Raw genomic sequence first — 57,093 nt, forward strand, 5'->3', positions numbered from 1 at the left:
CTTCCTGAAGCTGGCCGGCCAGATTGTTGATGGTCTCCGCGAGCGACGCCGCTGCCAGCCCAAGAGCGAACAAGCGCATGTAACTGAGAACATCGCTGAACACGTTGACGATGCGGGCGAGAGCGGCCAGACCGTCAAACACCCGCAAGCCCGCCGTCTTCCAGGATGTCACCTCGCGGTCGCTGGCAAACACGCCGACCATGATCAGGCCCGTAACCACGGCAACGGGTCCAAGACTGGCGATCACCGTATCCTGGCCCAAAAACGTCGAGATGCCGCCCGCCACCACGATGGCCCAGCCGATGGGCTGGAGCCGGTCCGCCCGGCCGCTGGCGTGCCAGGACTGCATGAGATTGGCCAGGATCAAATGGGCCGCGCCGATCGTCAGCGTGATCTTCATCATGGTGTCGACGTCGTTCAGATCCATGATCTTGAAACGACCAAGAAGACTGTCCGGGGACGGAGTGATGCCGAAGTAACTGCCGGTGAGCACCCCGAAAACCGTGGTGGAAATCGTCAACCAGACGGCCATCTTGAAAAGGCGCCGGGATGTTTCTCCGCCGGTCAGCCGCCGCTTGAACAGGTAGAGAAGGCCGAGCAGCAACAGTCCGTAGCCCGCATCCGTCATGATCATGCCGAAGAACAGGACAAAGGAGACATAGACAATGACGGACGGGTCCCAATCGCGGTAGCTCGGCGTTTGATAGAATTCGACAAGGCTCTCGCCAGCCGCCAATTCGGGACGATTATGGAGGAGCGTCGGCGGGATTTCCCCCGGGTCGGGATCCTCAAAGCTTGCGGCAACCCCCATCTCACCGGCGAGCGCTTCGATCTCGTCTTGTTTATCGGCGGGAGCCCATGCTTGCAGCAGGAAGATCCGCTCTTCATCGGCCGTCTCGAGCGCGGCGCGGGCGCGTGCCGACCGGTCCCTTGCACTGGCGAGGTTCTCCGCCAGCAGCACCCGCCATTTGGTGAGGGCCTGGCGCTCCTGTTCCAAATCCTCGATCAGGATCTCGGTCCGCTCCAGTTCCCGATTGAGCTCGGACAGGGACTTGCTGCCGATGTGGGCCCGAGGAACCGGCATGGCGTCGGCAGGCGGTTCTTCCGGCGATAGCAGCACGATATAGGCGCGATACCTGTCCTGATGAACGACCTCGATAATTTTGTGCTGAAGGTCGATCTGGGGCACTTTATTTGCCGGAACAATGTAGAACCACAGCCGTTGGTCACCGATATCTTGTAGATCGGTGAAGGAAAACTCTCCCCACGGCTCGACTTCCTTGATCCGCTTGATCAAGGCGGACCGCAGGTCTTCCGCTTCCCGGAACGCGGTGCGGTTAGCAAGGGCCTGGTGGACGATCTGATCTGTTTGAAAATCCGTTGCGTCCTTGACCGGGCGCCTCTGATCGTCGCAGGCCATAATCCAGCGCAGGGCATCGACAGCCTCCTGACCGCGTCCGCTCGAAACGGCCTCGAGTTCCTTTTGTGCAGAGGTCAAGGGAATGAGGTGAAGCCGCCCAAAGGCCTGGAGGGTTTCCAGGACGGCTTCCTTGTCGTCCATAACCCCGATGAGGCTGACTTTCTGGAGGGCGGTTATACTCATAGGTCGGCCACCTTTTGGTCGGCCGCGCGTGCCGCGGTTTTCCGTTTCGAGATCTTGGCCCGCACCACCGCATCCCGTTCCGCGTCCGCGAGCGCCATGCGGATCTTCCGAATGTTTTGCTCGGCCTGCGGGATCAATCGTTTCTCAAACAGGTTGACGCGCCGGGAGATCACGGCTTCCGCTTCCAGAAGCCGGTCGATCCGTTCGTGCGCGATCCGCCGCTCGATGTTTAGTTTCACCAGTTCGCGAATGGCCGCGCAGGTCGGGTCGACCCAGTGAGGGCGGCCCAGCAACGAGTAGGCGGCTGTCTCCATCTCGACGTTGCCGAGTTTTGGAAGCCGCGTGCCCGACAGGTTCTGCTCCCCGATGTCGATCCGGGTGATGGTGACCATGTCCTCCAAGGGGACGTTGTCGTTCGAGATCATCGGCAACTGGCGGACGATTTCCGCGAACCGGCGCTTGTAGGCATCGTCGAGCTTTTTGACGGTTTCCTTGGCCTTTGCGCGTTCGGCGACAATCTGCAGGCGTTTCAGCTCAAGCGAAGGCAGAAAGCGCTTGTATTCGGCAAGATGCGCGCTTTCGCGGGCGAGTGACGCCTTGTTGAGCGCGAGCTTCGCCATCACGCCGCCTTGTCTGGGCCAGCGCCGGCGACCAGCACCGTTGCCGCGCTTGCCGGGAAATACTTGTCGATCAATCCCTGCTTCATCATCAACTGGCCGGGCTCGAAACACTCCGCCAGGGTTTGCCAGCACAGGTCGAGGGCCGCTTCCAAGGGCAGCGACACTTCAATGTCCATGAAGCGCTCGCGGAACAGTCTGCTGAATTTCAGCAATTGGTGATCGTAGTCCGACAACTCGAACGCCATGGACAGTTTCTGCTCCGCGTCCCGGCCGCCGGAATAGAACCGGATCATGGTGTTCATGATTTGGCTGTGGTCCTCGCGGGTCACCTTGCCGATCACATGCTGCTTGAGCCGGGAGAGGGATCCGAACGGATCGATGACCCCGGAGTGAAGATAGAACTGGCCCTCGGTGATGTAGCCGGTGTTGTCCGGAACCGGGTGGGTCACGTCATTTCCAGGCATGGTCGTCACCGTCAAAATGGTGACCGAGCCTGACCCCTTGAAATCGCAGGCCTTTTCGTATCTCCGCGCCAGTTGGGAATAAAGGTCACCGGGGTAGCCGCGATTGGCGGGCACGCGTTCCATTGCGATGGAGACCTCCTTCATCGCGTCCGCGAAGGCGGTCATGTCGGTCATGAGCACCAAGACCCGCTTGCCGTCCTCGACGGCGAATTTTTCAGCCACCGCCAGTGCCATGTCGGGGACCTGCAGGCGTTCCACGACGGGGTCCGAGGCCTGGTTCACAAACATGACCGTTCGCGGGAACACGCCGGCGTCCTCGAACTGCTTCCGGAAAAAGGCGTAGTCGTCGAAAATCAGGCCCAGACCGCCAAACACGACAATGTCGGCGTCGGCCTGAATGCCGATCCGGGCCAGAAACTGATTGTAGGGTTCGCCGGATACCGAGAAGATCGGGATTTTCTGGCTTTCCACCAGACAATTGAAGACGTCGATCATCGGGACGTCCGTTCGGATCATACGCGACGCCAGGACCCGTTTCATCGGATTCGCGGATGGGCCGCCGATCGGAACGGTCGGGTCGTTTGACAGGCTTGGCCCGCGGTCGATCGGCGTGCCGGCCCCATCGAAGACGCGCCCAAGGATGTTCTCGGAATAGGTGACCTTGGCGGATTCGCCAAGGAAACGAACTGAGGCGTTGTTTGCCAAGCCCTTGGTGCCGGAGTTCACCTGCAGGGACACCATATCATGGTCGATGTTGATGACCTGTGCGAGCGAAGTGATCCCATCGCCGGCATCGACCATCGCCAGATCACCCAGACAGGGCCGCCCCTCGGTGGCCTTGCCCGACGCGGAGACCTTGATGCGGATGATATCGCCGACAATATCGACAATCCGTGTGTGGGCCACCAGCATCCGAACACCCCCTTACCTGGTTTGATAACGCCTTGTGTGAAAGGGATCTATACAACTCGGCATTGATCTTACGCCGGGAACCTTATTGCTGCGTTGCCGCAATCGAAATTCGTAGTGATCCGTATGGCATCGCGAACAGGGGCGCGATGTTTGAAATATCCGTCAAATTACGGATGTCACTTTTGATTTTTTGCTCTGCGGTAAGTGTTTGTGATGACAGCCTTCGCCCGTAATTACTCAACGTTAACTCGATCCGGTGATCCTCAGTGCACTTGGTGGGGATGCATACGTTTTCAGGCGCGGCTCGAAAGCGGCTTGGCGAACTTTGAGGTAGGTAATGTTTGCGCATATGAAGTTGGCACGGAAGGTGCCGTTGCTGATGGTCGGTGTGGCCGCTCTGGTTGGCATCGGGATTGGTGTGTCCAGTTATCTGACATCGGTTTCCAGCATGCGCGGGCTCACGGAAGACCGGTTGACTGCGGCAGCGGAGACCGCGGTAACGGGTATCAAGAGCTATCTCGAGGCGATCGAACGCGAGCTCGTTCTGGTCGCTGAGAGCCCGGGCACGGTTGCCGCGGTCAAAGACTTCGCGGACGCGTGGACGCAACTTGCCGGAACCGGAGTGGATCCGGAGACAGAACTGCAACGGATCTACATCACGGACAATCCAAATCCCACAGGCGCGAAACACTTGCTCGATGCCGGCAGCACCGGATCTGCCTACGACGCGGTTCACGCCGGATACCATCCCTGGTTCCGCCGCCTGCAGCAGGATCAGGGCTATTACGATGTGTTTCTGTTCGATACGGAAGGCAACCTGATCTATTCGGTTTTCAAGGAACTGGACTACGCCACCAACTTCAAGGAAGGCGGAGGAGAATGGGCCTCCAGTGACCTCGGGGTCGTCTTCCGCGAAGCGCTCGCGGCCAAAGATCGCAATCCAATCGCATTCGAGGATTTTGCACCTTACGGTCCGAGCTACGATGCCCCCGCGAGTTTCATGGCCCATGCGATCCACGATGCTGATGGGTCGGCTGTTGGTGTGTTGGCTTTCCAGATGCCGATCGATCGGATCAATGGGCTGATGTCCCAAGCCATGGGGCTGGGCGAAACCGGCGAACTCGCATTCATTGGCGCTGACCGGCTGATGCGAAACGATTCCCCGTCGACACCCGATAAGAATGATATTCTTGCGACCAGGGTTGAGAGCCCGATTGTCGATCAGGCATTTTCGACCGGTGCAGCCTTTGGCTACGATCCGCTTTTCCGCGGCGAAAAGATGGACGTTGAGGCGACCGCCTTCGACTACCAGGGAGAGCGGTTCGCCATCGTTGCCATGCAAGCCGACCGTGAAGCGCAGGCGCCGGTCGTGATCATGGGAAATCGCATGGCCATGATCGGTCTGCTCCTGCTGGTTGTGGCCGCTGCAATCGGTCTTTGGGCCGCGCGCTCCATCGTCAAACCAATCCAGACGATTGTTCTTGCGATGAACCGGTTGGCCAGCGGGGACACATCAATCGAACTGGATGAGACAACCCGGAAAGACGAAATCGGCGAAATGGTCGAGGCCGTCGTCATCTTCCGTGAAAACGCCGAGCAACGCGTCCATCTGGAACGCAAGGCGCTGCAGGAGCGGGATCGTGAGCGCCATCGGCAAACCCATATGGAAAAGGTGATTGCGCAATTCCGGACCATCATGGACGAACGCCTCGCAACGGTGGGGAGCCAGATGAAACGGATGCAGGAGAGTTCCGAAACGCTGACCGGGTTGGCGGTGCGGGCGTCCGATCAAGCGACATCGGCAAGCGATGCATCCGATCATGCCTCCCAAAACGTGGCGACGGTTGCAAGCGCAACCGAAGAAATGACCAGTACGGTTCAAGAGATTGCCAGCCAAACCGAGACAACGAGCCAGATTGTCGACCAGACCGTCGAAGCGGCTGATGCTACCAACCGGAATGTTGCGGCTTTGTCCCAGGCGGCCGAGCATATAGGAAGCGTGGTGAGCCTGATCCGGGATATCGCGGCCCAAACGAATTTGCTCGCCTTGAACGCGACAATCGAGGCGGCGCGTGCTGGCGAAGCCGGGCGCGGGTTTGCGGTGGTCGCCGCTGAGGTGAAGGAACTGGCCGACCAGACCGCCAAGGCGACCGACGAAATCTCTAGCCAGATTTCCGGTATTCAGGACTCCGTGCGAGATGCCGCCTGCTCGATCAACAACATAACCGACAAGGTTGATGAAATCCGTTCATTGACCACGGTGGTGGCCGGTGCGATCGAGGAGCAGCACGCCGCCACGCAGGAAATCGCCCAGTCGGCGCGTTTTGCGTCTGACGGGACCGGGCAGGCCGCGAAGAACATGACCTTCGTATCGCAGGCGATCCAGAAAACTTCCGCCGAAGCGGCAACCGTCAACTCCGCGTCCGAGCTGGTGTCGAAGGCCAGTGAGAAGCTTGCGAGCGAAGTCGCCAAGTTCCTGGAAGACGTTGCACGTGATGCGGAGGATCGCAGAAAGGCCCTGAGGATCAGCGTCACGCGGAATGTGTCGTTGATCGACAAGAACGGCTTGCGCCATTCCGCGCAACTGGTCGATATCAGCCAAAACGGTGCTCAGGTTGTCGACGTGCACGGCGTCAAGATTGGCGATGCGGTGACTTTGGTTCTGGGCGGAAGCCGTCAGATTCCGGCAAAGGTTGTTCGCGAAACCGGGGCCGGAATCGGAGTGGAGTTCGTCCAGGGACTGGCCGAGGAAGATGAGGCGCTGGCCGCCTGAACGAAAGCCCGTTGCGAGATTCAATCCGGCGCGTCCGCGTGATTGACGGAAGGTCCCGCGTTCACCTCTCTGTCTAATTCGCGTCGCGCTGGGCAATCCAGTCATGGTCCGGGTGGTTTTGGAACCGCCATTTGCGGATGGGGCCGGCCATGACATTCAAATAATACATCTCGTAGCCATAAGGTGCGCCGCAAGGGTGATGGCCTTTGGGCACCAGCACCACATCGCCGTCGGAAACGGCCATGGTTTCGTCCAGTTCCCCGTCTTCGGTAAACACCCGCTGGAAGCCGAAACCCTGGGCGGGGTTGAGCCGGTGGTAATAGGTCTCTTCAAGATACGTCATGTCGGGAAAGCGGTCTTCGTCGTGCCTGTGGGGCGGATAGGATGACCAATTCCCGGCGGGCGTGAAGACTTCGGTCACCAGCAAGCTGTCGGCGATCGTCTTGTCTTCCATGGCAATCGGATGAATGTATCGGGTGTTCGCGCCCTTGCCGCGCTCCTCGAACCCGATATCGGTGATCACTTGAGCCTTGTGATTGCCTTTGCCCGGTGCGGAGCAGACCGCGAGAACGCAATCTGTCGTCGCCCGTGCCGACCAGGCCAAATTGTTGGGCACATAGACACAGGCCGGCTTGGTGCGCTCGAACACGTTCATCCGCTCGCCCAATTCCCCGAACACCTGGTCTTGGGTGGAAATCTCCGCCCGGCCCTCGACAAGCACCAGGATAACCTCGCGATCTTCGGTGTCTTCCCGGGCTGTTTCGCCAGCAGAAAGATGATACAGCCCGAACCCGACATATCCCCAGCCTGCGCTCTCGGGAGTGATATGATGAACCTTGCCGGCCTTTGCGGACGGCTTGATGAGAAGACGGCTCATGTCAGGCCTACCTTTTCTGCGATGGATCTCAAGGTCTTCAGTCCGAGGCTTTGGTAGGTGACCGGATCACGGACCTCCGGGTCCTGCTCCGCTTCGATCACGATCCAGCCCTGATAGCCGGCCTCCTTGAGAGCCAGAAGAAGCGGTTCGAAATCCACCCCGCCTTCGTCGTCGCCCGGAACCGTGAAAACCCCCGCGCGGACCCCATCCATGAAGGAAAGCCCTTTCGCGCGGACCTCGGCCATCACGGCCGGGCGGACATTCTTCGCGTGAACGTGACGGACGCGGCCGATATGTTTTTGCAAGGCCGGGAGCGGGTCCGCCGCCTTGGCTCCAAAGTAGTAATGACCGGCGTCAAAAAGCAGTTTGGTTGCCGGACCGGTTGCGGCCATGAACGCATCGAGTTCTTCCGGCGTCTCCACGATCGTGCCCATGTGATGGTGATAAACCAGGTCAATCCCCTGGCTGGCGCAGTAAGCGGCCAGCGCCTCGACCTTTGCCCCGAACGCTTTCATCTCGTCATCCGAGAGCACTGCCTTTTCGGACAGGGGTTTCGGTTGGCCCTGGATCGAATTGGATGTCTCGCAAACGATGCAGACGGAGCAGCCGTTGTGTTTCAGTTTGTCGAGATGTGACTGGATCAGCCGTTTCTCCTCCTCCACACTCTGTGTCAGAAGATTGAGAGAGTACCAGCCGGAAATGAATTTCAGGCCGTGACTGCCCAGCAATTGCCTGAGCTCTTCCTTGTCGTCCGGCCAGCGGTGGCCGTTTTCGATGCCATCGAAACCGATCTCGGCGGCTTCCTTCAGGATCTGTTCGGTCGGGATGTGCGCACCAAGGGTCTGGTCGTCGTCATTCGCCCAGGCGATCGGGTTTGTGCCGTAAAGGATCATGTGTCTTTTCCTGTGAGGTCAGTCGGCGGTCCGCTGGTTCTTGAGCGCGGCCACATAGGTTTCCCGTGCCGCCTTCACTTCCGCGCGGTCGGAGATCTGAGGTACGGCGACGTCCCACCAATGGCCGCCGGCTTCGGTTGAGGGCAGCGGGTCGGTATCGATCACGATGACATAGGACCGGGATGAGGCGCGCGCACGGCCCATGGCTGCCTCCAGCTCATCCAGACTGGCCACTTTTTCGGACGTTGCGCCCATGGACGCGGCATGGGCGGCAAAGTCGATCGCGCTCGGGGTGACATGGCGCGCGGTGTCCAGCAGGTTGTTGAAGCTTCGGCCGCCGGTGCCCATCTGCAAGCGGTTGATGCAGGCGTAGCCACGATTGTCCAGAACAACGACAATGATCTTGTGGCCCAGCATCACCGATGTCGCCAGCTCCGAATTCATCATCATGTAGGAGCCGTCGCCGACCATCACCACCACTTCGCGGTCCGGTTGGGCCATCTTGGCGCCGAGCCCGCCGGCGATTTCATATCCCATGCATGAATAGCCGTACTCGACATGGTAGCCGTTGGGTCTGGAGGCTTTCCAGAGCTTGTGAAGCTCGCCGGGCAAACCGCCCGCGGCACACAGAACGATGGTGTCCTCGTCTGTTGATCTTTGAACGGCACCGATCACTTGTGCATCCGTTGGCAGCATGTTGCCGGATGGCTGTGCGACCGCTGCGTCAACCGCGCGCAGCCAGTTTTCCTTCAAGGCAGGATCCGGGCCGGTGAACCTTTTGGAACCAAGATGGGCCGACAGCTCTTCCAGCGCGATCCTGGCATCGGCGACCAGCGGGAGGGCCTGATGCTTCGTGCTGTCATAGGCCGCAAGGTTGATCGACAGGATGGTCCGGTCCGGGTTCTTGAACAAGGCCCAGGACCCTGTGGTGAAATCCTGAAACCGTGTGCCAATACCGATGATGAGATCCGCCTCCTCCGCGATGGTGTTGGCCGCGGATGAACCGGTGACACCGATGGAACCGAGGTTGAGCGGATGATCCCATGGGAGGGCGGATTTCCCGGCCTGGGTTTCGGCCACCGGGATCTGATGGGTTTCGGCGAATGCTTTCAAAGCGCTGCAAGCGTCTGCGTAATGGACACCGCCGCCCGCGATAATCATCGGCTTCCGGGCGGCCTGGATCGCTTCGGCCGCGTCGCCAAGTTGACCTGCGTCCGGGCGTGGACGGCGCCGGCGCCATACCCTTTCGGCGAAGAAACTTTCCGGATAATCGAACGCCTCGGCTTGAACGTCCTGGCAGAAGGCAAGGGTGACGGGGCCGCAGCGTTCCGGGTCGGTCAGCGTCGCCAGGGCCCGGGGCAAGGCCGTCATGAGCTGTTCGGGCCTGGTAATCCGGTCGAAGTAGCGGCTGACCGGGCGGAAGCAGTCATTGGCGGAGACCGTGCCGTCGTCGAAATCCTCAATTTGCTGGAGGACCGGGTCGGGTCCGCGGTTCGCGAAGACATCTCCCGGGATCAACAGGAGCGGAAGGCGGTTCACATGGGCCAGAGCGGCGGCCGTCACCAGGTTGGTCGCTCCCGGACCAATCGACGTTGTGACCGCCATTGCCTGTTTTCGGTTCCTCGCCTTGGCAAAGGCTATGGCGGCATGAGCCATGCCTTGTTCATTGTGGGCGCGCCAGGTCGGAAACCGGTCCTCCGCGGCGGCCAGGGCTTCTCCCAGCCCTGCCACATTGCCGTGGCCGAAGATGGCCCAGCAGCCGGGGATCACAGGCGCCCCGTCCTCGTTCTTCTGAGCAATCAGATAGCGGACCATGGCTTGGGCCGCGGTCAGGCGAAGTGTCGTCATGCGGTCAGTCCTTTGAGCTGTGCCGGTTCGTCCGCTTGCCGGGCGTCGTCCCAGATCCGGCACAGGCGGGCGAACCGGTTTGTCATGTCGGAAACGGCCTCGGCGTCGGTGATGTCGCCGACAAGCCATTTGCGCGCCGCGTCCGCGAAGATTGTGCGGCCCACAGCAAAGCCTTTGACCATGTCGAACTTGGCAGCCTGTCGGAAACTCTCCGACAGTGCGTCTTCCGATGCCTCCAGCCCAAGGACCACAATTCCCCGCGTATAGGGATCGAAACGTTCGATCGTCCGGCAAGCCTTTGCCCAGGCGCACTCGGAGGTCATGGGTTCCAGCTTCCACCAGTCGGGATAAAGGCCAATCTGATACATGCGCTCGATCACGGCCGCGGTCGTATCGTCAGATACCGGCGCAACCCTGGAGGGGATGACCTCCAAAAGCGTCTCGAGCCTATTGCGGCGGCAAGCGGCGAACAAGCGTTTCAGGACCTCCTCCTGGCGGGCTTTCATCTCCTCGGCATCATCGGGGTGGTAGAAACACAGCACCTTCACCACATGCTCCGCCGGCCAATCGGCAAGGCCGCCGAAATCCGGACCGATCTCGGGTTCCAGCTCGAGTGGCCGGGAGGCTGGCCACTCGACCGGATGGCCGATCCAAAGTCCGGTTCCGGCGGCCTTGTACAGGGCATCGCGGCCCAACCGGCTGTCGCACAACAGCCCGTAACCGGGTCTGCCATTCGCGACATTCATCGTGGCATCGAGGCACAGAGCCTTGAAGGCGTTGATCCTGTCGTGGCCAGCCCCGATTTCATCCGCCATTTGTTCGAGTTGAATACGATGGTCGAATGCGAAAACGCGCATGGTCGACCAGTCGCCGCCCTTCGCAAAGGCCCGCGTTGTTGACCAGTGAATCTGTTCGAGTTCCGGGTCGTTGCGCAGATCCTTGCGAATGACCCCGCGTTTCAGGAAGAACTGAAGCTCGGTCCAGCTTGGGTAGGCCGGGGTGCAGCCGTGCCGGGACACGGCCAACGCTCCGCAAGCATTTGCATATGTAAGGCTCGTGACCCAGTCCTCGCCCGTGATCCAGCCTCGCAGAAGCCCGGACATGAACCCGTCTCCCGCGCCCAGCACGTTAAAGACCTCGATCGGAAACCCGGGTCCCGAAATGCCTTCGTCAAGGCTTTTGGGGATAGTGGAAATGAAGGCGGATGCACCCATCGGTCCGCGTTTGCAGACGAGCGTGGCGCCGGTCACCTTGCGCACGTTCTTGAGGGCTTCGACCGTTTCGGTCGATCCGCCAGCGATATGAAACTCCTCTTCCGTGCCCACGATCAGGTCGAAAAGATGAAGTGTGGACTGAAGCTTTTCGGTTACGGCCGGGGAGGCGATGAACCGGTTCTCCCCATCTCCATGTCCGGAGAGGCCCCACAGGTTCGGCCGATAGTCGATGTCCAGTGCCGTTTTCGCGCCGGCCGCCCGCGCCAGGGTAACGGCTTTCAAGACTGCCGCGGCGGTGCGCGGATGGCTCAGATGGGTGCCCGTTGCAACGACCGACCGCGTTGATGCAATGAAACCCGGATCGATATCGTCCTCGCAAATCGCCATATCCGCACAGTTTTCCCTGTAGAAAATCAGCGGAAATTGTTCCTGGTCGCGGATGCCGAGGAGAACGAGCGCCGTCAACCGGTCGGGATCGGTAATGACCCCACGTGTGTCGACGCCATGGCGCGCCAGCTCTTCGCGGATGAAGCGGCCCATATGCTCGTCGCCAACGCGCGTGATCAGCCCGGATTTCAGCCCGAGCCGCGCCGTGCCGGTGGCCATATTGGTGGGCGACCCCCCGATATATTTGTTGAAGGAGGACATGTCCTCCAGCCGGCCACCCACTTGTGCGCCGTAGAGATCGACCGACGACCGGCCGATGGTGATGACATCGAGTGTTTTCACGGGGTCTTGTTCCGTCCTGTCAAATCGTGCCGCCGAGCGAGCCTTCGAGTGCGGCCAGTTCCTGTCCGCCCGCCATCATGTCCTGCAGCTCCTCGGCCTTGATCTCGCCCCGCGCTGCCGTGCCAAGCGTCTTGCCACGGTTGAGAACGGTGAAGCGATCACCCACGGCCATCGCATGGCGCACATTGTGGGTGATGAAGACGACGCCAATCCCCTTCTTGCGCACCTTGTCAATGGTTGCCAGCACGTTCGAGGTCTGACGAACGCCGAGCGCCGATGTCGGCTCGTCCAGAATCAAGACCTTTGCCCCAAAATAGACGGCGCGGGCGATGGCAACGGTTTGGCGCTCGCCGCCTGAAAGAGTGCCGACCGCTTGATCCGGGGAGCGCAGGTGGATACCCATCTTGGCCATCTCGCTCAAGGTGACTTTATTCGCGGTGTGAAAGTCGAACATCTTGAACGGCCCGAAGCGCTTTTCCGGCTCCCGTCCCATCCAGAAGTTCCGCGTGACCGACATGAGCGGGATCATCGCCAGGTCCTGATACACGGTCGCGATACCGGCCTCCATGGCATCCCGGGGACTGTTGAAGGTCACCTCCGCGCCCTGGACGCGGATGGTCCCGCGGGTGGGTTTGTGAACCCCGGACATGGTCTTGATGAAGGTGGATTTCCCCGCGCCGTTGTCGCCGAGGAGGCAATGGCATTCGCCCTCCTTGACGGACACGGAAACGCCATTGAGCGCGATCACGGGGCCGAAGTGCTTTTCGATATCGACAAGCTCGATCAAGGGAGCGGACATGTCAGCGTTCTCCTGTGATCATGCGGCGGATATAGGTGTTCAGGATGACGGCGAGCAGCAGGATCACCCCGAGGAAAACCCGGAAAAGGGAACTCTCCACGCCCGCGAAAAACAATCCCTGTTGGACGACCCCGAAGATCAGCGCACCCAGAGCCGCGCCGATCACCGAGCCATAACCGCCCGTTAGCAGGGCACCGCCGATCACCACTGAAATGATGGCTTCGAATTCCTTCAAGAGGCCGCGATCGGCGGCGGCCGAGCCGAACTCCATGACCTGGCAGGTCGCGAAGACCGTCGCGCAGAAGGCGGAGAACATGAACATCGAGATTTTCACACGGTTGACCGGGACACCGACATACCTCGCGGCTTGGGCATCGCCGCCGGAGGCAAAGATCCAGTTCCCGAATTTCGTGCGGGTCAACAGGAGATGCCCGAAGACAATCAGTGCCAGAGCCCAGATCATCAGCATGGGAATGCCTTCGACGACCGGTTGTCCGGCCTTGGGTCCGGCAACAAAGGTATCGACGATCCCGAGATCGGCGAGCCAGACAAACAGGCCATTGAAAACTTTGCCGCCGAATAGCCACGCGATCGGATCGCCTTCGGATGCCTCACGCACGCCGCCGATAATGGTTTTGCGCGTGGTGGTGATGGAAATGAAAATCGTCAGGCCGCGAAGGATATAGAGGAAGGCCAAGGTGACAATGAAGGACGGCAGCCCCGTGCGGATCACGAGAAAACCGTTCAAGGCTCCGATTGCCAGGGCGAGGGCGAAGGCGACCAGGATCCCGAACCATGCGGGAAAGCCCCATTGCACGGTCATCAGGGCGATCACGATGCCTGAAAAGCCAATCATGGAGCCCACGGACAGGTCGAATTCACCCGCGATCATGAGGAGACAGGCCCCGACCGCGATGATTGCGAATTGGGCGGCCACGGTTCCCCAGTTGATGATGCCTTCCGGCGCGAACATGCCGCTGTCTCGGGCAATGGCGAGAAAGAACAGGAAAACGACAATCGTCCCGCAAATCGCGCCCAGTTCCGGGCGGATGAGCGCCTTGCGCAACGGGGACATTTCGCGCACCCGTTCGTCCTTGATCGGCGCGGCTGCCTGGTTGGCTTCAGCCATAGGTTTCCTCCTGCGGCCCATTTGCTCTGGATCGGCCGATGCCGAAGCGGGATCGTTTGGACGCCCGGGGCCGATCGCTTTTTGGGTGGCAGAGCATCTCTGGGCGCTTCTTGCGGAGCTCCCGTTGATCTGGACGGGTGCTCTGGATGGGCGCTGCGAGCGGCTCGCCGCCGCATTTTGTGTTGAAAGAGTGCGGGCTTGGCGGCCCGGTTCGGTCAGGTTCGGTACCGGACGGCGGTCATGGGCAGCCGTCCGGTGCCGTCCGTCAAGTTACCGGTACTGACCCGCGTATTCCTCGACCAGCGCGATGTTCTGCTTGGTCACGAAGCCCGGGCCGGAATTGATCGAGTTTCCGGGAACAACGCCATAGCGGGACAAGTTGGTGAGGATCACGACCGGCAGGTAGCCCTGCAGATAAGGCTGCTGATCGATGGCGAAATTGATCACGTCGCCTTTGATGGCTTCGGCGATTTCAGTCGACAGATCGAATGTGCCGAAATGGATCGTCCCGGACTTGCCAAGGTCCTCCAGCGCCGCGAGGGTGGGATGCGCGGAGGTCGGCCCGAGGGTCAGGATCCCGTTGGTGTCCGGATTGCCCTGGAGATAAGCCATCACCTTGGATTTGATTTCCGCCGGATCCTGACCCGCGTCAATCATCTGGCCGTCCAGGTCGACACCAAGCGCATCGGCATAGCCCTGGCAGCGCTCAACAGAAGCGGGATTGGTGATATAGTGGTTCACGCAAAGAAATTTCGTGACACCGGCCGCCTTTGCCCGTTCCCCAGCTCCCATGCCCGCCGCATGTTCCGGTTGACCGACATGCATCAATGCTCCGAGCGTCTTCGACTGCTCTTCCGTGCCCGAGTTGATCGTGATGACCGGGATGCCTTTTGCAACGGCATTGGACAGCGGACCCGACAGAACATCGTAGTCGGCGATGGTCGCAATGATACCGTTCGGGTTTGAAGCCGAGGCTTGCTCGATGATGCGTGCCATGTCCGCAAGGTCGCCGGTCGGCGGATTGCGATACTCCACCTCGACATTCATCTGCTCCCCAGCGACCTGGATCGCGTTCTTGATCGTGTTCCACCAGCTGTCGCTGTCGGGGGCATGACTGACCAGAACGAAGCGTTCGCCCTCCGCCAGAGCTGGCGCGGAGAACCCCGTGAACGCAACGGCCGCCGCGGCCATTGCGAGAAGCGTCTTTTTCATTTTGTTCCTCCCAGAACGAATTCTTGGCGCAAGCGGTCAGGCTTGCAGGGCCGTGAGTTTATGCGGCGATCTTGCTTGATCGCATTTGGAATATAAATTCCATTTTACGATTCATGCAATAGAATTTTTCCAAATATCAGATTCTGTTCCTGGCCGCGCCCACGGAGACGGCCAGTGTGATCGCGAGGGAAAGGCTGGCGGAGAGCGCGCGAAACGCGCCGACATCCAGTTCCGAAACCAGAAGCGTGGTCGCGCCCAGGCGGGCCAAAGGGCTCGTGATCACATCCGTGATGGCCACCAGTCTTGCATTCCTGGCGCGCCCAAGTTCCGCGATTTCGACAGTCTGCTGGGTGTAGGGCGCGAAGGTGACGGCGAGGATTGCGTCGCCGGGCCGAACCAGGGCCGTTTGATCGAGATTGGCGGTTCCGGCATGAAGGACGGCCGGAACCTGCATTTTTTCAAAGGCATACGCGAGATAGGAGGTGACCGGAAACGCCCGGCGAAAACCAACGAGGTGGATTGTGTCCGCTTTTGCCAAAAGATCGACGGCCGTTTGCAGCTCCGCCGGATCAACGCTGGTCATCAGGTTTTCCAGGGAGGTCCGACCGACATCGACAAATTCCGCAAGCAGGGCGGAGGGGGATTCCGCTCCGTGCTCGCGCAGTTTCGCCAGGCGGGTGATGTAATCGGGCCATTTTTGTGAATAATCGGACCGGAAAAGCTTTTGCATCTGCGAAAAGCCGGAAAATCCCATGACCTGACAAAACCGCATGAAAGCGGATGGTTGAACATCTGCGGCTTCCGACAGTTCGGCGACGGTGGACACAGCGACCCGGTCCGGGTTGGTGGCGATATAGTCGGCGCACTGCTTCAGCCTTTTGGGAAGCGTGTCGACCTCGGCAGACAAGCGGTCGAAAAAGGCATCGATGGTCTGCGGAGCGGTTGGGTCGGTCATTGGGGCGCTCTTTTGCTTCTTGACACGTTCTATCAAAGATGATTTTGGAATTTTTATTCCAACCTGGCAAGCGCCCGCTTTCGAGGGCCCCAATCCGGTATCACTCTCGCAAAAGGATCTTCCCATGACGCTAAAAGTTGCGCTCCTTGGAGCTGGCCGGATCGGAAAGGTCCATGCGAAGGCTGTAGCGACCACAGATGACGTTGAACTTGTGGCCGTTGCGGATGCGTTTGAGGAAGCCGCCACGGCGCTGGCGACTGCATATGGCGCCCGTGTGGCAAGTGTCGCGGACATCGAGGATGCCCAGGACGTGGATGCGGTGATTATCTGCACGCCAACGGACACTCACGCGGATCTGATCGAGAGTTTCGCCCGCGTCGGCAAAGCCATTTTCTGTGAAAAGCCAATCGACCTGTCGTTGGACCGGGTGAAAACATGCCTGTCCGTGGTGGAGCGGACCGGGGCAGTCTTGATGCTCGGGTTCAACCGCCGGTTTGATCCGCATTTCCAGGCGGTCAAGGCCGCGATCGACTCGGGCCAAATCGGCGATGTCGAAATGGTGCAAATCACGTCCCGAGACCCTGGCGCGCCGCCGCCGTCCTACATCACATCCTCAGGCGGCATTTTCCGGGACATGACAATCCACGATTTTGACATGGCGCGTTTTCTGCTCGGGGAAGAGGTGGATAGCGTCTACGCGGTTGCGTCCAATCTCGTGGATCCGGAAATCGGCAAACTCGGGGACTTCGACAGTGCCTCGATCGTCCTGACGACCGCGTCCGGCAAGCAAGCCTCGATCTCGAACTCCCGCCGGGCCACCTACGGCTATGACCAGCGTATTGAGGTGCATGGCTCTCTTGGGGCGGTGTCGGCCGAAAACCAGCGGCCGGTTTCCATCGAGATTGCCACCGCAGCCGGCTATCAGCGCCCGCCACTGCATGATTTCTTCATGACCCGGTACACCGAGGCCTATGCGGCTGAAATCGCGGCCTTTGTGGAGGCCGTCAAATCGGGCAAAGCACCGCAGCCGGGGGGAGAAGACGGCCTGAAGGCGCTTCAATTGGCCGAGGCCGCGCTCCTGTCCGTATCCGAAAAGCGGCCTGTTTCGCCCGCTGAAGTCGGGTGATGGCGGCGCAAAGATCCGGGGAACGTACATGGACAGCATTGGTATCGGGCTGATCGGAACGGGCTTTATGGGCAAATGCCATGCGCTGGCCTATGGGGCGGTCAAGGCGGTTTTCGGAGATGTGCCCCGGCCGCGTCTTGAAGTGCTTTGCGATGTCCCGCAGGACAAGGCCGTTGAATTCAAAGACCAACTCGGCTTTGCCCGCGCCACCGACAGTTGGGAGGACCTGATCCGCGATTCGCGCGTCGACATCGTGTGCATCACCACTCCGAACAAGGCGCACAAGGAGATGGCGACGGCCGCACTCGCGGCGGGAAAGCACGTTCATCTGGAAAAACCGATGGCGTTGACGCTCGAGGATGCGCAGGCTCTCACGCTTCAGGCGGAAAAGGCGGGGGTTAGAACGATCGTCGGTTACAATTATCTGCACAATCCGGCGATCACGCACGCCCGCAAACTCATCGCCGAGGGAGCTATTGGCCGGATCGTGCATTTTCGCGGCATGGTCGATGAGGACTATCAGGCCGATCCCGATCTCGCCTGGACCTGGCGCGCCACCACCGCGGATGCCGGCCTCGGCACGCTTGGGGATCTTGGCTGCCACCTTGTCTCACTCGCCACGGAGCTTGTCGGGCCAGTGGAAAGCCTGATCGCGGAGACCCGCACGGTCCATCAAACGCGGCCGCTGGGCGAGGGGAGCCTTGAGCGCAGGGCGGTCGAAAACGAGGACATTGCATCTGCGCTCCTGACCTTCGAAAACGGGGTTCACGGTATCATCTCCACTTCCCGCAGTGCCTGGGGCCGCAAGTCCTATATCGCGTTTGAGGTTCACGGCACGAAGGGCATGATCACCTTCGACCAGGAACGAATGAACGAGCTCCGGCTCTACCAAAACCATGGACCGGCCGCCGAGCAGGGGTTCAAGACGCTTCTGACCGGACCCGCCCATCCGCCATATGGTGCCTTCGTCCCCGCGGCCGGACACCAGCTTGGCTTCAACGATCTGAAGGTGATCGAGGCGCGGGAATTGCTCCGGGCGATTGTGGAAGGTCGCGCCGCCCAGCCCTCCTTCGCGGATGCATATCATTTCGAAGCCGTCATACATGCAATCGCGCGATCGGGCCAAACCGGTACCCGGATCCACCTTTGAAGACGGTCGGGCGGAAGACTCTGTGGTGGGAAAGCCGGGCCGCGTCTGAAATTGACGTGAAATCGACCTGTTTTCCACGCATGGTCGATGCGAACGTGGACTGAAGGAGCGCGCCATGAACACGATCGATGCGGCCAAGCCTGAGGACTATCTTCAGATCGACATTGTGTCGGATGTCGTGTGCCCCTGGTGCGTGATCGGTTTCAAGCAGCTTGAGCAGGCGATCCATCAGACCGGAACGCCGGCCACGGTGAAGTGGCACCCTTTTGAACTCAATCCGAACATGGCCGAGGACGGCGAAAACCTGCGCGATCATATTCACCGGAAATATGGGCTGGATGAGGCCGCCTCGGCCCAGACCCGTGAGCGCCTCACCGCCCTCGGGCTCGAGCTGGGTTTTGCCTTCAACTACAGCGATGACATGCGCATGGTGAATACCTTCCGGGCGCATCAACTGCTCCACTGGGCCGGGCCTTACGGCAAGGAGCACCCCTTGAAAATGGCTCTTTTCGAGGCCTATTTCATCCGCCATGAGGACCTGAACGATCTCACTGTGCTGGGGGAAATCGCCCAAGGTGTGGGACTGAACCCCGCCGAGGCGCAAGACGTGCTTTCGGACGGGCGGTTTGCCCAGACCGTGCGCCAGGAGGAGAAGTTCTTTACAGATCAAGGCATTCAGGGGGTTCCGGCGGTTATTTTCGACCGGCGGCACCTGGTCAGCGGGGCGCAGGGTGTCGATGCGTATGTGTCCATTCTCAGGCAGTTGAACGGCCATTTCAGCACTTGAGAGCCTGCCGCGCGGCCGGCCGTATTCCCGCCTGGCCTAGCCGGTTACCGCAACACCTCCGTCCACGACGAGGGACTGGCCCGTCATTGCGGCGCTGGCCTGCGAGGCAAGAAACAGAACCGGGTCGACGATGTCCGCGGGCGCTAGCTCGCGTTTCAGACATTGGCGTTCGATATGGGCCGCGAGTTTTTCAGGTGTTGCCCATAGGTCTTTTTGACGCTTGGTGAGGACCCAGCCGGGCGCAATGGCATTGACCCGGATTCCATCGGGGCCGAATTCGCGGGCAAGGCTTCGAGTCAGGCCGTTTATGCCGGAATTTGCCGCCGCGTAGCCGGGAAACCCGGCGGCACCCATCATGTAGGCTATGGAGGAAAAATTGACGATTGACCCGCCCCCAGCAAGGCGCATGCCCGCTATGGCGTGCTGACAGGCGAAGAAATAGGCCTTGAGGTTCACCGCCTGGCACCAGTCCCAGAATTCTTCCGTCACCTTTTCGGTATCATGGCGTTGATCGTTGGCGGCGTTGTTGACCAACACAGTGATGGGGCCGTTCATCTCCGCCGCCTCGTCCATCGCCCTCTTCAGCGCGGGTATTTCCGTGATGTCGCAGGGAATGAAGAACGGCCGGGAACCATGCTTGCGTTCCATTTGGTCGCAAAAAGCTGCGGCATCTGTTCTCTGGACGAAGGCGACTTTCGAGCCCTGGGCCATGAACCCCTCGGTGAGGGCGGCGCCGATTCCAGATCCTCCGCCTGTAATAAAGACGGAAGTGTCCTTGAGATCTGGAAACATGGCCGGCATGCGAGGGCTCCCTTTTTCGATCTGACTGACGGGCGTGACCATGATCTCAGGGCCATCTGTGATTCATCCGGGCGACACTGTCATGCTTTCCGCGCCTTGATCAACTGTCGTCCATGAGCCATATGCATGCCCAGCCGCCCCGGTTCTCATTCAAGGGCAAGCGGGTTGCGGTTCAACAGGGTAGGTCCCATGCTTTCCGCAATCGTCATCGCAGTCATGGTTTTCGCCACCGCAACGACCGGTGGGATCTTCAAGCCTGGCGATTGGTATCTTTCCTTGCGAAAACCAATCTGGACGCCCCCGAGCTGGGCGTTTCCCGTTGTCTGGACCATCCTCTATTGCATGATCGGTTATTCCGGTTGGCTGGTCTGGCAGCAGCAGGGCCTTGGGATCGCGATGGCGGTCTGGACGCTCCAGCTCGTCTTGAACGCCGCGTGGTCCTGGATCTTTTTTGGCCTGAAGCGAATGGATATCGCGTTTATTGATGTCTGCTTCATGTGGGCGGCCATAGTCGTTTACATCATTGCCGCCTGGCCTGTTTCACCGACGGCTTCCCTTTTGTTTGTGCCCTATCTGGTATGGACAACCATTGCGGCGACGCTGAACAGGGTCGTGTGGCAAATGAACCTGGATCAGGCTCGTGGCCCGGCCACCGGGTGAGCCTTCGGTGCTTGCCTTTCTGAGAAAGTCAGGCGGAAACTCAGTCTTGGAGGCACATTTCTGGCGTCGGCCTGGGCACGCCGGCCGGAACCAGCCAAACAGTCAGGTCCGTCCGCTGTCCTGCGGTTTGGGAAACAGACGGCCCGTCAGATCGAGCGTGTGGCAAGTCAGGGCAAAGAGCAGCCAGACGACGATCGAAACCGTCCCCGCGCCACTGAGAGCCGCATGTAAAGCGCCAAGCAGCGCGAATCCCGCTCCAAGGGTCAACAGGAGCTTCATCGGGGCCCGCAACCGTTTGCGAAAGAGGGCGATGAGCACCGCCTCTACGACTATCACGGCGGAGGCGATCAGAACAATGTCCCCCGATATGACGAGCCTATCGAACCAAGCGGGCAGCATGTCTAACGAGCCCCCGCCCCAATCCCCAGAAGCTGTTGCATATCCTTGATGGCCACACGGACATGGGCCATCGGATCCTTTTTCACGAGCTTCTTGTTGAGATAGGATTCCCAGGTCAGCCGCTGGATGTCCGCGTCCTTGCACAAGGTCACGAATTTTTCGCGGCGCTTGTCGGAACTGTACCAGAAATACTGCATGAAGCCGAGGATCATGAAGACCCGGCCATGGCCTTTCATGAAGGCCTTTCGAATGCTGGCCAGCTCCCGGGCCCGGCCGCTCGCCAGATACCGCTGTGCGGCGTCGGCGGCGAGCGCTCCTGAGTGCATGGCGTAGAAAATGCCTTCCCCAGAAGAGGGCGCAACCACGCCCGCAGCATCGCCAATCAACACAACATTCCGGCCGTTGTCCCATTTCCGCATGGGCTTCAGCGGCAGGGGGGCGCCTTCTCTGCGAATTGTGGTGTTGCCCTCCAGCCCGAACCGGCTCCGGATAAGGGCGGTCGCGTCCTTCAAGTCATGGCCTTTCACCGCCGTGCCGACACCCACACTGGTCTGGTGACCATGGGGAAAGACCCAGCCGTAAAAATCGGGCGAGACAGCGCCGTCGTAGATAACCTCGCATTGGGTCGGGTCGAAATCGGACCCGGCAACCGGCTCGGGTGACTCGATAATCTCATGGTAGGCGAAAACGTATTTCGGACGTTTGTTCGGTCCGAAGATTGATCGCCTTACACCTGAGTTCGCGCCATCGGCACCGATCACCATCCGGGCCGTAACGGTTTCGGTCGTCTTGCGGTCAGTCTCAAGCGTTACCCGAACGGTGTTGAGATCCGCATCTTCCAGATGCTTGAAACTCGCCCGCATCCTGACGGCACCGGCCTTTTCCGCCCGGTCTCGCAGATAGGGGTCGAAATCCTCACGATCGACCATGCCCACATAGCCAATATCGCCGATTTCCATGCCAACCTTTTGGCCGCTTGGCCCGGTCATGCGGGCCCGGCGAACCCTCGCCTTGATCTGAGCAGGGTCGATTTCGAACTCCCGCATCGCATTGGAAGGAATTGCGCCTCCGCACGGCTTGATGCGGCCTTCCTTGTCGACCAGAAGCGTCTTCACGCCTGCGGAGGCAAGCCGTTCCGCAGCGGTTGCTCCAGCCGGGCCACCTCCCACCACCACCACATCGTAATCTGTCTGTCTCATTGTATTACTCCGCAGGTTCGAGGCCAGGAGAAGGAAAGGCCGGAAGGTCCGCATTGCTGGCCGTCCCGGCCTTGATCCGCAGCGCAACGAGGGCCGCCAGAAGGAAAAGAACCGCTTCCAGAGAAAAAACGATCAGGAACGATGTTCCGTCGTCGCCGGTCATCAACCGCGACAGATCGAGAAGCACGGTCCCGGCGAAGCCGCCAAGCCCGAAGGAAAGGGCCTGGGCCGCGCCCCAAACGCCCATTCGGATGCCGGTCTGATTTCCGCCGTTGCCTCCCGCAAGCATCATCATCGACCCGATGGCCGCGACGGCGAAGGCGCCGTTTGCCAACCCGAGCGTGAAGATGTTGGCGGCGAGGGGCCAATTGGGCGCCACCGTCGCGGCGAAGGCGAGGGCGGCAAGTGCGGCCGCGGAGGCGACACAGCCCCAAACCGTGAAGAGCCTCAGGATCAACGGTTTGCGCCTTGACAGAACGGTCCCAAGGACCCCGACCAATGCCATGCCAAGCAGAACACCGCCATGTTGCAGGCCGGACAGTTTGGTTGTTTCGCCGGGTGTCAGGCCGAACAAGAGCCCGCCGAACGGTTCAAGGATCAGGTCCTGCGTGCTGTAGGCAAGCATCGACATGAAAACGAACACGGTGAAAAGCCGGGCTTCCGGGTCGGCCCATGTGTCCTTGAGATTTTCGAAGAAGGAGGTGGCCGGTCGCGCCGTGCGCTGTCCTTGGGATGTCGAGTGACGTTCGATGCCCCATACGGCTAGGCAGGTCAGCAGAAAGGCAAGCAGTCCGGTCGCTCCGGTCACGATGATCAGCCGGGCAAAAGAAAACGGATCGAGAAACAGGCCGGACACGATCGCGGTGACGACGATGCCGCCGATCATCATCATCCAGACAATGGTCGCCGCGGCCGGGCGCCGGTGGACTGCCGTGCGATCCGCGAGCAAGGCCAGAAGCGAAGTGCCGCACGCCCCGACACCCAGTCCGATGAAGGTGAACGCGCCGAATGCGAGCGCAAGACCGGCAATGAGGTTTCGCTCGATCACAACCGGGCTGGCGGCAGCCAGCAGGCCCCCGGTTGCCAGAATGGCCATCCCGCCGATGATCCAGCGGGTACGGCCGCCGCCCCGATCGGATTGATGGCCCCAAAGGGGGCGCGAGATCTGGATGGCATAGTGCCAGCCGACCAAAAGGCCAGGGATGATGGCCGCCAGCGACAACTCCACCATCATTACCCGGTTCAAGGTGGAGGTGGTCAGAACAATGATGGATCCGAGCGCGGCTTGAACCAGGCCGAGGCGTATGATGGAGATCCAACCGAGCCCCCTGCCTGTACTGCCGGCGCAGGATGTGCTGACCATCTCTCCCTACCTCTTAGTTGGGGGTCCCATCACGGGGACAGGTTGTTGAGTGCCATTGCCGAGACCATCATCCCAGAGACATACAGGCCGACGCCGACCGCCGAGTACCAAATGGCGTTTTTTACGGGATCCTTGAGGAACCGGGGCAAGGCGAGCATTTGAAGACCGATCAGGATCGATACGATGCTGGCCGAGATCACCGATCCGAGGACGATGAGAACAGCAACAACGCCCGCCTGCGCCGCCAGCATGACGCCGCCGGTGACAAAGGCGGCCCGCCGGGTGCCCAGTTGCACGGGCAGCGTGGCAACGCCCATCTGCTTGTCGCCCTCGATTGCCTTGAAGTCATTGATGGTCATGATGCCATGCGCGCCGATGCCGTACAGAAGGGCAACAAGCATGACAGGACCCGGTGCCAGGGCGCCAAGGCTCGCGCAGGCAGCGGTAATCCAAGGCAACGTTTCATAGGAAAAGCCGACCGCGCCATTTCCGATCCAGCCGTTCAGCTTGAAGCGAAACGGCGGCATGCTGTAGCCCCAGGCCAGCAGCAAACCCAAAAGCGCCGCGAAGAAGACCCATGGACCAAGCAAAGCCGCGACAGCCAGAGACAAAAGCGAACCGATAAAGGAAATCCAAAGACCCCATCGGCCGGGCATACGGCCCGACGGGATCACGCGATCCGGTTCATTGATGGCGTCCACGTGCCGGTCGAACCAATCGTTGATCGCCTGACTCGTACCGCAAAGCAGAGGTCCGGCAAGCAATACGCCAAGACTGACTTCAAACCAGCGGCCATTGGCACCACCCACCGAGACTGCGCCGCAGGCATAAGCCCACATCGGCGGAAACCATGTGACCGGCTTCAGCAGGGCCAGAACGGCGCTTGGCGCGGGGTATTTGCCCCACGTGGAAAGGGCGGGCTGCAGTGACATGCCCGAAGTTTAGGATTGGGGTCTTGAAGTGTCAATTGAAATTGACAGTGTAAAGAAAAATAGACGCGTCTTATTTTGACCCGTCATAATCCTCCAAGCCGTGACGCTTGAGCTTGATATAAAGGCTCTGCCGGCTCAGGCCCAAAAGATCGGCGGCCGAAGCACGATTGTTTTCGGTCTGCTTGAGGGCTGCCTCTATGCAGAGTTTTTCGATCACATCCGCGGATTCGCGAATGAGTTCCTTCAATGGCACCCGGCCAATAAGCTCCGCAAAATCCGAGGTTGCCGTATGATGCGGTGTCCCGCGAACGCGTTGTCCCGCATCGCGCGGGTTCTGTTCATTGACAAGGATGACCACCCGGGGATCCGCATAAGCTGTGTCCATAAGGGCATTCAGGCGGACCGGCCGTGTGGCGCCGAGCCCATCCCTGAGAGCGGATTGAAAGAGCCCCACTTCGCCCTCGTCCTGGAGGCGCGACAACAGAACCTGCATGTCGACATTCGAAGCACCGAGCCAGTTATTGATGTTCCGGCCAATGACCTGGTTGCGGCTGAGAACATGCAAGAGATCCAGAAAACGGTCATTGACCGTGAGAACAATGCCTTTTGCATCGGTCAACACGCCTGGCTCGGGAACCGCATCCAGCCAGTCGTGCCTGGCATAAGCCAAACCGTTTTCCATTTGGGCGCCGGTGTTGGCGGGGTGGAGTGTCAAAAGAAAATTGACTTGGCCACTTTCCCGGTAGGGCGCGATGATCAGAACGAGTTCTTCATCGTCGGCCATACGCCGGGCGTGAATGGTCCGTTCGATGCCCTTGTCCCGCGCGGTTCCAAGCGCGCTCGCAATGGCGTCACGGTCTGTTTTCTTGAACAACGATGCCAAGCTTTCGCCCGCAAGTTTGCCTTGCGAGACGCCCAGCAACATGCCTGCGGAGGAATTGCCGTCCAGAATGCGCCGCTGGTCACCATCCACAACAAGAACGCCGCGGTCCAGTTTTTGAAAGATGATCCGATAGCGCGCTTCCGCTTCCCGAATGCGCCGGTATTCGCCTTCGAGCTCGAATTGGGCCTGGATCAGTTGTTGTTGTATTTCGGCAAATCTCCGCAGATCCCTGCCAAAAGCCAGCAAGCCGTCGAAGCCGTCGACCTTTGCCAGAATGTATTCGACCGGCAAGTCCGGCAGGCCTTTGTGTCGATGGTTCAGGTGATGGGGACGGCTGACGCCCGTCTTCATGCATTCATCGAGAAGCGCATCGATTTTCTCAAAGCACTCTGGCGTGACACTGTTCCGCCAAGGCTGTCCGATCCACGACTCGGGACGATAATTGGAAACAGCCTCGTCGCGAAAGGCAACGTCCTGCACCTTGCCGTCCAAAGCTATAATGAGGGTGATGTCCGCCCCAAGGGAGACGAGGCCAAGCGCGGTGCCGGCCGGCAATCCATCGAAGAGCCGACTGGAGTGTTGAAACTCCGTATGAGTCGATTTCGACGGCGCTTTATCCATATGTCCATCCGGCATAGGCCCCGATCTCATTTAAAACGGAGTCAGACCTTTCGCCCGCCAAATTGTGGTTCTTCTAGAAGGACATGCCGTTCAGCATGTTCTATGGCGAGGTATGTGTCTGAGAGAACTTTGTCAATGCCACGTTTAAAAAGACCACTGTTTTTTTCCAAAGCGGCAGGGCCGCCGGCCAAAAACAGGCATGACCCCTTCAAGGCCGCATGAAGGGTCTCGACCAGATGGAAAACATCCTTTGAGAGGTGTGTGCTCGACCAGGACAGACAAACGACCTCATTTTTTAAGTCACGAAGTTCGTCGGCCATGTCTTGCGGTGAGTTACGTTGTTGGAGCAGTCGGACGGTCCACCCCCGAATGCGGAAGTGCTCTTCAACCAGGCGTGCCGCGAACACATGCTGTTCGTTGCGCGGCAACAAGATCGCGATGCGCGGAGACATGTTCCAGGCATGATGGTCATGAACAACTGCGGCACTCCTGCGGAGAACGGTCTGCATGCGCGACACGCTTGTGGTGAGCTTCAGGAAATCCATGTTCCCCGCGGTCCATTCTTCGCCGCTCAGCCGGATTGTCTCTTGCATGAGGCACAACCGGTCAAACGGGTCCATGGCATAGTCTTGCAGGGCGCTCGCCAACGTATCAGTGCATCCGGTTGCCGCGAGCTCCAGGAAGTGACGGCATTCGGCCTGGATCTCCGGTGATCGAACGGACTTGATCTTCGATCTTACTTGCCCGGTGGACACGCGGCTCTTGAACTCCATCCCCGCAAGTGAGGAGAAGACAAGGCTTTTTACGGCCATCAAATCATCTAACAGAGGCTGGGGATATCCGCCCATGGGCCCAATGTCCTGGGAAAAGGCCCGATCGAAATGCGTCGCCCGGACAGTTGTCGATTCCTCGGCCATGTCCGTCTCCTTCCTTCGTGTCGAGACACATGACGCCGAGCGCCGTTTGATCTTTGCTCCAAATCCTGACGATCCGTCGCCTTCCGATCAACCGAAACCCTTGTGCATCGCGGTTTCCTTCAAGTCCTGCCTGTTTTGGCCCAGCCTACATTAGGCGCGAAGCGATCTGACGCCTATTGCCGAATTGGTAGCATGCCCCACCCCCACTTATTTGTAAATGCTTATTGACGTCAATCAAAGTTGACACTCTTGGTGAGCTGTGCCTATCCTTCGTGCACAACAAGCCAAGGGAGGCGGTTGTTTCCAACCGGGTCGAGAATGAGCGCACAGCGGCAGCCAGAGGGTCTCTATACGGCGGAGCAGCGCAAGCGCCGTGATGAGTCCCGGTGGACCTTGGTTCAAGCGATCCTCGCGCCCGTCCAGTTTCTCGTTTTCCTCATCAGTCTGGCGTTGATTGGATGGTACTTTGCGACCGGGGAAGCGTTGGCTGCGGCTGAAATCTCTATCGTCATCAAGACGTTGGTACTCTACACGATCATGGTGACCGGAGCGATCTGGGAGAAGGAAGTCTTCGGCCAGTATTTGTTCGCCCCCGCCTTCTTCTGGGAGGACGTGGTCTCGTTCCTGGTCCTTGCTCTCCACACCCTCTACCTGTGGGCTTATTGGATGGGCGGTTTCACGGCCGAGCAGGCGCTGCTGATCGCCCTGGCCGCTTATTTCGCCTATGTGATCAATGCCGCGCAGTTCCTTTGGAAACTGCGGCAGGCCCGCCTGCAGATGCCGTCTTCCGTTTATCTTCTGGGGGAGGGCGCGCAATGACCGCGACAACCTTGATCCAAAATCTTCCGGCCGGCGACGCGGTCGCCACGCACAAGCCGATCCTGCGGGAACGGGGGCAGCACGAAGTCTTCTGCGGTTTGACGTCGATCATCTGGCTGCACCGGAAAATGCAGGATGCCTTCTTTCTAATCGTCGGCTCGCGCACCTGCGCCCATCTCATGCAATCGGCAGCCGGCGTGATGATCTTTGCCGAGCCGAGATTCGCGACCGCCATCATCGGCGAACGGGATTTGGCCGGGATGGCCGATCTCAACGACGAACTTGACGGGATCGTCGAGCGCCTGCTTGCGCGCCGTCCCGAGATCCGGATGCTGGTTCTGGTCGGCTCCTGCCCTTCGGAAGTGATCAAACTCGATCTGGATCGCGCCGCTGGCCGATTGAACAAGATCCACGCCCCCGATTGCCGTGTCATGGCCTATTCGGGCAGTGGCATCGAAACCACCTTCACCCAAGGCGAGGACAACTTTCTTTCGGCACTGGTCGCCGACATGCCTGCCGAGGAGCCGGATGCCGGGCCATCCCTGATCGTAGTCGGGTCGCTGGCCGATGTCGTGGAAGACCAGTTCACGAGGATCCTTCAAGGCTTCGGTGTCAGGAAAATCGCCTTTTTGCCTTCCAGAACGAGCCGGGATCTGCCGCCAGTTGGGCCCAATACAAGGTTCATACTGGCGCAGCCATTCGACAATGTGACAGCGCAGGCATTGGTCCGGCGGGGCGCCCAGCAGATTTTCGGCCCCTTTCCCTATGGCGAATGGGGGACGACCGGCTGGCTCAGAGCCATCGCCGAGGCTTTCGATGTGGATCCGGAGCGGTTTGCCGCGATCACCGGTCCAGGGCGCAACAGGGCGCGTCAGGCTTTGGAGCATTACCGCGGTCAACTGGCCGGGAAACGGGTGTTCTTCTTCCCCGACAGCCAGATGGAACCATCGCTTGCCCGTTTCCTGCATGGTGAGATGCAGGCGGAAATCCAGGAGGTCGGCACGCCCTATCTCCACAGGGCCCATGTTGCGGCCGACCTGGCGGCCCTTCCCGAGACTGTTCAGATTTCCGAAGGGCAGGATGTGGACAGGCAGATCGACCGGGCTCGGGCCGCTGAGCCGGATCTCATCGTGTGCGGGATGGGGCTGGCCAATCCGTTCGAGGTTGAGGGCTATTCGACCAAGTGGTCCATCGAGTTCGTGTTCAGTCCGATCCAGGGCTATGAGCAGGCGGGTGATTTGGCGGAGCTCTTCGCCCGGCCGCTTGTGCGCCGCAGCCGTTTGAAAGTGGAGGCGTAGCGATGGAACTGGCGACCTGGACATATGAAGGCCCGCCCCATGTCGGTGCCATCCGGATTGCGGCCTCGATGGACGGTATCCATCTGGTGCTCCACGCCCCACAGGGCGACACCTATGCCGACCTGCTGTTCACGATGATTGAGCGGCGCAAGACCCGTCCGCCTGTGACCTACACGACCTTTCAGGCGCGGGATCTTTCCGGCGATACGGCCGAGATTTTCAAGACCGCGTGCACGGATGCGGCAGAGCGCTTTTCACCTGATGTTTTGTTGGTTGGGGCTTCATGCACGGCCGAACTCATTCAGGATGACCCCGGTGGCTTGGCCAAGACCCTCGGTCTTGCCATGCCGGCGGTGCCGCTGGAGCTGCCGTCCTATCAGAAAAAGGAAAATTGGGGCGCTGCGGAGACGTTTTACCGCCTGGTCCGGGCGTGTGCGGGATCCGAACGCAGAGACCGTCCGGAAAGCGCGCAGCGTGTCTGCAACATTCTGGGGCCGTCCTCGCTTGGCTTCCGGAACCGCGACGACATCGAAGAAGTCAAGAAGCTCCTCGATCTGCTGGGCGTCGAAGTCAACGTGATCGCTCCGCTTGGCGCGAGTGCCCGTGACCTGATGCGGCTTCCAGACGCGGGCTTCAACATTGTCCTTTATCCGGAAATTGCCGGTTCGGCCGCAAAATGGCTGGCGCGTATCCACGGGCAGGAGCTTGTGACAATTGTCCCCATCGGCGTTGGCGCGACGCGGGACTTCATTGCCGACGTCGCGCGGGTTGCCGGCGTCGACCCGCAACCGGCGCTGGCTGCCGGCGAGCGTTTGTCCTGGTACTCCCGGTCGATCGATTCGAACTATCTGACCGGAAAACGCGTCTTCATATTTGGCGACGCCACGCACGCCATCGCTGCGGCGCGGATCGCGGATGAGGAACTGGGGTTCAAGGTCTGTGGACTTGGAACCTATACCCGCGAGCTGGCGCGGGACGTTCGGATCGCGGCGGCGCAATATGGCGTCGAAGCGTTGATCACCGACGACCATTTGGCGGTGGAAGACGCCATTTTCGCGGCTCAGCCCGAGCTGGTTCTGGGCACCCAGATGGAGCGCCATGTCGCCAAACGTTTGCGGATCGCCTGCGCGGTAATTTCCAGCCCGGTTCATGTCCAGGATTTCCCGGCTCGCTACTCGCCGCAAATGGGCCTGGAAGGCGCCAATGTCATTTTCGACAGCTGGGTCCATCCGCTCATGATGGGGCTCGAGGAGCACCTGTTGCAGATGTTCCGCGATGATTTCGAATTCAACGACGAGACCCAGGCTTCCCATCTCGCGGCAGTCGCCCCGAAGGGCTATGGGACCGCCGCCGTGGATGGTCCGGAGCCTGTTTCCACTCATCAGGATATCAAACTCCAGGCCGCGCCCGAAGCGCTCGCCTGGACGGAAGCAGCCGAGAAGGAGCTGAAGAAGATCCCGTTCTTCGTGCGCGGCAAGGCGCGCCGGAATACGGAGAGTTTCGCCGTGGAACGCGGTGTCAATCCCATTACGATCGAGACCCTTTACGATGCAAAAGCGCATTTCGGCCGCTAGGCAACCCTGTGAAATGTCGCCGGCCGACGTGCCGGTGAACATTGTGATTGTCACTTTGGACAATCACATGGCGAGCGGCATCCGGCGGGTTGCCGCCGATCTTCGGGCTGAACTGCCCGGTCTCGATATCAAGCTGCATCCCATGGCCACCGTGGCGATCGACAAGGAGGCGGCCGAGGCCTGCCGCAAGGACATCGAGGCGGCGGACTTCATCATTGCCAACATGCTGTTCCTCGAAGACCATATTAATATGGTCATGCCCTGGCTGGAGGCCCGCAGGGAAGTGTGCGACGGGATCGTCGGATGTCTTGCGGCCGCGGAAGTCGTTCGTCTGAGCAGGCTCGGCGACTTTTCCATGTCGGAGCCAGCCAGCGGGCCAATGGCCATTTTGAAGCGCCTGCGTGGCAAGAAATCGGCCAATGGATCTGCCGGGCGCGGGCAAATGAAGATGCTGCGGGCCTTGCCCCGGATCCTGAAATACATTCCCGGCAAAGCCCAGCATGTCAGGTCTTATTTCCTGGTCATGCAGTACCTTCTGGCGGGATCCGACGAGAACCTGGCCAATATGGTGCGGTTTCTGATCTCTAAATATGCCAAGGGGCCGCGCGCGGCCCTGGCAAAGCGGGTCAGACCGAAGGACCCGGTGCACTATCCCGAAACCGGCCTGTATCATCCGGACATCTCTGAACGGGTTACCGACGATCTGCAGTCCTATCGCCGGGCTCTTGCCCGCCGCCCAAAGGCGCCGCGCGCGGCAAAGGGCACCGTCGGTGTCCTGGTTCTTCGCTCCTACATTCTGGCGGACAATGCCGGCCATTACGACGGCGTGATCCGCGAGCTTGAGGCCCGTGGTCTGGAAGTCCGCGTCGCCTTCGCCAGCGGACTGGATGCCCGGCCGGCGATCGAGGATTTCTTCATGAAGAATGGGAAGTCCGAAGTCGATTGCGTCTTGTCTTTGAGCGGGTTTTCGCTGGTCGGCGGGCCGGCCTACAATGACGCTGCCGCAGCCGAGGACATGTTGCGTCAGGTCGATACGCCCTACATCTCTGCCTTCGCTACGGAGTTTCAGACCCTTGAGGAATGGCGCAAGGGCGAACTCGGGCTGACACCGGTCGAGACCACCATCATGATGGCGCTGCCGGAAATTGACGGAGCGACCAACCCGCTTCTCTACGGCGGGCGTTCTGGGTCCTGCACCGGCAAATGCGGAGGCTGCGCCCGGAAATGCGACCTGGAGCCCGGCATTTCGCCCCGGGACATGATTGCCTGCCGGGAGCGGGTGGAAATGCTTTCGGACCGGGTCCAGAAGCTTGTCGCCTTGCGCCGCAGACCGAAGGCAGACCGCAAGATTGCAACAGTCCTCTATAATTTCCCGCCCAATGGGGGAGCGACCGGGACAGCGGCTTTTCTCGATGTTTTCGCCTCCTTGTTCAATACGCTGAAAGCCATGAAAGCTGATGGCTACACGGTGGAGGTGCCGGAAAGCGTAGATGCCCTGCGCGAGCTGGTTCTGGGCGGCAATGCCGATCTTCATGGGATGCCGGCAAACGTCGCTGCCCGTGTTTCGGCGGACGATCATGTGCGCGGTGAGCGCTGGCTGGCCGAGGTTGAAGCCCAATGGGGTCCGGCCCCCGGACGTATCCAGACCGACGGGCGAAATGTGCTGGTGCTGGGGCGGCATTTCGGGAATGTCTTTGTCGGGATCCAGCCCGCGTTCGGGTATGAAGGCGATCCGATGCGCCTGCTGTTTGAGGGCGGGTTTGCTCCCACCCATGCCTTTTGCGCCTTTTATAGCTATCTCAAGACGGGTTTTGCGGCCGATGCCGTTCTGCACTTCGGCACCCATGGCGCCCTTGAGTTCATGCCCGGCAAACAGACCGGTGTTTCCGGAGACTGCTGGCCCGACCGTCTGATCGGCTCTCTCCCGAACTTCTATCTTTATGCGGCAAACAATCCATCCGAAGGGACCATCGCACGGCGCCGCTCGGCCGCCACGCTGATCAGCTATCTGACGCCGCCTGTTGGTCAGGCAGGGCTCTACAAAGGGCTTTTGGACCTGAAGGATGCGCTCGATCGCTGGCGGGCGTTGCCGCCGTCGGACGAAGAGGAGCGGGCACGGCTGGAGCCGGTCATCCGCTCACAGGCCGTCCAGCTGGATCTCATCGGCGATGACGAGGACTGGTCGGATGGGGCCGCGGACAAGATCGCGGGTCTGACGGCAAAGGTCAGCGATTATGAAGCGGCCCTTATCCCGCACGGGCTTCATGTCATCGGACAAGCGGATTCCGAACACGCTCGCCGCGACATGATCACGTCCGTGAACACCGCACTGGAGGACGACGCGCTGCCTGAAGCGGAGCTGGCCGCGTTGCTCAATGGCACTCTTGTTTCAGACAAGAAGGAGGGGGCGGCTGCGACCCTTGCCAAGTTGAATGCGGATTTGCAGGTCGACCATGAACTTCCCGCGCTCCTCAGGGCGCTGGATGGCCGGTACATTCCGCCGGTGAGCGGCGGCGATATTCTGCGCTCACCCTCCATCGTGCCGACCGGACGCAATTTGCACGGCTTCGACCCGTTCCGGTTGCCCAGTGCGTTTGCCGTAGCGGATGGCCGGCGCCAGGCCGAACTGCTGATGAGCCGGTATGTGAAGGATACCGGGGCGCTGCCGAAACGGATTGCGATGGTGCTGTGGGGCACAGACAATCTGAAGACCGAGGGTGGTCCGATCGCCCAGGCCTTGTGGCTCATCGGCGCCAAGCCGCGGTTCGACAGTTTCGGACGCCTTGCCGGCGCGGATCTCATTCCGCTGGCGGAACTCGGCCGGGCGCGCGTCGATCTGGTCATTACCTTGTCCGGTATATTCCGGGATCTCCTGCCCCTCCAGACAAAGCTTCTGGCTGAAGCCTGTCTCAAAGCGGCCAAGGCGGACGAGCCGGAGAACATGAACCCCATCCGGGCGCATGCCCTGGCTTTCATGGAGCAGCAGGGCTGCGATATCGAAACCGCGTCCTTGCGCGTGTTCTCCAATGCTGCCGGCGCGTATGGGTCCAATGTCAATCTTCTGGTGGAGAGCGGGGCTTGGCAGGAGGACGGCGAGCTGGCCGACACCTACACCAAGCGCAAGAGCTTCGCCTACGGGATCGATGGTCAACCCGTCCAACAGGAAGCACTGCTGACCGCGGTGTTGAAGGAAACTCAATCGGCCTATCAAAACCTGGAATCCGTGGAACTCGGCGTGACTTCCGTGGACCACTATTTCGACATGCTGGGCGGGATCACGAGCGCAATCAAGAAGGCCGGCGGCGGAGACGCGGCGGTTTACGTGGGCGATCAGACAACCGGTTCCGGCAAGGTCCGCAGCTTGTCCGAACAGGTCGCGCTCGAGACGCGGACCCGGATGCTGAATCCCAAATGGTACGAGGCGATGCTCGACCATGGCTACGAAGGTGTCCGGCAAATCGAGAGCCACGTCACGAACACGCTTGGCTGGTCGGCCACCACCGGCCAGGTGGATCCCTGGGTCTACAAGACCCTGACCGAGACTTACATGCTCGACGAGACCATGCGCAAACGGCTGGCCGAGCTCAATCCGAAAGCAAGCGCCAAGCTTGTGAACCGGCTGATCGAGGCCGGAGACCGAAACTACTGGACGCCCGATGAAGACATGTGGGAGGCGCTGCGCGCCGCCGGCGATGAAATCGAGGATCGGGTCGAAGGTATCGGCGTCGAGGAGGCCGCAGCATGAACCTTTACACCCACCCCAAGACAGCTGCACACAATGCGCGCGCCGCAAGGCTCCGCCAGGCCGCCGGGGAGGATGGCGAGGGCAGCGTCCAGGTCCATCTGGAAGACGCATTGGAAGACACCAAGGCCAAGGTCTTTGCGATTTACGGCAAGGGCGGTATCGGCAAGTCGACGACCTCATCCAATCTTTCCGTCGCCTTTTCAAAGCTTGGCAAACGCGTCCTTCAGATCGGCTGTGATCCCAAACACGACAGCACGTTCACGCTGACGAAGAGCTTGATCCCGACCGTAATCGACGTTCTGGAGCAGGTCGATTTCCACCCGGAAGAACTGCAGCCCGAGGACTTCGTCTTCGAAGGCTACAACGGCGTGCAATGTGTCGAGGCGGGCGGCCCGCCGGCGGGAACCGGCTGCGGCGGATATGTCGTCGGGCAAACCGTCAAGCTTTTGAAAGAGCATCACCTTCTGGATGATACCGATGTTGTGATCTTCGATGTGCTCGGCGATGTGGTGTGCGGTGGATTCGCCTCGCCGCTGCAGCATGCCGAACGCGCGCTGGTCGTCGCCGCCAATGATTTCGACAGCATTTTTGCGATGAACCGCATCGTGGCGGCCATCCGCGCCAAATCTAAGAACTACGACGTGCGGCTCGGCGGCGTGATCGCCAACCGGTCCCGCGAGACCGACCAGATCGACCGCTTCAACGCGGCCATCGGTTTGAAACGGCTCGCCCACATCCCCGATGCGGACGAGGTTCGGCTCAGCCGTCTCAAAAAAGCGACGCTGTTCGAGATGGGCGACAGCCCGGCGCTGCAGGCGATCCAGAATGAGTACCTGTCCTTGGCTGACCAGCTTTGGTCAGGAACGGAGGAACTCAAGGCCGAGCCGATGAAGGACCGCGACATTTTCGATTTTCTCGGCTTCGAATAGGAGGCAGGGGCATGACCATGCTGACGAGCGCATATGTCAAACGCCGCGAAGAGATCGAAACCTATTTCGATCGCACAGCCCTGGAGGCTTGGAAACGGCTCACCAGCACCGAGAAGGTCAGCGGCATACGGGAAACGGTCCGCGCAGGCCGCGAGGAGATGCGGCTGGAACTTCTGTCCCGGTTTCCAGCGGACCTGACCGGTTGGAGAATACTGGACGCGGGCTGCGGCGGCGGTGCGCTGGCTTTTGAGTTGGCCCGCCGGGGAGCCGAGGTCCTGGGTGTGGACCTGTCCGCGCAAATGATCGATCACGCGCGCGCTGGTCTGCCAGAGGTGGACGGTCCGGGCCACCTGACGCTTGTGGCGGGCGACATGCTTGGCGACCATGGCCGGTTCGATGGCGTCGTCGCGATGGATTCCCTGATCCACTATCCGAGGGATCAGGTCGGCGCGGCCCTCTTGTCGCTGGCCTCCCGGACCACACGGAAGATGGTATTCACACTGGCTCCGCGAACCCCGTTGCTTGCGACGATGCATTTTGTGGGCAAGGCCTTCCCGCGATCCGACAGATCTCCGGCCATTGAGCCGGTCACTGCCAGGACGCTTTTGTCCGGTCTTGTGCGGGACCCTTTGATGGCGGGTTGGCGGGTCGGCGAAACCTACCGGGTGCATCGCGGGTTTTACATTTCCGAAGCACAGGAGCTCATTCGCTCATGAATCCTGTCCGGCAAATCAATGGCAAGATGATCGCATACTGGCAGACACTCGGGCCGCGCGTGCTGCCGTTTGCGGATGCGGCGACGGCCGACCTGCCGCTAAGCCGCCTGCTGCGCTTGTCCATGTTCCAGTGGTCGATTGGAATGGCGGCGGTGTTGCTGACGGGCACGCTGAACCGTGTGATGATTGTCGAACTTGGCGTGCCCACAAGTCTCGTGGCCCTAGTGGTCGCGATCCCGCTGCTGGTCGCCCCGCTGCGGGCACTGATTGGATATCGCTCGGACACCTACAAATCCGTCCTGGGATGGCGGCGCGTGCCCTATATTTGGCTCGGCACACTGATGCAGTTTGGCGGCCTGGCCATCATGCCTTTCGCCCTGTTGCTGCTGCAGTCCCAGACGACCGGGCCTGAATGGGCCGGGCCGGTTGGTGCTTGTCTGGCGTTCCTGCTCGTTGGACTTGGTATGCACACAGCTCAAACGGCAGGCCTTGCGCTGGCCACGGATCTGGCCGCGGAAAAGACCCGCCCGCGTGTGGTCGCGCTGATGTATGTCATGCTCTTGGTGGGCATGCTGGTTGCTTCCCTTGTTTTTGCATGGTTGTTGACGGACTTCTCGCCCAAGCTGTTGATTCAGGTCATCCAGGGGGCCGCCGTCGTGACGGTTGCCCTCAATGTGGTCTGTCTGTGGAAACAGGAACCGCGTAATCCGAACCGGACCCGCTCCGATCGTTCGACACCCTCCTTTGTGCAAGCGTTTGCGACCTATCGCGAAGACCGGGGCGTTCTCCGCCTGCTGGTCGGCGTTGGCCTCGGATCGGCCGCTTTTGCGATGCAGGACGTGCTTCTTGAACCCTACGGTGGCGAGGTGCTCGGGCTAAGCGTCAGCCAGACCACGCTTTTGACGGCTATTTGGACCTTCGGAACCCTGGCGGGGTTAGCCTATGCGGGACGGGCGCTGGCCCGCGGCTGGAACATGTACCGGCTGGCCGCGGTTGGTTTGCTCATCGGTGTGTGCGGCTTTTCGGCGATCATCCTTTCCGAACCGCTGGGTGCAGCCAATCTGTTCCGTGCCGGCACGATGCTGATCGGCGCCGGTGGCGGCCTGTTCGCGGTCTGCACCCTTTTGGCTGCCATGGCCATTGCCGACAAATCGGACAACGGCCTGGCGATTGGCGCCTGGGGCGCGGTTCAGGCGACGTCCATCGGGCTGGCCCTGGCGGCCGGTGGCTTGATCCGGGACGTGGTGAATGCCTACGCGGCCGCTGGCGGGCCGCAAAGCGCGCTGCACGCGCCCGCCGCCGGCTACAGCTTCGTCTATCACATTGAAATCGCACTTTTGTTTGGAAGCCTGATCGCGATCGGGCCGCTTGTCTCCCGGCATCGTCCGGACCGCGCGGTCACGGAGCGGCCGTTCGGCCTGGCGGATATGCCCGGCTAGGCGAGGTAAGAGGAGATACACACATGGAAATCGGCGCTATCACCGGATATATCGACGTCGCCCAGGTAACCCTTTATGTCTTCTGGGTCTTTTTCGCCTTGCTGTTGTTCTACATCCGGCAGGAAGACCGGCGGGAGGGCTATCCTTTGGAGGCTGACCAGACAGGCGCCTACAACAAGGATCCCTGGCTGTTCATGCCAAGCCCCAAGACCTTTCTTCTGCCGCATGGGCAAGGCGAGGTCAGCTTTCCGAACAACAAGCGGGACAGTGAGGACCGCCCGATCCCCGGCGAAAAAATCGCCAACTTTTCGGGCGCCCCGTATCGACCCACCGCTGAAAATCCGATGCTGTCGTCCATCGGTCCGGGTTCGTGGGCTGAACGGGCGGATCATCCCGATATGACCTTCGAAAACCATGTCAAGATCGTTCCGATGCGGATCGACAGCGATTGGTCTATCGCCGAAGGTGATACAGACCCGCGCGGCATGCGTGTCGTCGGCTGCGATCTGGTCGTGGCCGGGACCGTGAAAGACGCCTGGGTCGACCGGTCGGAGCAGATGATGCGCTACTTGGAGATCGAGACCGAGGTTGGTGATGCGCCGCGCCGCGTTCTGGTGCCGATGAACTTCGTCGTCATGAAGACCACCCGGGAACGCGAGCGCATCTTCTATGTTCACGCAATCACCGGCGAGCAGTTCGCCCTGGTTCCGGCAACAGCCTCCGACAGCCAGATCACACTGCTCGAAGAGGACAAGATCACGGCCTATTTCGGGTCTGGATTGCTCTATGCAACACCATCTCGTCAGGAGCCGCTCGCATGACCCACACGCATACCAACGGCCCTGAACATGACTTCGAGCCGGTCCCCGGGCTTCCGGCGGACCTGCCCAAGGGCGAAAAGATTCTGTGGCAGGGCCGGCCTGCGACAAAACTCGTCAGCCGGCGGGTCATGAAGGTCAACTGGTTTGCCGGCTATTTCGCGGTTCTGCTGGTCTGGACGCTCGCGGCCGGCTATGCCGATGGGCGGACATGGCCCCATGTGCTCTTTTCCGCCGGGGCCGTGCTGCTGCTCAGCGCTGTCTTCCTGGGAATGATGGAGCTGTTTGCCTGGGGCGTGCACAAGACGACACTCTACACGATCACCAACAAGCGGGTGGTCATGCGCATCGGCGTCGCGTTGTCCGCCACCTTCAACCTGCCCTTTGCCAAGATGGTGTCTGCTGACCTTCGGCTGGACAAGCGCGGTGGCGGCGACATTGCCCTGACCATGGCGCAAGGACACCGGCTGTCGTTCTTCTCGTTCTGGCCGCATGTGCGGGGCTACAAGTCAGGGTCGATGGTTCCGCAGATGATCTGTCTGAAGAACGCGCAGCAACCGGCCCGCATTCTGGCCGATGCCCTCTCCGGCTACGCCTCCGTTCGCATCCGGGAGGTGGCTGTTGCCGCATCGGAGGCCGGACCGGCCTTTGGCGGCGCAACCCCTGTCGCAGCGGAGTAACGGACATGGCCCAAACGCGCTCCTACGGAACCCTCGAAGCCAAGCGGCGGAAGAAGCCGGTCCGGTTTCCCGTCTTGCCGCTTTATGCAGCATTCGCCTTGATCGGAATCGCGGTGACGGCAACCGTCTTTGGAACGGTCACGGGCATTGGAACCGTTAAGGACAGTTTCGGTCAGCCCGTTGCCATCCGCGACATCATTTTGACCGGCGGCGTTGCCGAGACGGTCCGTGTTTATGACGCCCGCACAGGCAACATTCTCGTCGAGATCCCCGCGGAGGAAGGGGGCTTCGTCCGGGGATCCTTGCGGGCCTTGGACCGGATCCGCATCCAGACCGATGTGCTGGACAATGCGCCTTACCGCCTGATCCGGTGGGAAAACGGCGCGGTGTCCTTGTCCGACACGGCGAGCGGCGAACGGATTTATCTCAATGCGTTCGGTCCGGACAATGCGGCAGCATTCGCCAAGCTGCTTGAACAATGACTGAAAAGGGAGGACGGCCCAATGTCACTTTTATCACTCATCTTCCGGCGCCGGGAAACGGTCCCATGCACGGTGGAGATCAACAATACCTTTGAAGCCCTTGGCGGGCACTTGCGCTTCGACGGCGGGGTAACGGTCTATCCGGGCGACGAAGTGCTTGTGGAAGGCGCGCCGGTGACCGTCCCCTATGGCGAGCAGCAGACCTTCCGGCGTATGGCGACCATCACGCGTGCTTCGTCGCTGGAGCGGGCATGGACCCGAGCGACCGGCGATTTCGAATTCATGGAGCTTTGCGAGTTCTCATTTTCCGAAAGGGTAGAGGCATGAACAAGTCGGTAGACGTGAATTCGCTCGAGACGGCAGCCCGCCCGGTCAACGATACCACCAAGGCAGCGCTCGAAAGCACAATGCTCAATCCGCGTTTCTACACGACGGATTTTGAGGAGATGGACCGCATCAATGTTTCCGGGGTGCGCGCCGAGTGGGACGTTTTGATGGAGGAAATGCGCTCCGATCCCAACAAGGGGCATTTCAAGCGCAACGACGAGTGGGATGAAATCGATATAGACGGCATGCCCGACGATCTGCGTCGGGAGTTGATCGATTTTCTGGTTTCCTCGCTCACGGCCGAGTTCTCCGGCTGCGTTCTCTACAAGGAAATGAAGCGGCGGGGCAAAAACAAGGAAATTTGCGAACTCTTCGGGTATATGAGCCGCGATGAATCGCGCCATGCCGGTTTTATCAATGACGCGCTGAAAGACTTCGGAATTGGCGTGAATATGGGGTTTCTCGCCAAGGCCAAGAAATACACCTACTTCCGGCCGAAATTCATCTACTACGCCACCTATCTGTCGGAAAAAATCGGCTATGCGCGCTACATCACGATTTTCCGGCATTTGGAACGCCATCCGGAAAACCGCTTCCATCCAATCTTCAAGTGGTTCGAGGAGTGGTGCAACGACGAGTTCCGTCATGGTGAAGCCTTTTCCCTGATCATGCGTGCGGATCCCAAGCTGCTCGAGGGGCGGAACAAGTATTGGATCAAGTTCTTCCTGCTGGCGGTTTTCGCCACCATGTACGTTCGCGATCATGCCCGTCCGGCTTTCCACCGGGAACTCGGGGTCGATATCGAAGACTACGACATGCGGGTTTTCCGCCTCACATCCGAGATTTCGCGGCAGGTGTTTCCTCTGGAACTGGATCTCGACAACCCGTTGCTGCTGGATGGGTTCCGAAAGCTGGAGCGGATCAATCAGTCCATTGGACGGGCTGAAAGACAGGGTGGCGTTTTCGGGTCTTTGGCCAAGGGATGGCACATGGCGCGGGCGGGTGTGACGTTTCTTCGCCTTTACATGTTGCCGACCAAGACCAATGTGATCCCGGAAACCAGCCGGCTCCATCCGGTATGGTAGGACCAAGAGAATGACCGCTCTAACCGCCGCAGCGATCGCCGTGTTCATCTGGTGGACAGCCACCGGAGCGGTCATGCTTGTGGCCCGCTTCGGCAGCGCCCGCGGCGGGGCGGCGATGGCGGTCATGTCGCTGGTGGCACTTGCCGGTGTCGTGGCGCTCGGGCTGACCCGGAACGTGACGACGGAACAAAGCGCCTATATCGCATTCATGGGCGCGCTGGCCATCTGGGCCTGGCATGAAACCGCATTCCTTCTGGGTCTGGTCACCGGTCCCCGGCGGGTCGGACTTCATCAGGAACCGAGGGAAAAAACGCGTTTTCGGGCTGCTTTCAAGGCCGTCCGGGATCACGAGATCGGCCTGGCGCTCACGGCGCTCGTTCTGTTCGCCTGGCTGCATGATGCGGGCAACACCGCCGGGCTGTGGACCTATCTTCTGCTTTGGGGCATGCGCCTGAGTACGAAGATGATCATTTTCCTGGGCGCTCCCCACGCGTTCAACGAGCTGCTGCCGCACCGTTTGTCCTATTTGGAAAGCTATTTCCGGACAGATCGTCTCAGTCCGTTGTTTTGGGTATCGCTTGTTGCATGCATCTGTATTTTAACGGGCTTTTCTGTCGGGGCTGGTCTGGCAAACTACCCTCACGACGCTGTCAAATGGGGCCTGCTGGCGGCATTTGCGGCTCTAGCCTTGATCGAACACGCGTTTTTGGTATTGCCTGTCCGCGACAGTTTGTTGTGGACTTGGGCGCTGCGGGTTTGTCCCGTCAAGACGCAAGAAGACGAAACTCAGGGCCTGGTTTCGAGCCTTGACGAAAACGAAAGTCCGGCTCGACCCGGCGTGAAGTCGAAAGGAAACGTCTCATGGATCTGAACGCGTATTTCGAGGAGCGCTTGTCAAAGCTCCATGAGAACGGGAATTACCGGATCTTTGCCGATCTTGAGCGCAAGGCGGGAGCCTTCCCCAAAGCGACGCGGTACCGTGAAGACGGGTCGACCCAGGACGTGACCGTTTGGTGCTCCAACGACTATCTTGGCATGGGCCAGCATGAAAAAGTCGTGTCCGCCATGCAGGAGGTGATCGCCAAATGCGGCGCTGGCGCGGGCGGAACCCGGAACATCTCGGGCACAAATCATTACCACGTGCTTTTGGAGAACGAGCTTGCGGACCTTCACGGCAAGGAAGCTGCGCTGATATTCACCTCGGGATATGTGTCCAACTGGGCGGCCCTGGGCACGTTGGCCTCCCAAGTTCCCGGAATGATCGTTTACTCCGATGCTCTCAATCATGCATCCATGATCGAGGGGATCCGGCACGCCCGCTGCGAGAAGCGGATCTTCAAGCACAACGATCCGGCAGACCTCGCCAGGCAGATGGCTGCCGACGATCCTGGGGCGCCGAAGATGGTGGCCTTTGAAAGCGTCTACTCGATGGACGGGGATATCGCGCCGATCGCCGAGATTTGCGATGTCGCTGACCGGTTCAACGCGATCACCTATCTGGACGAGGTGCATGCGGTCGGCATGTACGGACCGCGCGGAGGCGGTGTTGCCGAACGGGAAGGGTTGATGGATCGCCTCACCATTATCGAAGGCACCCTGGGCAAAGCGTTCGGTGTCATGGGCGGGTACATCACCGGCTCCAGAACGATCGTTGATTTCGTGCGATCCTTCGCCAGCGGCTTCATCTTCACCACGGCTTTGCCGCCGGCGCTGGCGGCTGGCGCAGCGACTTCGATCCGGCACTTGAAGGAGAGCCAGGAAGAACGCGCGGCCCATCAGGCCGCGGTCGCAAAGGTGCGCGCTGCCCTTGAGAAGCGCAATATTCCCCATATGCCGAACCCGAGTCACATCGTTCCGGTGATGGTTGGAGACGCGAAAAAATGCAAGTGGATCTCGGATATCCTGCTGGACAACTACGGGATCTATGTTCAGCCAATCAACTATCCGACGGTCCCGGTGGGAACCGAACGACTTCGCTTCACGCCGACACCTCTGCATAGTGACGAAGATATCCGGTACTTGGCGGATGCCATTTGCGATTTGTGGTCGCAATGCGCCTTGGCTCGGGCCGTCGCCTGAGGAAGGCCGATGTCCTCGGTCGTGACCTTCTCGCTCTACAGGTTCGACGGATGGGCGGATAAAGTCTGGGCCTTGTTCAATATGCCGGTCTCGAAACTGGCCCTGCGGCGTGTTCCGGGGGCGAGTTTCACCAAGATGATGGGAACCGGAGGCGGTGCCGGCTTTTCCTGGAAGCCGAATTACGGCGTCTACGCGATGTTGTGCGAGTGGCCTTCGGTGGAGACTGCGGAACACGCGTTTGCCAACGCGCCGATCTTCCAACGGTACCGATCCCGGGCACTTGAAACAGCGACCCTTTTCCTGGAGCCGGTCAGCGCCCGGGGAACCTGGGACGGGCACGTCTTCTCTGTTCCTGGTCACGGCGTCGAGCAGGCACGGCCGGTCATCGCGATGACCCGTGCGACCCTGCGTTTGAAAACCCTTTTGTCCTTCTGGCGCCGTGTTGGCCGCATATCCGACGATGCGGAGGTCGAGGCCGAGCAGCATTTCATGATTGGGACGGGTGAACTGCCCTGGGTCCGTCAGGTCACCTTTTCGGTCTGGGCCTCCATCGAGACAATGGAGCGGTTCGCGCGGAAGAGCGCGAGCCACGGGGAAGCGGCCCGCCTTGCCTTTGCGCGGGGCTGGTTCAGAGAATCCTGTTTCATGCGGTTCAATCTCGTCAAGGCGAGCGGCACATGGCCGGGATTGGACGATCTGGTCGGTTGTGACCGCCGTGTGCGGTTCAGTCCTGACACCCGCAGCCGGCCCGCGGCCAGCGTGGCGGCCAGAACACTGTCCGAAAGGGCCTCCTGATCATGGCGCAACCGATCATCATTCCCGCGATCGCGGACGATGGCTCTCTGTATCCCGTGGAGAAGCTCGAGGCACATGAGCGGGGCCTGTACCATCTGGCGATTTCGATCTTCGTGTTCGACGGCGACCGCTTGCTCATCCAGAAGCGTGCGAGCACCAAGTATCACTGCGGCGGATTGTGGGCGAATACATGCTGCTCCCACCCGAATTGGGGTGAGGGGGCCCAGGCAAGTGCGGAACGCCGGTTGCGGGAAGAACTTGGGATTTCCGTTCCGCTGGCCTTTGCCCGCATCGAAACCTATTCGGCGGATGTTGGGAACGGACTGCACGAGCACGAAAAAGTCACCATGTTCACCGGCAGCGCCACAGGTCTGGAGCTCGAGATCGAGCCAAATCCGGATGAGGTGGAGGCCGTGAGGTGGGTGGCCGCGGACGAGCTGCGGGCCGAGATGGCCCGGACGCCGGATGCTTTCACACCCTGGTTCCGCATCTATCTGGACCGGTTTCCCGATCTCGCATTCTGAACGGCTTTTCCAGATCAGCTGGCGCGGGTCCTGCGGAGTGTTCCGGGCCACGAACAAGGCCGGTTCCGGCCTCCATTCAACACTGTGCCGCTGCCTTAACGGCTGGGGCTGCAATCCTTCGATCCATCACAAAAAAGCCGGGCCCGTGGCAGGCCCGGCAGGGTTAGCAGCGCATCTTGTGGCCTATTGAGCTGCCACCCGAGTTTCCTTGGAGGCAGATGTCGGGTCTGGCAGCATCAGCGAACTTTGCTGATCTTCCGCGGGTGCGAGCACCTCGGTTTCACCCGGAACAAAGCTCTCGTAGTCCGGAACGCCCGAACTGGTTTTGGTCGCCAATGCATCGACATAGTCCTGAAGCATGGACACGCCGTACAAGGGCTTTTGAACGCCGTTGTGGCAGGTTGAACAGCCGACTTTCAGCACATCGCCTTCCGGCCCGAGCCGGTTTTCGGGGAAGATTGGCGTGAGGCCGACCATGTAGTCGTTGTTCATTGCCCGGGTCATGCGGATACCATGCCAGGCCGTGACCCGTTGCGGGGGGCTTTCATCCCATTCGTTGAAGGCGCGGCTGTTGTGGCAGGCCATGCAATTCGCCCCGAGACTTTCGGACATGTGCATCATGAGTGCCCATGTTCCTTCCGTTTCCTTGGTCGTCGCCGTGTTTTCCCCGGTCGGCAGAGCCGTGTTCGAATGGACCCGGATTTCCTTGTCGCCCAGGAGATAGTCCGCCAACGCGTTCTGCGGCATGGATGTCCTGCCGACGAACTCGCCTACGACATTCTGACCCGCCCGGTATCCCAGAGCCCCTCTTGCGGCTTCCGGGTCATCGTCGAACCACCAGACGTTTTCCGGGATGTTGTTGCCCTGATGGCAGGTGTAACAAGTCACCCCGACATTGCCGACGTGCGATGCCCAGTCTTCGTTGATGGCCTGGGTCATCTGAATCATCCGGCGGGAAACAACCTTCGTGTAAAGGCCGTCCCAAGCGAAGTTTCCATCATCGCTGTGGCAATAGGTGCAGCCCTCCTCCGGGGAGACCCACTCGGTGATCGCGGCCATGAACTGGTTGAACTGATCGTCCGAAAGATGGCCGAGGACTTGAACGTTCTCGTAAATGTCGTCGGCCCGCTCGCCTTCCGGATCCGCTTCCCAGGGAGCCGGCGGGGCGATGTTCGCCTCCCGCAGTTCGGCTTGTTTTTCAATGTCCCGGCTGACGAACATGCCTGTTCCGCGATAACCAATCTGCTCGGTGTCGACGGGCGGCAGGTCCCAGTCCGGTCCCACAAGAAGTGCGGCGCCCAAAACCACGGCACCAGCGCCGCCAAATATTGTCCAATAACTCATTGTCCGGATCCTCCCATTGCGGGATCAACCACCCCGGGCCACAGGTCGGGCAGAGGCGCGACGATGCCGTGCTTGATGCCCCACAGGTACCAATTGTCGACCACCGTACCGGTGAGAAGAATGCCGATCCCCCCCGTGATCGGGGTCAGGACGGCGAACCACCAGGCCCAGCGGTGAACGGATTCCATGGTCGCGTTGAAGCCCATGGTCCACCGCCAGAACAGGGCAGCGCGTTCGGACGCGGTGCCGCGATCCGTGATCTGCTCAAGCTCCCGTTCGCCGCCATACCGCGTCACCGCAAGGATCGTGGCGCCATGCATGGCGAACAGCAGAACCGATCCGTAGAGGAAGACAATCGAGAGGGCGTGGAACGGATTGTAGTAGAGATTTCCGTACCGGATCGACAGGGCCGCGGTCCAATCCAGGTGCGGGAAGATGCCATAGGGAACGGCTTCCGCCCAGCTGCCCATCAGGATCGGCCGAAACAGGCCGAGCACCAGGAACAGCCAGATCGCCGCCGCGAAGGCCCATGCCACGTGAGTGCCAAGCCCGAGTTGCCGGGCGCGGGTGTAAACCCGGGCCCACCACAAGAGGACAGAGACAAGCAAGAATGCGCTCGCAATCAGATACCATCCGCCCTCATTCAACGGCACGAACAGGGAGAGCCCGTATTTTGCCGGGGGCGGTTCAAGCGCCAGCCAGAACAGCTGCCGGATGAACTGAAGAGGATCCCAGCCGACCGACGCCAGCATGTTGAAGCCGACCATCACGAACCAGACTGTCCCGGTTATCAGCGAGGCAGTGCCGAGAAATCCGAGATAGATGGGACCGATCTGCGCATTGCCGAACCAGCCGGCCAGCCAGTTGAAAAACGGCTTGCCTGTTCGTTCGTCGTTCCCGCGGGGCAGCTCCACACCGGCTTCCAGTGGCCCGCGCACCTGGATCTGGGTGAAAATGTTCTGATATTCCATGTCAGGGTCCTCCTCAGCTCCAGATCGGCAGGTCGAGCCACCAGTTCCACCATTGCGGCCAGCCCTGGGTCCAGAACGGTCCGGAAATCACGATGCAGACCGCGCTCCAGAACCCGGCGTTCAGAGCCAGAACGAGACCAAGACGGTGGATGCCAAGCGTCCCGATCGAATAACCGATGGTGTCGCGGAAAAAGGTGTCTTCATATTCCGGTGTCTTCACCACGTCCTTTTCGGGCGGAAACGTGTCCTTGTTCCCGGGATTGGCCGCTGACAGGATCAGGCCGCCATGCAGGGACAGGGCGAGTGTGGTCGTGAAGAAGAAGGTGACCGCCAGCATATGCGCCGGGTTGTAGTGGAAGTGCAGGTATTGGTACCCGACGTTGGACACCCAATCGAGATGGCTGAAAATGCCGTAGGGAAAGCCATGTCCCCATGCGCCCAGAAGGAATGGCCGGATCACCACGAGAGTGACATAGGCGAAGATCGCGACGCTGAATGCAAAAGGAACGTGATAGCCGATCCCCAGTTTGCGGCAGATTTCGACTTCACGCAGCGCCCAGGACACGAAGGCCCCGATTGCGCAGATCGTGATGATCTGCCAAAGGCCGCCTTCCGCCAAGGGGGCAAGGCCCAAGCCATAGCTGAGATCCGGCGGCGCGATTGAAATCCGCCAGATATTCCATGTGGGTCCAAGGGCTGCGCCGTAAAGGATCAGGGCCGTGCCCAGAATAGAGAAGAAAATCGTCGTCAGACCGAAAAAGCCCACGTAAAACGGGCCAACCCAAAAGTCGAATAGATCTCCGCCAATCAGGGTGCCGCCGCGGACCCGGTATTTTCTTTCGAAGCTCAAGAGTGCCATCGTACATCCTCCGATTGCGAAGAACCGGTTCAATATGGTCCAAGGTGGATCGAAGCCGGCTGCGGGCGGAGGAACAAGCGCCGCCCACAGCCAAGGTGTTTCGCACTCAGCCGAAATTGCGCGGTGTTGCCACCGGCGTTGTAATCGACTGTTCGAGTGCGCTGGTTGTGATTGGCGCGCCTTCCAACCAGTTGAAGCGCTCGGTGCTGAGCAGGACGAGGTGAATCATCACAGCCAGACCGAAGAGGAAAACGCCCTGGACGACCAGCGTCTTGCGCGGGTCGAAAATCATCCAGACTCTCCACATTGTGCTTCTCCTTTATGCCAATGTTGGAAGGAGCGCTGAGACCGTCTGGCCAACGCCTTCAAGAGACGCGTAGCCTTCCGGTCCTGGAATCCACGGGCGCCAAAACCAGACCAGCAAATGGGCGACGACAGCAATGCCGACGAACATGAACATGCCCTGGAGATAGTACTTGTGGAATTCCTGGGCTTCGCCTTCGGACATTCCGGTGAGCGAAACCGTATTTGGACTGGACATACAAATACCTCCTAGTCACAACGCTGCGGGTCCCCGCAGCCGGGTTGCCTCGGGACGGCGCCTTGCGGGCCGGACCTTCGGCGTTCCGTCGGCGTCAATGCCGGCGAAAGAGAAGCGGATCAGGCCAGAAAGGCGTAACCCGCAATGGCGTGTGCGGCCGACCAGGCTTCCGCGACGAGGCTTTGCCCGGTCTCGGAAACGGGTTTCCCCTTCAAGGCCGCGATCGAACGCGTGGCGCTCACCATGACGAGGCACAGTACGAAGGTGATGGCGACCAGGAGGCGATACTCCAAACGGTCGCGCCACCCGTCCAAGCGCCCGGTGTGCTTTGCGCGGTGTCCAGACTTCATGTCCTGTCCTCCAGTTTGCGGCGCGCTGCGCCGTGCCGCCGTCACGCGGCGCTTCCCACTGCCAGCCTGGCCTTGGCCCGGGTGACGTGATCGATGTCGACTAAGTGCTGTCCGTTCGTCTGTGCTTCGGCCTCCGCCGCATCGCGCAAACGTTTGGCGGCCGAAATCCGGATGAGAACCGGTTCGGAGCCGACCAGTTCCTCCAGCAGGCCCGTGGCTTCTTCCTTCCAGCGGATATCCGCCGACCCGCGCGCGGGTGTTGCCTCGACCGCATCCATCTGCGTGGACAGCGGCAGAATGTGGAACAAGGCATCAAACAGGGCGTTGCAATATTCCTGGGTCAGCCAACTCGCGCCCGAATACCCCATGATCGGGGTTCCGGTATGGCGCCGGATGATGGCGCCCGGGAAGGACACGGGGATATACATCGCTCGCGTTCCTGTTTCCGCGATGTACAGTCTTTCATTGTAGGACCCAAAGACGATCATCGGCTTTTCCGATGCGATTTTGGCCCGCACATCTTCATTGTCCGGTTTCACGCCGGCGCGCCGCTGAACCGAAAAGGCGCAGGGCATGCCCAGATCGTCTTCCAGGAAATGCCGGATGCCGCGTTCATACGTCTCGCTCGCGACGACCGCGAAGCTTGCGGTGCCGAAGAAATCCTGGGTAACGGACCGCCACAGATCCCAAAGCGGCTTCAACGTCGTATGCCGTTCCTTCTCGATGAACGGTTCCGGGTCGAGATCCAGGATTTCCCCCAGCTTGCGCAGGAAGGCGGTGGTCGATTCCAGGCCGATCGGCGCCTGCAGGTAAGGCCGGTCGAGAGCCTCGCACAGCTGACGCCCGAACTCCCGGTAGAGGCAGACATTGGCCTGCGCATCGGCGAGCCGGGGGATGTCGTTGAGGTGACTGCCCAGCGGAAAGGTCATGTTGACCTGCGCGCCGATTCCTTCGATCAGCCGGCGAATTTCGGCGAGATCGGAGGGCATGTTGAAGGTCCCGTAGATCGCGCCGATCAGATTGACTTTCGGCTTCTCCCCGTCCTTGCGGGGCTTGACCGGTTTTACCTTGCCCTTCTTCGGGCCGTATTCGGTCCACAGCCACTTCAAGGCGCGGTCCGCTGACTGCCATTGGTCCTCGTCGATCGTGCGCGGCAGGAACCTTTGAATGTTGCTGCCCTCCGGCGTGACGCCGCCGCCGATCATCTCGGCGATGGAGCCGGTGACAACAACCGCCGGCAAATCCGGATCGAGAACCGACCGCGCCCGCTTCATGGCTGCTTCGGTGCCGTGTTGTCCGAGTTCGTCTTCGCTGAGGCCCGTCACGACAATGGGAAGCTCGTGCGGCGGCAGCGCATCCGTGTAGTGAAGGACCGATGTCACGGGCAGGTTTTCGCAACCGACCGGACCGTCGATGATAACCTGCAAGCCCTTGATCGCGGTGAAGGCGTAGACGGATCCCCAATAGCCGCCGGCCCGGTCGTGGTCGATGATCAGCATCCCACAGCCTCCCCATTGTCGACGGCGTTCTTGGAGGTGGCGGCGCGTTTGGCATGGCGCTTGCGCACGGCGGTCAGATCGCCGGGCGTTTCTTCCCAGACACCGGCCTTGTCCCCCCGTCCCACGCCTTCGAAGAAGGCGCTCATCCGCTCGAAGCGGGTCTTGTTGCCAAGCGCGGCGTTGATGACACCAGCAAGGGAGCCCGCGCCGGCGGGCCCCATCAATGGGCGGGCGGAAATGAGGTTCGTGAAATACAGGGCGGGGACGGACGCCTCTTTCGCATGCTGGACGACCGGGGTGGTTCCGATCGCGAGATCGGGCTTGTATTCCTCGAAGGCGGCGATGTCCTGTTCAAGGGAGGCGCGGAAGCGGATCTCAACCCCTTTGGCGGCGAGCCATTCGGCATCCTCTTGCGAATAGGGCGTCTTGGGGCAGGCAGTTCCGACATAGCGCAAATCCGCGCCGCTTTCGACAAGCAGCCGGCCGACCAGAAGTTCGGACCCTTCGTAGCCGGACAGCGTGATCCGGCCATTGATACGGTTTTGGGACAACGCTCCAGAAATGGCGCCGCGCATGGCGTTGCGCACGGCATCGCGCTGGGCTGCGGGAACGTTGCAGACTTCGGCTATGTTGCACAACCACGCATCGGTTCCGTCCGCTCCAACCGGCGCGGAGCCGACAATAGGACGTCCGGCCTGTTTAAACTGGCGGATGGAGGCGGTGTAGAACGGATGGATAGCAGCCACGGCAGCGCAATCGAGTGCCGAGTACAATTCCCGCCATTCGCGCACGGGCACCACCGGCCCCGCGGCAAGCCCCATGGGCTCCAGCAATTGCCCGATGATCATCGGGTCAGCGGGAAACATTTCTCCGATCAGCGACACCGTCGGTCTTTCTTCGACGCCATTGCGCGGTGGCAGCACCGGACCGGCCTCGGCTTCCCGGCGGGCATAGGCCAGCATCGCGCCGGACAGGACATCCTTGGCTTCGGCATGGGTTGGAACCCCAAATCCGGGCACGTCGATGCCGATGATCCGCACGCCGTTGATGTCTTTTGGCAGCATGTCGAGCGGTATGCCCGAGGCAGTCGGCACACACAGGTTCGTCACCACGATCGCGTCGTATTTCTGCGGATCGGCCATGACCTCCACCGCATCCCGGATGTCTTCATAGAGCTTCCCGGTCACCAGCGTTTCGGAGTTGAAAGGCACGTAGCCGACCGACCGCCTGGCGCCGTAGAAATGCGAGGTGAAGGTCAATCCATAGACGCAGCAGGCCGAGCCCGAGAGGATCGTGCCAACCCGGCGCATGCGCAGGCCGACACGCAGGGATCCGAACGCCGGACACATGGATTGGGGCTGGTCATGGGGACCGGCGGGATAATCCTGCTCGAACTGTTCGAGCACCCCGGACTTGCCCGCTGCGATGGCCGCGGCCTTCATCTTTTCCGCGCCCGCATGACAACCGGGAGCGTTGGACTGTGTTTCGGGTCCGGTGTCCGCAGGGGGGGCGTGCTGGGAATGGGGTTCCTTGAGTGTCATGACCACCTCACACCGTGTCGTAGATGACTTCGAGGGAGGGCTTATCGAGCTTCGCCGCCGGACACATGTCTTCCGGGCGCGCAGGCTCGAGAACGTAGTTCGAGGTTTTGTCTGACCCATCGAACAGATCGATCAGATCGTCCTGAGACAGCGGCTCCGGTAGGACGGGCGGGGCTTCGCCAAGAGCGGTTGCCAGCTCCATGAACAAGGGTCCCCATTGATTTTCCGGATGACCGATGATCTGGTAATTCGCGCTTTTGCGGCGGATGTCCTCATGTTGCGGGATGGCGGCAAGCACCGGAATGCCGACCGCGTCGGCGAAGGCCTGTGCTTCGCCTGTGCCATCGTCCTTGTTCACGACAAGCCCGGCCACCCCGACGTTGCCGCCGAGCTTCCGGAAGTATTGCACCGCCGAGCAGACGTTGTTGGCGACATAAAGCGATTGGAGATCGTTGGAACCGACAACGACGACCTTCTGGCACATGTCACGTGCTATCGGCAGACCGAAGCCGCCGCAGACCACATCGCCCAGGAAGTCGAGCAGCACATAGTCGAAATCCCAGTCGTGAAAGCCGAGCTTTTCCAGTGTCTCGAAACCATGGATGATGCCGCGTCCGCCGCAGCCGCGACCGACCTCGGGCCCGCCCAGTTCCATGGCGAATACGCCATCTCGCTTGAAGCAGACGTCGCTGATCGACAACTCCGCCCCGGCTTCCTTCATCTTGGATGAGGTCTGGATGATCGTCGGGCAGGCCTTTCCGCCAAACAGCAAGGACGTCGTGTCGCTTTTCGGATCGCAACCGATCAGCAGGACCTTCTTGCCCAGCTGTGCCAGCATGTAGCTGAGATTGGCGAGCGTGAAGCTCTTGCCGATCCCACCCTTGCCGTAAATGGCGATGATCTGGGTTTGCTTTGTGACCGGTCCCTGGGACGGCGTGTCGACCGGCTGCGAGGCTTCATCGCGCAAGTAGTCGTACATCTGGCGGATGGCTCCGCCGCTGGTTCCTTCGGTCATTGGGCTCCCCTCCAGTCCAAAATCATTTTGACGCAGCCCGGATCGCCAAAGGCGGTTTCATAGGCGGCGGGTGCGGCTTCTGCCGAGTGCGTATGGGTGATCAGACCGGCCAGCGACAACTTGCCGGCACGCACGAGATCATGAACGGCGATCAGATCTGCGGGTCTGAATTCGGCGGCGATCGCGATTCTGGCTTCCCGCATGAAGGCCGGCGCGAATTCGAATGAAAGCCGCGTGTCATAGAACCCGGCCAGAACGATGGTCCCGCCGGGCTGAAGATGGCGGACAGACAAGTCGATGATACCGGGGGTTCCACTGGCATCGAGAACGCAGGCAAACCGGCGGTCTCCGCAGTCCTCGGCCGTTGAGACCGTGTAGCCCTCCGCTCCATCCCGGCGGGCCGGGTTGGTTTCCCAAATGACCGGTGCCGGATGTCCCAAAGCCAGGAGAATCCGTGCGGCCAGCCGGCCCAGAACGCCATGTCCGATGATCAGATCCGGCGGGGGTGCGGCGGGCAGGTTGAGCGCGTGAAATGCGGTGGCCGCAAGCGTGAGAAGGGTCGCGTCCGCGCCCAGTTCCTCCTCGACCGGAACAACCTTCGCTGCAGGTGCGATCAGGCGGGATGCGGTTGCGCCAAACAAACCGGCAGCGCCGTCGAAGCACCGGCTGCCAGGCACCATCACAAGATCGCCTTCCGCCAGGTCGCTCCCGGCCGCCGTTTGGACAACCCGGCCAACTGTCTCGTAGCCGGGGACCAGCGGATAGGACAAACCGGGAAAGAAGGGCATCGTCCCTTCGAACAACCGTTTTTCCGTTCCGGTGCTGATCCCGCTCCACAGCGCTTCCACGATGACATCGTCCGCGCCCGCCGGGATCATCGGCAGGGGGCGCACATCGACTTTCTGGGGTGCTTCGAAAAGAACGGCGTTTGTTTTCATTTCGTGTGGCAAATCCAAATTGGGGGATCTGCTCCTCCTCCTGAATGTCATCTTAAATTAACAGTGTGTAGTGTCAATTCTAATTTACACCCTAAGTAATGGCAGCTAGACACCCGCAATGGCCAGGGTTGCCAGCATCGGGTGGCGGCACTGCTTTTCCTGAAATTTGGAAAAGCCCGCGCTTTCCAACAACTGTTTGATTTCATGTGGCGTTCTGCAAAAGCCACCGCCCATCGTCATCAGGTAGATCGAAAAATAGGCAGTCGAGATCCGTTGCTCCCGGCTGCGTCCGGCCATCGGTTCCCCGATCAAAAGTCTGGTGCCGGGCCTGATGGTTTTGCGGATGTTGGATAGAATCCGCATGACCGCGCCGTCGTCGTGATCGAACAGAACGCGGATCAGGCTGATGCAGTCGTAGTCCGGGGGGATCGGGTCCTCGAAAAAATTCCCGCCATGCAGCCGCACCCGATTCGCAACCGGGCTGCCGGCGAACCGTTGGTCCGCCTGGCGAACGACTTCGGGCAAGTCGAAAAGCCCGAATGTGAGGTGCGGATGGTGCTCGGCGAGGGTCTCGATGAAGACACCGGCGCCGCCTCCAATATCAAGCAGGGCATGATGGCGTTTGAACGGGAAAGACCGGGCAATGTCATCGGCCAGCATATGCTGGCTATCGCTCATGACCCGGGAATAAACCTCGGCCTGGCTTTCATCTACGGCTTTTCCGTCCGCGTGCAGATAGGACCAGAACGCGTTCAACGCTGTTTCCCGGGCTCCCGATTTCAAAAGCTGCACGGGATCTGCCAAGTCACGGTAGAACAAGGCATGGTGCCGGATCATCGCCTGAACGCCGGGGTCCGATGCGATCACGGCGCCAAAGTCGTTCAACACCAATTCGCCGCTGCTTAAACGGCTGGTCAAACCCAGGCAGTCCAAACACTGCAGAAAGGCGCGCATCTGGCGCGGCGGGATGTGAAGCTCCGCCGACAACGCCGACGGTTGCGCCGGGGATTTTTGCAGACGGTGTAGAAGGCCGGTCTCCAGAGCTGCAAACAGCATCTGGGACTGAACAAAGCCACTCACCATTGAAAACAGATCAGCCGCCCGGCGGTTGGAATACCATTGCCCGAGGGGCAGCCGTTTCAAGAGCCGGTGAAATGCGGGGTCGGCCAGCACCCGATGGCGCCAGATCCGCACCCGGTCGAGGATGCTTCTGCGGTTCGGCTGCAATGCCGGGGGCAGGGAGTGTTCAGCGGGGATGGACATTCCCCTCAGGCCGCTGATTGTGCCAGTTTCTTCGGAACCAGCCTTTTGGCTTCGGCCATGATCAGCTCCCGCAGCATGTCGGAACCTCGGCAGTCTGGGATCGCGTCGGCGGCCCGGTGCACGGTTTCCTTCAGGAGGGTCAGGGCCCCATCCAGCCCCAATTGGGCAACGGCGTTCGGGCGCTGATGCGTCTTGTCCTGTCCACAAGGTTTGCCGATTTCATCCATGTCCGCGGCGCTGTCGCGCAGATCGTCCGCCACCTGATAGGCTGCTCCCAACGCTTCGCCGAGTGCGAGCCAATTCTGGGGGTCCGCGCCGGCGGCCACGGCCCCGGCCGCCGTTGCCCCGGTGAACAGGGCGCCGGTCTTTGCGCGGTGGTAGTGATGAAGGTCGATATCTGGTTCGCTTTCCCAAGCCTGTCCGGCCACGATGCCGTTTGGCATTCCAACCGCCCGGGCAATCGTCGCGATCAGCGGCGCGGTGCGGTCCGGGGACTTGCTGCATTCGCGCGCGATGGTCTCGAAGGCGAGGACGATCAATGCATCGCCCGTCAGAAGCGCGATCGGTTCGCCATAGGCTGCATGAACCGACGGACGTCCCCGGCGGGTGTCCGCATCATCGAAACACGGCATGTCGTCATGCACAAGGGATGCGCAATGGAGCAACTCGATCCCCGCGGCCGCAGCGTCCGCAGCCTCCGGGTTTCTGTCACCGGAGGCCAGGGCAACGGCAAGGCAGAGGCGCGGCCGCACTCGCGCGCCTCCGGAAAACACCGCATGGCGCATGGCTGCGCCCAGCTTGGCCGGCTGTCCGCCCGCCGTGGCGAAGGTGATGGCGCGCTCAAGGCCCCGTTCAATCCGTTTTTGCAGGTCCATCGCGCATCCCCTTGTGTCAGGTGGTTGGTACGGTGCATACTGTAAATAAAGATTGACACATATGGATGGATTGTCAACGGATGTTGACGCAAAGCAAGCCAAACCGGGCATCGGGCCGGATCATCGTTGTGGGTGGTGGCATGGGCGGGCTTTCGGCTGGCCTCAGCCTTGCCGCCGATGGTCATGACGTCCTGATCCTGGAAAAAGCCGATGCACCGGGCGGAAAAGCGCGCCTTGTTCCGGTCGGACCTGTGGCGGTAAATGGCGGGCCCACGGTTCTGACCATGAAATGGGTCTTCGACGGGCTGTTCCAAAAGGCCGGACGGCGGCTGGAAGACTATGCTGTCCTTCGGCCCGCCTCCCTTTTGGCGCGGCATTTCTGGCCGGAAGGCGGACGTTTGGATCTGTTTGACGATGTCGAGCGTAGCGCGGTGGAAATCGAATCCTTCAGCGATGCACGAAATGCCGAAGGGTACCGCCGGTTCTGTACCGATAGCGCGGATGTCTTCGGTTTGTTGAAGGACACGTTCATCGACGCCCCGCGCCCGAACATGCTGGATCTCGTTCGCCGGATCGGGTTCTCACGGCCTGCCGCCCAGTTGAAGCTTCAGCCGTTCAAAAGCTTATGGTCCGTGTTGGAAGGATATTTTCCAGACCCGCGATTGCGCCAGCTGTTTGGACGCTACGCGACATATTGCGGTTCATCGCCGTTTCAAGCGCCCGCAACGCTCATGCTGGTGGCGCATGTGGAACAGGCGGGCGGCTGGCGGATCGAGGGTGGCATGCACGCGCTTGCCCATGCGCTTGCATCTTGCGCCAGGGAGCAAGGCGCGGAGGTCCGGTTTGGCGCAGATGTCGCTTGCATCATGACATCCGGAGGACGGGTGAGTGGAGTGCGCCTCGCCAGTGGTGAGGAATTGTCGGCACGCGCTGTCGTGTTCAATGGGGATGTGTCAGCGCTCGGTCTGATGCTTGAGGACGGGGCGAAGGCTGGAGTGCCAGCGGTTCCCGCGAAGGCCAGGTCGCTCTCCGCGCTTGCTTGGTGCTGCCATGCGGAGCCGGCGGGAGCGCCACTCGCCTACCACACGGTGTTTTTCAATTCGAGCTACCGGGACGAGTTTGATGCCTGTTTTTCCCGCCGGCGCATAACGGCCGAACCCACGGTTTACATTTGTGCGCAGGACCGTTTGGCCGATGCGCCGCCGCCGGAGGGCGGCCGTGAGCGGCTGCTGTGTCTCATCAACGCCCCGGCGAGCGGGGATTTTGCCTATCCCGACAAGGGGGAGATCGATCAATGCCTGACAGCAACACTCGCCCATCTCAAGCAGTGCGGTTTGACGCTGGACCGGGACAAGATGGATTGCGTGGCCACGGGGCCGATGCAGTTCCACACCCTGTTTCCGGCGAGCGGGGGGGCGATCTACGGACCGGTCACCCACGGGATGACGGGAGCCTTCAACCGTCACGGGGCGCGAACCCGGATCAAGGGGCTTTATCTGGCGGGCGGAACGGTTCATCCGGGACCGGGGGTGCCCATGGCGGCGCTTTCCGGGAAACTGGCGGCGGAGTGCCTGGTGTCGGACCACGCTTCGATGCGGTAGTTCCACCGGGCGGATATTTGTGGTGGTACATTGACGGCGTCAGCGCGTGCGGCCGCTATGGCTTAAGCATCATCACCTTTGTCGGTTCCGTGTTCTCCCCATACTACGCTTGGCGCGGCC

General features: G+C 60.6%; 52 protein-coding genes (1 of these 52 running past the window's edge). 22 read left to right on the plus strand and 30 right to left on the minus strand.

Going from position 1 to position 57,093, the window contains the following annotated elements; translation table 11 throughout:
- The 3 genes in view from F0184_RS00990 to F0184_RS01000 are tightly spaced (each overlapping or abutting the next) and all read right to left on the minus strand, a layout consistent with a single transcriptional unit that may run on beyond the window.
- Positions 1–1,603, minus strand: partial view of a V-type ATP synthase subunit I gene (locus F0184_RS00990; RefSeq protein WP_150493544.1) — the 5' portion only. The gene continues 191 nt to the left of window position 1, outside the view; the window shows 1,603 of its 1,794 coding nt (coding positions 1–1,603); it begins with the start codon at positions 1,601–1,603; the stop codon falls past the left edge of the window.
- Positions 1,600–2,223 carry a V-type ATP synthase subunit D gene (locus F0184_RS00995; protein ID WP_150493546.1) on the minus strand — a complete coding sequence of 208 codons (624 nt, stop codon included), beginning with the start codon at positions 2,221–2,223 and terminating at the stop codon, positions 1,600–1,602. Before F0184_RS00995 ends, F0184_RS00990 begins: the two co-directional genes overlap by 4 nt.
- Positions 2,223–3,599: a V-type ATP synthase subunit B gene (locus F0184_RS01000; protein WP_150493548.1), complete on the minus strand. Its 1,377-nt coding sequence runs from the start codon at positions 3,597–3,599 to the stop codon at positions 2,223–2,225. The genes F0184_RS00995 and F0184_RS01000 overlap by 1 nt, the downstream gene beginning before the upstream one ends.
- 349 nt (positions 3,600–3,948) lie before the next feature.
- On the opposite strand from F0184_RS01000, the gene F0184_RS01005 reads away from it, so the two are divergent.
- Complete coding sequence (locus F0184_RS01005; RefSeq protein ID WP_208998268.1) at positions 3,949–6,372, plus strand: methyl-accepting chemotaxis protein; 2,424 nt, start codon at positions 3,949–3,951, stop codon at positions 6,370–6,372.
- Positions 6,373–6,445: 73 nt separating this feature from the next.
- Here F0184_RS01005 and iolB read toward each other — a convergent pair whose 3' ends face one another.
- The 8 genes from iolB to F0184_RS01045 form a co-directional block, all read right to left on the minus strand.
- Positions 6,446–7,249 (minus strand): 5-deoxy-glucuronate isomerase, encoded by an 804-nt coding sequence (iolB, locus tag F0184_RS01010; protein ID WP_150493552.1) that lies wholly within the window; start codon positions 7,247–7,249, stop codon positions 6,446–6,448.
- The gene (gene iolE / locus F0184_RS01015) at positions 7,246–8,142 is read right to left on the minus strand and encodes a myo-inosose-2 dehydratase (protein WP_150493554.1); all 897 of its coding nucleotides are present in this window, start codon (positions 8,140–8,142) and stop codon (positions 7,246–7,248) included. The genes iolB and iolE overlap by 4 nt, the downstream gene beginning before the upstream one ends.
- Before the next feature lie 18 nt (positions 8,143–8,160).
- Positions 8,161–9,990: a 3D-(3,5/4)-trihydroxycyclohexane-1,2-dione acylhydrolase (decyclizing) gene (gene iolD, locus F0184_RS01020; protein WP_150493556.1), complete on the minus strand. Its 1,830-nt coding sequence runs from the start codon at positions 9,988–9,990 to the stop codon at positions 8,161–8,163.
- A complete protein-coding gene (locus tag F0184_RS01025) occupies positions 9,987–11,933 on the minus strand; it encodes a bifunctional 5-dehydro-2-deoxygluconokinase/5-dehydro-2-deoxyphosphogluconate aldolase (protein WP_150493558.1) in 1,947 nt (648 codons plus the stop codon). The genes iolD and F0184_RS01025 overlap by 4 nt, the downstream gene beginning before the upstream one ends.
- Before the next feature lie 19 nt (positions 11,934–11,952).
- Positions 11,953–12,732 carry an ATP-binding cassette domain-containing protein gene (locus tag F0184_RS01030; RefSeq protein ID WP_150493560.1) on the minus strand — a complete coding sequence of 260 codons (780 nt, stop codon included), beginning with the start codon at positions 12,730–12,732 and terminating at the stop codon, positions 11,953–11,955.
- Between the two features lies 1 nt (position 12,733).
- Positions 12,734–13,861 carry an ABC transporter permease gene (locus F0184_RS01035; RefSeq protein ID WP_172971933.1) on the minus strand — a complete coding sequence of 376 codons (1,128 nt, stop codon included), beginning with the start codon at positions 13,859–13,861 and terminating at the stop codon, positions 12,734–12,736.
- Positions 13,862–14,131: 270 nt separating this feature from the next.
- On the minus strand, positions 14,132–15,073 hold the full coding sequence (locus tag F0184_RS01040; protein ID WP_172971934.1) for a sugar ABC transporter substrate-binding protein: 942 nt from the start codon (positions 15,071–15,073) through the stop codon (positions 14,132–14,134).
- 136 nt (positions 15,074–15,209) lie between these two features.
- Positions 15,210–16,028, minus strand: a complete 819-nt coding sequence (locus F0184_RS01045) for a MurR/RpiR family transcriptional regulator (RefSeq protein ID WP_150493562.1) — start codon at positions 16,026–16,028, stop codon at positions 15,210–15,212.
- A gap of 124 nt (positions 16,029–16,152) precedes the next feature.
- Between F0184_RS01045 and iolG the strand changes: the two genes are divergently transcribed.
- The 3 genes from iolG to F0184_RS01060 all read left to right on the plus strand — a co-directional run bounded on the left by iolG (position 16,153) and on the right by F0184_RS01060 (position 19,091).
- Entirely contained in the window at positions 16,153–17,154 is a 1,002-nt protein-coding gene (gene iolG / locus F0184_RS01050) for an inositol 2-dehydrogenase (RefSeq protein WP_150493564.1), read from the plus strand.
- A gap of 28 nt (positions 17,155–17,182) precedes the next feature.
- The gene (locus F0184_RS01055; protein ID WP_150493566.1) at positions 17,183–18,304 is read left to right on the plus strand and encodes a Gfo/Idh/MocA family protein; all 1,122 of its coding nucleotides are present in this window, start codon (positions 17,183–17,185) and stop codon (positions 18,302–18,304) included.
- Positions 18,305–18,419: 115 nt separating this feature from the next.
- The gene (locus F0184_RS01060) at positions 18,420–19,091 is read left to right on the plus strand and encodes a DsbA family oxidoreductase (protein ID WP_150493568.1); all 672 of its coding nucleotides are present in this window, start codon (positions 18,420–18,422) and stop codon (positions 19,089–19,091) included.
- Positions 19,092–19,127: 36 nt separating this feature from the next.
- Here the strand turns inward: F0184_RS01060 and F0184_RS01065 are convergent, their stop codons facing one another.
- Positions 19,128–19,892: an SDR family NAD(P)-dependent oxidoreductase gene (locus F0184_RS01065; protein ID WP_150493570.1), complete on the minus strand. Its 765-nt coding sequence runs from the start codon at positions 19,890–19,892 to the stop codon at positions 19,128–19,130.
- 189 nt (positions 19,893–20,081) lie between these two features.
- Between F0184_RS01065 and F0184_RS01070 the strand changes: the two genes are divergently transcribed.
- Positions 20,082–20,552: a TspO/MBR family protein gene (locus F0184_RS01070; protein ID WP_150493572.1), complete on the plus strand. Its 471-nt coding sequence runs from the start codon at positions 20,082–20,084 to the stop codon at positions 20,550–20,552.
- A gap of 102 nt (positions 20,553–20,654) precedes the next feature.
- On the opposite strand, the gene F0184_RS01075 is transcribed toward F0184_RS01070, so the two are convergent.
- From F0184_RS01075 to F0184_RS01100, 6 genes are all read right to left on the minus strand, one after another.
- Positions 20,655–20,951: a hypothetical protein gene (locus F0184_RS01075; RefSeq protein WP_150493574.1), complete on the minus strand. Its 297-nt coding sequence runs from the start codon at positions 20,949–20,951 to the stop codon at positions 20,655–20,657.
- A gap of 2 nt (positions 20,952–20,953) precedes the next feature.
- The gene (locus F0184_RS01080; RefSeq protein ID WP_150493576.1) at positions 20,954–22,150 is read right to left on the minus strand and encodes a geranylgeranyl diphosphate reductase; all 1,197 of its coding nucleotides are present in this window, start codon (positions 22,148–22,150) and stop codon (positions 20,954–20,956) included.
- 4 nt (positions 22,151–22,154) lie between these two features.
- Positions 22,155–23,513, minus strand: a complete 1,359-nt coding sequence (locus tag F0184_RS01085) for a BCD family MFS transporter (protein WP_150493578.1) — start codon at positions 23,511–23,513, stop codon at positions 22,155–22,157.
- Positions 23,514–23,542: 29 nt separating this feature from the next.
- Positions 23,543–24,445 carry a chlorophyll synthase ChlG gene (gene chlG, locus F0184_RS01090; RefSeq protein ID WP_150493580.1) on the minus strand — a complete coding sequence of 301 codons (903 nt, stop codon included), beginning with the start codon at positions 24,443–24,445 and terminating at the stop codon, positions 23,543–23,545.
- Positions 24,446–24,515: 70 nt separating this feature from the next.
- On the minus strand, positions 24,516–25,949 hold the full coding sequence (ppsR, locus tag F0184_RS01095) for a transcriptional regulator PpsR (RefSeq protein WP_172971936.1): 1,434 nt from the start codon (positions 25,947–25,949) through the stop codon (positions 24,516–24,518).
- A 41-nt stretch (positions 25,950–25,990) separates the two neighbouring features.
- Positions 25,991–26,797, minus strand: a complete 807-nt coding sequence (locus tag F0184_RS01100; protein WP_172971937.1) for a cobalamin-dependent protein — start codon at positions 26,795–26,797, stop codon at positions 25,991–25,993.
- A gap of 387 nt (positions 26,798–27,184) precedes the next feature.
- On the opposite strand from F0184_RS01100, the gene bchF reads away from it, so the two are divergent.
- Genes bchF through idi form a run of 16 tightly spaced genes read left to right on the plus strand, consistent with a single transcriptional unit; the run spans position 27,185 to position 44,176 of the window.
- Positions 27,185–27,685: a 2-vinyl bacteriochlorophyllide hydratase gene (gene bchF, locus F0184_RS01105; protein ID WP_150493587.1), complete on the plus strand. Its 501-nt coding sequence runs from the start codon at positions 27,185–27,187 to the stop codon at positions 27,683–27,685.
- A complete protein-coding gene (locus tag F0184_RS01110; protein ID WP_150493589.1) occupies positions 27,682–28,983 on the plus strand; it encodes a ferredoxin:protochlorophyllide reductase (ATP-dependent) subunit N in 1,302 nt (433 codons plus the stop codon). Before bchF ends, F0184_RS01110 begins: the two co-directional genes overlap by 4 nt.
- A 2-nt stretch (positions 28,984–28,985) precedes the next feature.
- Positions 28,986–30,557 (plus strand): ferredoxin:protochlorophyllide reductase (ATP-dependent) subunit B, encoded by a 1,572-nt coding sequence (gene bchB, locus F0184_RS01115; RefSeq protein WP_150493591.1) that lies wholly within the window; start codon positions 28,986–28,988, stop codon positions 30,555–30,557.
- Entirely contained in the window at positions 30,532–34,302 is a 3,771-nt protein-coding gene (locus tag F0184_RS01120) for a magnesium chelatase subunit H (RefSeq protein WP_150493593.1), read from the plus strand. The genes bchB and F0184_RS01120 overlap by 26 nt, the downstream gene beginning before the upstream one ends.
- Positions 34,299–35,231 (plus strand): ferredoxin:protochlorophyllide reductase (ATP-dependent) iron-sulfur ATP-binding protein, encoded by a 933-nt coding sequence (gene bchL / locus F0184_RS01125; RefSeq protein WP_150493595.1) that lies wholly within the window; start codon positions 34,299–34,301, stop codon positions 35,229–35,231. The genes F0184_RS01120 and bchL overlap by 4 nt, the downstream gene beginning before the upstream one ends.
- A gap of 17 nt (positions 35,232–35,248) precedes the next feature.
- Positions 35,249–35,947: a magnesium protoporphyrin IX methyltransferase gene (gene bchM / locus F0184_RS01130; protein WP_150494579.1), complete on the plus strand. Its 699-nt coding sequence runs from the start codon at positions 35,249–35,251 to the stop codon at positions 35,945–35,947.
- On the plus strand, positions 35,944–37,386 hold the full coding sequence (locus F0184_RS01135; protein WP_150493597.1) for a BCD family MFS transporter: 1,443 nt from the start codon (positions 35,944–35,946) through the stop codon (positions 37,384–37,386). Before bchM ends, F0184_RS01135 begins: the two co-directional genes overlap by 4 nt.
- A 23-nt stretch (positions 37,387–37,409) precedes the next feature.
- Complete coding sequence (gene puhA / locus F0184_RS01140; protein ID WP_150493599.1) at positions 37,410–38,207, plus strand: photosynthetic reaction center subunit H; 798 nt, start codon at positions 37,410–37,412, stop codon at positions 38,205–38,207.
- Positions 38,204–38,884 (plus strand): photosynthetic complex putative assembly protein PuhB, encoded by a 681-nt coding sequence (gene puhB / locus F0184_RS01145; RefSeq protein WP_150493601.1) that lies wholly within the window; start codon positions 38,204–38,206, stop codon positions 38,882–38,884. Before puhA ends, puhB begins: the two co-directional genes overlap by 4 nt.
- A 5-nt stretch (positions 38,885–38,889) precedes the next feature.
- Positions 38,890–39,366 (plus strand): photosynthetic complex assembly protein PuhC, encoded by a 477-nt coding sequence (puhC, locus tag F0184_RS01150; RefSeq protein WP_150493603.1) that lies wholly within the window; start codon positions 38,890–38,892, stop codon positions 39,364–39,366.
- A 21-nt stretch (positions 39,367–39,387) separates the two neighbouring features.
- On the plus strand, positions 39,388–39,693 hold the full coding sequence (locus F0184_RS01155; RefSeq protein WP_150493605.1) for a hypothetical protein: 306 nt from the start codon (positions 39,388–39,390) through the stop codon (positions 39,691–39,693).
- Entirely contained in the window at positions 39,690–40,778 is a 1,089-nt protein-coding gene (acsF, locus tag F0184_RS01160; RefSeq protein ID WP_150493607.1) for a magnesium-protoporphyrin IX monomethyl ester (oxidative) cyclase, read from the plus strand. Before F0184_RS01155 ends, acsF begins: the two co-directional genes overlap by 4 nt.
- Positions 40,779–40,788: 10 nt before the next feature.
- Positions 40,789–41,649, plus strand: a complete 861-nt coding sequence (gene puhE, locus F0184_RS01165) for a putative photosynthetic complex assembly protein PuhE (RefSeq protein ID WP_150493610.1) — start codon at positions 40,789–40,791, stop codon at positions 41,647–41,649.
- On the plus strand, positions 41,640–42,857 hold the full coding sequence (gene hemA / locus F0184_RS01170; RefSeq protein ID WP_150493612.1) for a 5-aminolevulinate synthase: 1,218 nt from the start codon (positions 41,640–41,642) through the stop codon (positions 42,855–42,857). Before puhE ends, hemA begins: the two co-directional genes overlap by 10 nt.
- Before the next feature lie 9 nt (positions 42,858–42,866).
- A complete protein-coding gene (locus tag F0184_RS01175; RefSeq protein WP_150493614.1) occupies positions 42,867–43,652 on the plus strand; it encodes a spheroidene monooxygenase in 786 nt (261 codons plus the stop codon).
- A gap of 2 nt (positions 43,653–43,654) precedes the next feature.
- Positions 43,655–44,176 carry an isopentenyl-diphosphate delta-isomerase gene (idi, locus tag F0184_RS01180; RefSeq protein WP_150493616.1) on the plus strand — a complete coding sequence of 174 codons (522 nt, stop codon included), beginning with the start codon at positions 43,655–43,657 and terminating at the stop codon, positions 44,174–44,176.
- A 183-nt stretch (positions 44,177–44,359) separates the two neighbouring features.
- Here idi and pufC read toward each other — a convergent pair whose 3' ends face one another.
- The 12 genes from pufC to F0184_RS01240 form a co-directional block, all read right to left on the minus strand.
- Complete coding sequence (gene pufC, locus F0184_RS01185; protein WP_150493618.1) at positions 44,360–45,520, minus strand: photosynthetic reaction center cytochrome PufC; 1,161 nt, start codon at positions 45,518–45,520, stop codon at positions 44,360–44,362.
- On the minus strand, positions 45,517–46,491 hold the full coding sequence (pufM, locus tag F0184_RS01190; RefSeq protein WP_150493620.1) for a photosynthetic reaction center subunit M: 975 nt from the start codon (positions 46,489–46,491) through the stop codon (positions 45,517–45,519). Before pufM ends, pufC begins: the two co-directional genes overlap by 4 nt.
- A 13-nt stretch (positions 46,492–46,504) precedes the next feature.
- Positions 46,505–47,350, minus strand: coding sequence for a photosynthetic reaction center subunit L (gene pufL, locus F0184_RS01195; RefSeq protein WP_150493622.1), 846 nt, complete (start codon positions 47,348–47,350; stop codon positions 46,505–46,507).
- A gap of 106 nt (positions 47,351–47,456) precedes the next feature.
- Positions 47,457–47,657: a light-harvesting antenna LH1, alpha subunit gene (gene pufA / locus F0184_RS01200; RefSeq protein WP_150493624.1), complete on the minus strand. Its 201-nt coding sequence runs from the start codon at positions 47,655–47,657 to the stop codon at positions 47,457–47,459.
- 12 nt (positions 47,658–47,669) lie between these two features.
- Positions 47,670–47,891, minus strand: a complete 222-nt coding sequence (gene pufB, locus F0184_RS01205) for a light-harvesting antenna LH1, beta subunit (protein ID WP_150493626.1) — start codon at positions 47,889–47,891, stop codon at positions 47,670–47,672.
- Between the two features lie 119 nt (positions 47,892–48,010).
- The gene (locus F0184_RS01210) at positions 48,011–48,241 is read right to left on the minus strand and encodes a hypothetical protein (protein WP_150493628.1); all 231 of its coding nucleotides are present in this window, start codon (positions 48,239–48,241) and stop codon (positions 48,011–48,013) included.
- A 41-nt stretch (positions 48,242–48,282) separates the two neighbouring features.
- Positions 48,283–49,740, minus strand: coding sequence for a chlorophyllide a reductase subunit Z (bchZ, locus tag F0184_RS01215; protein WP_150493630.1), 1,458 nt, complete (start codon positions 49,738–49,740; stop codon positions 48,283–48,285).
- A complete protein-coding gene (bchY, locus tag F0184_RS01220) occupies positions 49,734–51,281 on the minus strand; it encodes a chlorophyllide a reductase subunit Y (protein ID WP_150493632.1) in 1,548 nt (515 codons plus the stop codon). Before bchY ends, bchZ begins: the two co-directional genes overlap by 7 nt.
- Positions 51,282–51,288: 7 nt before the next feature.
- On the minus strand, positions 51,289–52,296 hold the full coding sequence (locus F0184_RS01225) for a chlorophyllide a reductase iron protein subunit X (RefSeq protein ID WP_172971939.1): 1,008 nt from the start codon (positions 52,294–52,296) through the stop codon (positions 51,289–51,291).
- Positions 52,293–53,234, minus strand: coding sequence for a chlorophyll synthesis pathway protein BchC (gene bchC / locus F0184_RS01230; RefSeq protein ID WP_150493634.1), 942 nt, complete (start codon positions 53,232–53,234; stop codon positions 52,293–52,295). Before bchC ends, F0184_RS01225 begins: the two co-directional genes overlap by 4 nt.
- A gap of 105 nt (positions 53,235–53,339) precedes the next feature.
- Positions 53,340–54,497 (minus strand): methyltransferase, encoded by a 1,158-nt coding sequence (locus F0184_RS01235; protein WP_150493636.1) that lies wholly within the window; start codon positions 54,495–54,497, stop codon positions 53,340–53,342.
- 5 nt (positions 54,498–54,502) lie between these two features.
- On the minus strand, positions 54,503–55,372 hold the full coding sequence (locus tag F0184_RS01240; RefSeq protein WP_150493638.1) for a polyprenyl synthetase family protein: 870 nt from the start codon (positions 55,370–55,372) through the stop codon (positions 54,503–54,505).
- Between the two features lie 80 nt (positions 55,373–55,452).
- On the opposite strand from F0184_RS01240, the gene crtD reads away from it, so the two are divergent.
- The gene (crtD, locus tag F0184_RS01245; RefSeq protein WP_150493640.1) at positions 55,453–56,973 is read left to right on the plus strand and encodes a 1-hydroxycarotenoid 3,4-desaturase CrtD; all 1,521 of its coding nucleotides are present in this window, start codon (positions 55,453–55,455) and stop codon (positions 56,971–56,973) included.
- The last annotated feature ends 120 nt before the right edge of the window (positions 56,974–57,093 follow it).

Origin of the sequence: Roseibium aquae, from assembly GCF_008711285.1 — a bacterium.
In the GTDB taxonomy this organism is placed as follows: domain Bacteria; phylum Pseudomonadota; class Alphaproteobacteria; order Rhizobiales; family Stappiaceae; genus Roseibium; species Roseibium aquae.

What these genes read in the sequence shown, in the direction of transcription:
- F0184_RS00995 (WP_150493546.1), bottom strand. Translation starts at nt 2,223, where the DNA reads ATGGCGAAGCTCGCGCTCAACAAGGCGTCACTCGCCCGCGAAAGCGCG.
- F0184_RS01000 (WP_150493548.1), bottom strand. Translation starts at nt 3,599, where the DNA reads ATGCTGGTGGCCCACACACGGATTGTCGATATTGTCGGCGATATCATC.
- F0184_RS01005 (WP_208998268.1), top strand. Translation starts at nt 3,949, where the DNA reads ATGAAGTTGGCACGGAAGGTGCCGTTGCTGATGGTCGGTGTGGCCGCT.
- iolB (WP_150493552.1), bottom strand. Translation starts at nt 7,249, where the DNA reads ATGAGCCGTCTTCTCATCAAGCCGTCCGCAAAGGCCGGCAAGGTTCAT.
- iolE (WP_150493554.1), bottom strand. Translation starts at nt 8,142, where the DNA reads ATGATCCTTTACGGCACAAACCCGATCGCCTGGGCGAATGACGACGAC.
- iolD (WP_150493556.1), bottom strand. Translation starts at nt 9,990, where the DNA reads ATGACGACACTTCGCCTGACCGCGGCCCAAGCCATGGTCCGCTATCTG.
- F0184_RS01030 (WP_150493560.1), bottom strand. Translation starts at nt 12,732, where the DNA reads ATGTCCGCTCCCTTGATCGAGCTTGTCGATATCGAAAAGCACTTCGGC.
- F0184_RS01035 (WP_172971933.1), bottom strand. Translation starts at nt 13,861, where the DNA reads ATGGCTGAAGCCAACCAGGCAGCCGCGCCGATCAAGGACGAACGGGTG.
- F0184_RS01040 (WP_172971934.1), bottom strand. Translation starts at nt 15,073, where the DNA reads ATGAAAAAGACGCTTCTCGCAATGGCCGCGGCGGCCGTTGCGTTCACG.
- F0184_RS01045 (WP_150493562.1), bottom strand. Translation starts at nt 16,028, where the DNA reads ATGACCGACCCAACCGCTCCGCAGACCATCGATGCCTTTTTCGACCGC.
- iolG (WP_150493564.1), top strand. Translation starts at nt 16,153, where the DNA reads ATGACGCTAAAAGTTGCGCTCCTTGGAGCTGGCCGGATCGGAAAGGTC.
- F0184_RS01055 (WP_150493566.1), top strand. Translation starts at nt 17,183, where the DNA reads ATGGACAGCATTGGTATCGGGCTGATCGGAACGGGCTTTATGGGCAAA.
- F0184_RS01060 (WP_150493568.1), top strand. Translation starts at nt 18,420, where the DNA reads ATGAACACGATCGATGCGGCCAAGCCTGAGGACTATCTTCAGATCGAC.
- F0184_RS01065 (WP_150493570.1), bottom strand. Translation starts at nt 19,892, where the DNA reads ATGCCGGCCATGTTTCCAGATCTCAAGGACACTTCCGTCTTTATTACA.
- F0184_RS01070 (WP_150493572.1), top strand. Translation starts at nt 20,082, where the DNA reads ATGCTTTCCGCAATCGTCATCGCAGTCATGGTTTTCGCCACCGCAACG.
- F0184_RS01075 (WP_150493574.1), bottom strand. Translation starts at nt 20,951, where the DNA reads ATGCTGCCCGCTTGGTTCGATAGGCTCGTCATATCGGGGGACATTGTT.
- F0184_RS01080 (WP_150493576.1), bottom strand. Translation starts at nt 22,150, where the DNA reads ATGAGACAGACAGATTACGATGTGGTGGTGGTGGGAGGTGGCCCGGCT.
- F0184_RS01085 (WP_150493578.1), bottom strand. Translation starts at nt 23,513, where the DNA reads ATGGTCAGCACATCCTGCGCCGGCAGTACAGGCAGGGGGCTCGGTTGG.
- chlG (WP_150493580.1), bottom strand. Translation starts at nt 24,445, where the DNA reads ATGTCACTGCAGCCCGCCCTTTCCACGTGGGGCAAATACCCCGCGCCA.
- ppsR (WP_172971936.1), bottom strand. Translation starts at nt 25,949, where the DNA reads ATGGATAAAGCGCCGTCGAAATCGACTCATACGGAGTTTCAACACTCC.
- F0184_RS01100 (WP_172971937.1), bottom strand. Translation starts at nt 26,797, where the DNA reads ATGGGCGGATATCCCCAGCCTCTGTTAGATGATTTGATGGCCGTAAAA.
- bchF (WP_150493587.1), top strand. Translation starts at nt 27,185, where the DNA reads ATGAGCGCACAGCGGCAGCCAGAGGGTCTCTATACGGCGGAGCAGCGC.
- F0184_RS01110 (WP_150493589.1), top strand. Translation starts at nt 27,682, where the DNA reads ATGACCGCGACAACCTTGATCCAAAATCTTCCGGCCGGCGACGCGGTC.
- bchB (WP_150493591.1), top strand. Translation starts at nt 28,986, where the DNA reads ATGGAACTGGCGACCTGGACATATGAAGGCCCGCCCCATGTCGGTGCC.
- F0184_RS01120 (WP_150493593.1), top strand. Translation starts at nt 30,532, where the DNA reads ATGCAAAAGCGCATTTCGGCCGCTAGGCAACCCTGTGAAATGTCGCCG.
- bchL (WP_150493595.1), top strand. Translation starts at nt 34,299, where the DNA reads ATGAACCTTTACACCCACCCCAAGACAGCTGCACACAATGCGCGCGCC.
- bchM (WP_150494579.1), top strand. Translation starts at nt 35,249, where the DNA reads ATGCTGACGAGCGCATATGTCAAACGCCGCGAAGAGATCGAAACCTAT.
- F0184_RS01135 (WP_150493597.1), top strand. Translation starts at nt 35,944, where the DNA reads ATGAATCCTGTCCGGCAAATCAATGGCAAGATGATCGCATACTGGCAG.
- puhA (WP_150493599.1), top strand. Translation starts at nt 37,410, where the DNA reads ATGGAAATCGGCGCTATCACCGGATATATCGACGTCGCCCAGGTAACC.
- puhB (WP_150493601.1), top strand. Translation starts at nt 38,204, where the DNA reads ATGACCCACACGCATACCAACGGCCCTGAACATGACTTCGAGCCGGTC.
- puhC (WP_150493603.1), top strand. Translation starts at nt 38,890, where the DNA reads ATGGCCCAAACGCGCTCCTACGGAACCCTCGAAGCCAAGCGGCGGAAG.
- F0184_RS01155 (WP_150493605.1), top strand. Translation starts at nt 39,388, where the DNA reads ATGTCACTTTTATCACTCATCTTCCGGCGCCGGGAAACGGTCCCATGC.
- acsF (WP_150493607.1), top strand. Translation starts at nt 39,690, where the DNA reads ATGAACAAGTCGGTAGACGTGAATTCGCTCGAGACGGCAGCCCGCCCG.
- puhE (WP_150493610.1), top strand. Translation starts at nt 40,789, where the DNA reads ATGACCGCTCTAACCGCCGCAGCGATCGCCGTGTTCATCTGGTGGACA.
- hemA (WP_150493612.1), top strand. Translation starts at nt 41,640, where the DNA reads ATGGATCTGAACGCGTATTTCGAGGAGCGCTTGTCAAAGCTCCATGAG.
- F0184_RS01175 (WP_150493614.1), top strand. Translation starts at nt 42,867, where the DNA reads ATGTCCTCGGTCGTGACCTTCTCGCTCTACAGGTTCGACGGATGGGCG.
- idi (WP_150493616.1), top strand. Translation starts at nt 43,655, where the DNA reads ATGGCGCAACCGATCATCATTCCCGCGATCGCGGACGATGGCTCTCTG.
- pufC (WP_150493618.1), bottom strand. Translation starts at nt 45,520, where the DNA reads ATGAGTTATTGGACAATATTTGGCGGCGCTGGTGCCGTGGTTTTGGGC.
- pufM (WP_150493620.1), bottom strand. Translation starts at nt 46,491, where the DNA reads ATGGAATATCAGAACATTTTCACCCAGATCCAGGTGCGCGGGCCACTG.
- pufL (WP_150493622.1), bottom strand. Translation starts at nt 47,350, where the DNA reads ATGGCACTCTTGAGCTTCGAAAGAAAATACCGGGTCCGCGGCGGCACC.
- pufA (WP_150493624.1), bottom strand. Translation starts at nt 47,657, where the DNA reads ATGTGGAGAGTCTGGATGATTTTCGACCCGCGCAAGACGCTGGTCGTC.
- pufB (WP_150493626.1), bottom strand. Translation starts at nt 47,891, where the DNA reads ATGTCCAGTCCAAATACGGTTTCGCTCACCGGAATGTCCGAAGGCGAA.
- F0184_RS01210 (WP_150493628.1), bottom strand. Translation starts at nt 48,241, where the DNA reads ATGAAGTCTGGACACCGCGCAAAGCACACCGGGCGCTTGGACGGGTGG.
- bchZ (WP_150493630.1), bottom strand. Translation starts at nt 49,740, where the DNA reads ATGCTGATCATCGACCACGACCGGGCCGGCGGCTATTGGGGATCCGTC.
- bchY (WP_150493632.1), bottom strand. Translation starts at nt 51,281, where the DNA reads ATGACACTCAAGGAACCCCATTCCCAGCACGCCCCCCCTGCGGACACC.
- F0184_RS01225 (WP_172971939.1), bottom strand. Translation starts at nt 52,296, where the DNA reads ATGACCGAAGGAACCAGCGGCGGAGCCATCCGCCAGATGTACGACTAC.
- bchC (WP_150493634.1), bottom strand. Translation starts at nt 53,234, where the DNA reads ATGAAAACAAACGCCGTTCTTTTCGAAGCACCCCAGAAAGTCGATGTG.
- F0184_RS01235 (WP_150493636.1), bottom strand. Translation starts at nt 54,497, where the DNA reads ATGTCCATCCCCGCTGAACACTCCCTGCCCCCGGCATTGCAGCCGAAC.
- F0184_RS01240 (WP_150493638.1), bottom strand. Translation starts at nt 55,372, where the DNA reads ATGGACCTGCAAAAACGGATTGAACGGGGCCTTGAGCGCGCCATCACC.
- crtD (WP_150493640.1), top strand. Translation starts at nt 55,453, where the DNA reads ATGTTGACGCAAAGCAAGCCAAACCGGGCATCGGGCCGGATCATCGTT.